Origin of the sequence: Dermacoccus sp. PE3 (assembly GCF_001021715.1) — a bacterium.
Taxonomy (GTDB): Bacteria; Actinomycetota; Actinomycetes; order Actinomycetales; family Dermatophilaceae; genus Dermacoccus; species Dermacoccus abyssi.
In genome coordinates this window covers 115,344-173,014 of sequence record NZ_LDCM01000005.1, presented here as the reverse complement: position 1 = coordinate 173,014, position 57,671 = coordinate 115,344, and the positions used below count along the sequence as shown (strand labels likewise).

The 57,671-nt window shown below is 69.2% G+C and carries 46 protein-coding genes, 1 pseudogene and 2 riboswitches (2 of these 49 cut by a window edge); of the genes and pseudogenes, 18 read left to right on the top strand and 29 right to left on the bottom strand.

From position 1 onward, the window contains the following. The 4 genes in view from rapZ to uvrA are tightly spaced (at most 17 nt apart) and all read right to left on the bottom strand, a layout consistent with a single transcriptional unit that may run on beyond the window. Positions 1-124: the 5' end (the start) of an RNase adapter RapZ gene (rapZ, locus tag AA983_RS13315; RefSeq protein ID WP_225910766.1), read on the bottom strand. It extends 749 nt beyond the left edge of the window; 124 of the gene's 873 nt are visible here — the first part of the coding sequence; it begins with the start codon at positions 122-124; the stop codon falls past the left edge of the window. A gap of 17 nt (positions 125-141) precedes the next feature. After that, positions 142-2,145 (bottom strand): excinuclease ABC subunit UvrC, encoded by a 2,004-nt coding sequence (uvrC, locus tag AA983_RS13310; RefSeq protein ID WP_047312770.1) that lies wholly within the window; start codon positions 2,143-2,145, stop codon positions 142-144. Then, positions 2,145-2,555, bottom strand: a complete 411-nt coding sequence (locus tag AA983_RS13305; protein WP_047312769.1) for a Rieske (2Fe-2S) protein — start codon at positions 2,553-2,555, stop codon at positions 2,145-2,147. The genes uvrC and AA983_RS13305 overlap by 1 nt, the downstream gene beginning before the upstream one ends. Continuing rightward, positions 2,552-5,545, bottom strand: coding sequence for an excinuclease ABC subunit UvrA (gene uvrA, locus AA983_RS13300; protein WP_369798824.1), 2,994 nt, complete (start codon positions 5,543-5,545; stop codon positions 2,552-2,554). The genes AA983_RS13305 and uvrA overlap by 4 nt, the downstream gene beginning before the upstream one ends. A gap of 134 nt (positions 5,546-5,679) precedes the next feature. Here uvrA and AA983_RS13295 point away from each other — a divergent pair, with 134 nt between their 5' ends. Beyond that, positions 5,680-7,524, top strand: a complete 1,845-nt coding sequence (locus AA983_RS13295) for a glycoside hydrolase family 15 protein (RefSeq protein ID WP_047312767.1) — start codon at positions 5,680-5,682, stop codon at positions 7,522-7,524. Further along, positions 7,521-8,192, top strand: a complete 672-nt coding sequence (locus tag AA983_RS13290) for an MBL fold metallo-hydrolase (RefSeq protein ID WP_047312766.1) — start codon at positions 7,521-7,523, stop codon at positions 8,190-8,192. Before AA983_RS13295 ends, AA983_RS13290 begins: the two co-directional genes overlap by 4 nt. Positions 8,193-8,279: 87 nt before the next feature. On the opposite strand, the gene AA983_RS13285 is transcribed toward AA983_RS13290, so the two are convergent. The 5 genes from AA983_RS13285 to AA983_RS13265 form a co-directional block, all read right to left on the bottom strand. After that, positions 8,280-8,603: a DUF3817 domain-containing protein gene (locus tag AA983_RS13285; protein WP_047312765.1), complete on the bottom strand. Its 324-nt coding sequence runs from the start codon at positions 8,601-8,603 to the stop codon at positions 8,280-8,282. Positions 8,604-8,645: 42 nt separating this feature from the next. Then, entirely contained in the window at positions 8,646-10,748 is a 2,103-nt protein-coding gene (gene uvrB / locus AA983_RS13280; RefSeq protein WP_047312764.1) for an excinuclease ABC subunit UvrB, read from the bottom strand. A 95-nt stretch (positions 10,749-10,843) separates the two neighbouring features. Then, on the bottom strand, positions 10,844-11,479 hold the full coding sequence (gene coaE, locus AA983_RS13275) for a dephospho-CoA kinase (RefSeq protein WP_047312763.1): 636 nt from the start codon (positions 11,477-11,479) through the stop codon (positions 10,844-10,846). A gap of 16 nt (positions 11,480-11,495) precedes the next feature. After that, positions 11,496-13,862 (bottom strand): dephospho-CoA kinase, encoded by a 2,367-nt coding sequence (gene coaE, locus AA983_RS13270; protein WP_047312762.1) that lies wholly within the window; start codon positions 13,860-13,862, stop codon positions 11,496-11,498. Positions 13,863-13,988: 126 nt separating this feature from the next. Beyond that, entirely contained in the window at positions 13,989-15,164 is a 1,176-nt protein-coding gene (locus AA983_RS13265) for an aminotransferase class I/II-fold pyridoxal phosphate-dependent enzyme (protein ID WP_047312761.1), read from the bottom strand. A gap of 101 nt (positions 15,165-15,265) precedes the next feature. Between AA983_RS13265 and AA983_RS13260 the strand changes: the two genes are divergently transcribed. Then, positions 15,266-16,708 carry a cobyric acid synthase gene (locus AA983_RS13260; RefSeq protein WP_047312760.1) on the top strand — a complete coding sequence of 481 codons (1,443 nt, stop codon included), beginning with the start codon at positions 15,266-15,268 and terminating at the stop codon, positions 16,706-16,708. Further along, positions 16,705-17,496, top strand: coding sequence for a precorrin-6A synthase (deacetylating) (gene cobF, locus AA983_RS13255; RefSeq protein ID WP_047312759.1), 792 nt, complete (start codon positions 16,705-16,707; stop codon positions 17,494-17,496). Before AA983_RS13260 ends, cobF begins: the two co-directional genes overlap by 4 nt. Here cobF and AA983_RS13250 read toward each other — a convergent pair. Together AA983_RS13250 and AA983_RS15855 are read right to left on the bottom strand one after the other, a co-directional pair. Continuing rightward, positions 17,451-18,281 carry a YafY family protein gene (locus AA983_RS13250; protein ID WP_231579621.1) on the bottom strand — a complete coding sequence of 277 codons (831 nt, stop codon included), beginning with the start codon at positions 18,279-18,281 and terminating at the stop codon, positions 17,451-17,453. The two genes, cobF and AA983_RS13250, sit on opposite strands and share 46 nt — an antisense overlap. A gap of 42 nt (positions 18,282-18,323) precedes the next feature. Continuing rightward, positions 18,324-18,497, bottom strand: a pseudogene (locus AA983_RS15855) (HTH domain-containing protein); the annotation flags it as partial. A gap of 93 nt (positions 18,498-18,590) precedes the next feature. On the opposite strand from AA983_RS15855, the gene AA983_RS13245 reads away from it, so the two are divergent. Continuing rightward, the gene (locus tag AA983_RS13245) at positions 18,591-19,148 is read left to right on the top strand and encodes a DUF664 domain-containing protein (protein ID WP_047312758.1); all 558 of its coding nucleotides are present in this window, start codon (positions 18,591-18,593) and stop codon (positions 19,146-19,148) included. A 6-nt stretch (positions 19,149-19,154) separates the two neighbouring features. Here AA983_RS13245 and bluB read toward each other — a convergent pair whose 3' ends face one another. Together bluB and cobN are read right to left on the bottom strand one after the other, a co-directional pair. Next, on the bottom strand, positions 19,155-20,813 hold the full coding sequence (bluB, locus tag AA983_RS13240) for a 5,6-dimethylbenzimidazole synthase (protein ID WP_047312757.1): 1,659 nt from the start codon (positions 20,811-20,813) through the stop codon (positions 19,155-19,157). 89 nt (positions 20,814-20,902) lie between these two features. Further along, entirely contained in the window at positions 20,903-24,556 is a 3,654-nt protein-coding gene (gene cobN, locus AA983_RS13235; RefSeq protein WP_047312756.1) for a cobaltochelatase subunit CobN, read from the bottom strand. A 56-nt stretch (positions 24,557-24,612) separates the two neighbouring features. Next, positions 24,613-24,731: riboswitch (cobalamin riboswitch) on the bottom strand. A gap of 17 nt (positions 24,732-24,748) precedes the next feature. On the opposite strand from cobN, the gene AA983_RS13230 reads away from it, so the two are divergent. The 3 genes from AA983_RS13230 to cobJ are packed head-to-tail and all read left to right on the top strand — an operon-like array spanning position 24,749 to position 28,046. Next, a complete protein-coding gene (locus tag AA983_RS13230; RefSeq protein WP_231579613.1) occupies positions 24,749-25,849 on the top strand; it encodes a cobalamin biosynthesis protein CobG in 1,101 nt (366 codons plus the stop codon). Next, positions 25,846-26,508 (top strand): precorrin-8X methylmutase, encoded by a 663-nt coding sequence (locus tag AA983_RS13225; RefSeq protein WP_047312754.1) that lies wholly within the window; start codon positions 25,846-25,848, stop codon positions 26,506-26,508. Before AA983_RS13230 ends, AA983_RS13225 begins: the two co-directional genes overlap by 4 nt. Next, a complete protein-coding gene (gene cobJ / locus AA983_RS13220) occupies positions 26,505-28,046 on the top strand; it encodes a precorrin-3B C(17)-methyltransferase (RefSeq protein ID WP_047312753.1) in 1,542 nt (513 codons plus the stop codon). The genes AA983_RS13225 and cobJ overlap by 4 nt, the downstream gene beginning before the upstream one ends. Before the next feature lie 27 nt (positions 28,047-28,073). Here cobJ and AA983_RS13215 read toward each other — a convergent pair whose 3' ends face one another. Both AA983_RS13215 and cbiE read right to left on the bottom strand, forming a co-directional pair. Then, positions 28,074-28,826, bottom strand: coding sequence for a cobalt-precorrin-4/precorrin-4 C(11)-methyltransferase (locus AA983_RS13215; protein WP_047312752.1), 753 nt, complete (start codon positions 28,824-28,826; stop codon positions 28,074-28,076). Further along, positions 28,823-30,052, bottom strand: coding sequence for a precorrin-6y C5,15-methyltransferase (decarboxylating) subunit CbiE (cbiE, locus tag AA983_RS13210; protein ID WP_197079022.1), 1,230 nt, complete (start codon positions 30,050-30,052; stop codon positions 28,823-28,825). The genes AA983_RS13215 and cbiE overlap by 4 nt, the downstream gene beginning before the upstream one ends. Positions 30,053-30,133: 81 nt before the next feature. After that, a riboswitch (cobalamin riboswitch) is annotated at positions 30,134-30,260 on the top strand. Positions 30,261-30,315: 55 nt separating this feature from the next. Here cbiE and AA983_RS13205 point away from each other — a divergent pair. Genes AA983_RS13205 through cbiB form a run of 7 tightly spaced genes read left to right on the top strand, consistent with a single transcriptional unit; the run spans position 30,316 to position 38,738 of the window. Then, on the top strand, positions 30,316-32,427 hold the full coding sequence (locus AA983_RS13205; RefSeq protein ID WP_047312750.1) for a VWA domain-containing protein: 2,112 nt from the start codon (positions 30,316-30,318) through the stop codon (positions 32,425-32,427). Then, positions 32,427-33,041 carry a cob(I)yrinic acid a,c-diamide adenosyltransferase gene (gene cobO / locus AA983_RS13200; RefSeq protein ID WP_047312749.1) on the top strand — a complete coding sequence of 205 codons (615 nt, stop codon included), beginning with the start codon at positions 32,427-32,429 and terminating at the stop codon, positions 33,039-33,041. The genes AA983_RS13205 and cobO overlap by 1 nt, the downstream gene beginning before the upstream one ends. Before the next feature lie 26 nt (positions 33,042-33,067). Continuing rightward, complete coding sequence (locus AA983_RS13195; protein ID WP_231579612.1) at positions 33,068-35,530, top strand: cobyrinate a,c-diamide synthase; 2,463 nt, start codon at positions 33,068-33,070, stop codon at positions 35,528-35,530. Then, entirely contained in the window at positions 35,527-36,516 is a 990-nt protein-coding gene (gene cobA, locus AA983_RS13190) for a uroporphyrinogen-III C-methyltransferase (protein WP_082128932.1), read from the top strand. Before AA983_RS13195 ends, cobA begins: the two co-directional genes overlap by 4 nt. Beyond that, complete coding sequence (locus AA983_RS13185; RefSeq protein WP_231579611.1) at positions 36,509-37,273, top strand: adenosylcobinamide-GDP ribazoletransferase; 765 nt, start codon at positions 36,509-36,511, stop codon at positions 37,271-37,273. The genes cobA and AA983_RS13185 overlap by 8 nt, the downstream gene beginning before the upstream one ends. Then, a complete protein-coding gene (locus tag AA983_RS13180) occupies positions 37,270-37,803 on the top strand; it encodes a bifunctional adenosylcobinamide kinase/adenosylcobinamide-phosphate guanylyltransferase (RefSeq protein WP_047312885.1) in 534 nt (177 codons plus the stop codon). The genes AA983_RS13185 and AA983_RS13180 overlap by 4 nt, the downstream gene beginning before the upstream one ends. Then, entirely contained in the window at positions 37,800-38,738 is a 939-nt protein-coding gene (cbiB, locus tag AA983_RS13175) for an adenosylcobinamide-phosphate synthase CbiB (protein ID WP_047312746.1), read from the top strand. Before AA983_RS13180 ends, cbiB begins: the two co-directional genes overlap by 4 nt. Positions 38,739-38,757: 19 nt before the next feature. On the opposite strand, the gene AA983_RS13170 is transcribed toward cbiB, so the two are convergent. Both AA983_RS13170 and rpsA read right to left on the bottom strand, forming a co-directional pair. Further along, entirely contained in the window at positions 38,758-39,501 is a 744-nt protein-coding gene (locus AA983_RS13170; RefSeq protein ID WP_047312745.1) for a cobalt-precorrin-6A reductase, read from the bottom strand. 110 nt (positions 39,502-39,611) lie between these two features. Next, positions 39,612-41,111: a 30S ribosomal protein S1 gene (gene rpsA, locus AA983_RS13165; protein WP_047312744.1), complete on the bottom strand. Its 1,500-nt coding sequence runs from the start codon at positions 41,109-41,111 to the stop codon at positions 39,612-39,614. A gap of 389 nt (positions 41,112-41,500) precedes the next feature. Here rpsA and AA983_RS13160 point away from each other — a divergent pair, with 389 nt between their 5' ends. After that, positions 41,501-42,337 carry a class I SAM-dependent methyltransferase gene (locus AA983_RS13160; RefSeq protein ID WP_047312743.1) on the top strand — a complete coding sequence of 279 codons (837 nt, stop codon included), beginning with the start codon at positions 41,501-41,503 and terminating at the stop codon, positions 42,335-42,337. Between the two features lie 113 nt (positions 42,338-42,450). Here AA983_RS13160 and AA983_RS13155 read toward each other — a convergent pair whose 3' ends face one another. The 5 genes from AA983_RS13155 to AA983_RS13135 all read right to left on the bottom strand — a co-directional run bounded on the left by AA983_RS13155 (position 42,451) and on the right by AA983_RS13135 (position 46,873). Continuing rightward, complete coding sequence (locus AA983_RS13155) at positions 42,451-43,437, bottom strand: UDP-glucuronic acid decarboxylase family protein (RefSeq protein ID WP_047312742.1); 987 nt, start codon at positions 43,435-43,437, stop codon at positions 42,451-42,453. Between the two features lie 2 nt (positions 43,438-43,439). Beyond that, positions 43,440-44,495, bottom strand: a complete 1,056-nt coding sequence (locus AA983_RS13150; protein ID WP_047312741.1) for a DUF3068 domain-containing protein — start codon at positions 44,493-44,495, stop codon at positions 43,440-43,442. Between the two features lie 70 nt (positions 44,496-44,565). Beyond that, a complete protein-coding gene (locus tag AA983_RS13145; protein ID WP_052947145.1) occupies positions 44,566-45,144 on the bottom strand; it encodes an HAD-IIIA family hydrolase in 579 nt (192 codons plus the stop codon). Positions 45,145-45,146: 2 nt separating this feature from the next. After that, positions 45,147-45,770 (bottom strand): SIS domain-containing protein, encoded by a 624-nt coding sequence (locus AA983_RS13140; protein WP_052947144.1) that lies wholly within the window; start codon positions 45,768-45,770, stop codon positions 45,147-45,149. Then, positions 45,770-46,873, bottom strand: a complete 1,104-nt coding sequence (locus AA983_RS13135) for a GHMP kinase (protein WP_082128929.1) — start codon at positions 46,871-46,873, stop codon at positions 45,770-45,772. Before AA983_RS13135 ends, AA983_RS13140 begins: the two co-directional genes overlap by 1 nt. Before the next feature lie 73 nt (positions 46,874-46,946). On the opposite strand from AA983_RS13135, the gene AA983_RS13130 reads away from it, so the two are divergent. Continuing rightward, positions 46,947-48,026, top strand: a complete 1,080-nt coding sequence (locus AA983_RS13130) for an acyltransferase (protein WP_047312740.1) — start codon at positions 46,947-46,949, stop codon at positions 48,024-48,026. Here AA983_RS13130 and AA983_RS13125 read toward each other — a convergent pair. The 3 genes from AA983_RS13125 to AA983_RS13115 are packed head-to-tail and all read right to left on the bottom strand — an operon-like array spanning position 47,935 to position 52,960. Continuing rightward, positions 47,935-51,489: an alpha-(1->3)-arabinofuranosyltransferase family protein gene (locus tag AA983_RS13125; protein ID WP_047312739.1), complete on the bottom strand. Its 3,555-nt coding sequence runs from the start codon at positions 51,487-51,489 to the stop codon at positions 47,935-47,937. The two genes, AA983_RS13130 and AA983_RS13125, sit on opposite strands and share 92 nt — an antisense overlap. Beyond that, a complete protein-coding gene (locus AA983_RS13120) occupies positions 51,486-52,202 on the bottom strand; it encodes a class I SAM-dependent methyltransferase (RefSeq protein WP_047312738.1) in 717 nt (238 codons plus the stop codon). Before AA983_RS13120 ends, AA983_RS13125 begins: the two co-directional genes overlap by 4 nt. After that, positions 52,199-52,960: a class I SAM-dependent methyltransferase gene (locus AA983_RS13115; protein ID WP_231579610.1), complete on the bottom strand. Its 762-nt coding sequence runs from the start codon at positions 52,958-52,960 to the stop codon at positions 52,199-52,201. Before AA983_RS13115 ends, AA983_RS13120 begins: the two co-directional genes overlap by 4 nt. 181 nt (positions 52,961-53,141) lie before the next feature. Between AA983_RS13115 and AA983_RS13110 the strand changes: the two genes are divergently transcribed. Continuing rightward, positions 53,142-54,389: a glycosyltransferase family 4 protein gene (locus AA983_RS13110; protein ID WP_047312736.1), complete on the top strand. Its 1,248-nt coding sequence runs from the start codon at positions 53,142-53,144 to the stop codon at positions 54,387-54,389. Between the two features lie 120 nt (positions 54,390-54,509). Here the strand turns inward: AA983_RS13110 and AA983_RS15550 are convergent, their stop codons facing one another. The 4 genes from AA983_RS15550 to AA983_RS13095 form a co-directional block, all read right to left on the bottom strand. Further along, complete coding sequence (locus AA983_RS15550) at positions 54,510-54,662, bottom strand: hypothetical protein (protein ID WP_156170428.1); 153 nt, start codon at positions 54,660-54,662, stop codon at positions 54,510-54,512. Positions 54,663-54,772: 110 nt separating this feature from the next. Continuing rightward, positions 54,773-56,569: a hypothetical protein gene (locus AA983_RS13105; RefSeq protein WP_156170426.1), complete on the bottom strand. Its 1,797-nt coding sequence runs from the start codon at positions 56,567-56,569 to the stop codon at positions 54,773-54,775. 7 nt (positions 56,570-56,576) lie between these two features. Continuing rightward, positions 56,577-57,668: a glycosyltransferase family 4 protein gene (locus AA983_RS13100; protein ID WP_047312735.1), complete on the bottom strand. Its 1,092-nt coding sequence runs from the start codon at positions 57,666-57,668 to the stop codon at positions 56,577-56,579. After that, on the bottom strand, positions 57,665-57,671 hold the 3' end of the coding sequence (locus AA983_RS13095; protein WP_052947142.1) for a glycosyltransferase family 2 protein. It continues 881 nt past the right edge of the window; the window shows 7 of its 888 coding nt (coding positions 882-888); the start codon falls outside the window, past its right edge — the gene reads right to left on this strand; its stop codon occupies positions 57,665-57,667. Before AA983_RS13095 ends, AA983_RS13100 begins: the two co-directional genes overlap by 4 nt.

The following is a 57,671-nucleotide window of genomic DNA, read 5'->3' as shown; positions in this document are numbered from 1 at the left end:
ACTGCGGCGGCAGGTTGTCGACGACGTACCAGCCCTGGTCCTCGAGAACGTTGGCCGCAGTGGTGCGACCCGCCCCGCTCATACCCGTGACGATCATCATCTCCGAGTGCGCAGAGTCGGTCATCGTGGCCTCTCGTTCTCTCATTCCAGTACTTCTCCGGTCATCACGTTAACCGCTGGCGATCCCTCGTTCGACGAGAGCGCCCGGACGACGGACTCGGCCAGGGCCGGGCCGACACCCTTGACCTCCTGGAGCGCTTCGGCGTCGGCCGCACGGATGGCCTTGACCGTTCCGAAGTGCTGGAGCAACGCCTTCTGCTTGGCCGGCCCGAGGCCCGCGATCCCGTCGAGGGCGGAGACCGTCATGGCTTTCGAGCGCCGTTCCCGGTGGAACGTGATGGCGAAGCGGTGGGCCTCGTCACGCACCCGCTGCAGCAGGTAGAGCGCCTCGCTCGTGCGCGGCAGGATGACGGGGAAGTCGTCGTCCGCGAGCCACACCTCCTCGAGGCGTTTGGCGAGCCCGACGACCGGGATGTCGGCGAACCCGACCTCGGCCAGAGCACGCGCCGCAGCGTCCACCTGCGGGCGTCCACCGTCGACGACGAGAAGCTGCGGACGGTAGGCGAACTTCTTGAGACGCCCGTCCTCGTCACGGAGGGAACCGGCCCTGTCGTCGGCGTCCACCTCGCCACTGACCGGGGTGGTTTCGTCGCCGTTTGCGGTCTCACGGGCCAGACGGGCGAAGCGGCGCGTGAGCACCTCGTGCATGGCGGCCACGTCGTCGTTGCGCAGGGTGCCGTCCGCATCCTCGGTGCCGGCCACGATGAAGCGGCGGTACTCGGACTTGCGCGGCAGGCCGTCCTCGAAGACGACCATCGAGCCCACGACGTTCGTGCCCTGCACGTGCGAGATGTCGAAACACTCGATGCGTAGCGGCGCCTCGGGCAGTCCGAGGTTCTCCTGCAACTCCTCGAGGGCCTGCGAGCGAGCAGTGAGATCGCCGGCCCGGCTGACCTTGTGTCGGGCGAGGGCCTGCTCGGCGTTCTTCGTCACGGTGGCGGCGAGTTTTCGCTTGTCACCACGCTGCGGGACGCGCAGGTCGACCACGCCGCCGCGACGCTGGCGCAGCCAGTCACGCACGTCGTCGGGTTCGCCCGGTAGGACGGGCACGAGCACTTCGCGGGGAACGTCGTCCTTGCCCTCGCGTTCTCCGTACACCTCGAGCAGGATCCGCTCGATGAGTTCCGGGGTTCCGACGCCCGCCTCGCTGGCCTTGTCGGTGACCCAGCCGCGCTGTCCTCGAATGCGCCCACCTCGGACGTGGAAGACCTGGACTGCGGCCTCGAGCTCGTCCTCGACGAGACCGAAGACGTCGGCGTCCGTGGCGTCGTCGAAGACGATGGCCGACTTCTGCAGCACCTTCTCGAGGGCACCGAGATCGTCACGCAAGCGCGCGGCCTGCTCGAAGTCGAGTTCGGCCGACGCCGCCTTCATGCGACGCTCGATGTCGCGCGTGAACCGCGCCGAATCCCCCGCCATGAACGCGCAGAAGTCCTCGGCGATGGCGCGGTGCTCCTCGTGCGTCACGTTGCCGACACACGGAGCACTGCACTTGTCGATGTAGCCGAGCAGGCACGGGCGTCCGGAGGCCTCGGCGCGGCGGTAGACGCCCGCGCTGCACGTGCGCATGGGAAACACGCGCATGAGCTGGTCGAGGGTGTCGCGGATGGCCCACGCGTGGGTGAACGGTCCGAAGTAGCGGGTGCCTGGCTTCTTGCGTCCGCGCATGACCTGCGCCCGCGGCACCTCGTCGGACATCGTCACCGCGAGGTACGGGTACGACTTGTCGTCGCGGTACTTCACGTTGAAGCGCGGGTCGTACTCCTTGATCCACGCGTACTCGAGCTGAAGTGCCTCGACCTCGTTGCGCACGACCGTCCACTCGACGGATGCTGCCGTGGTCACCATCGTGCGCGTCCGCGGGTGAAGCAGACGCAGGTCCTGAAAGTAGCTCGTGAGGCGCGAACGCAGGGACTTCGCCTTGCCGACGTAGATGACACGTCCGTCACGGTCGCGGAAGCGGTAGACGCCGGCGTCCGTGGGGATGTCGCCCGTCTTCGGGCGGTAGGTGCGGGGATCGGCCATCAGCCGGTGACGTGCAGCTTCGCGCCCTGCACGGCGACCTGCTTGGCGGGAAGCCCCTTCTCCGCCGGGCCGGCGGTGACGTCACCCGTCTTGGGGTCGAAACGGCTGCCGTGGCAGGTGCAGACGATGGCTTCTTCGGTGACCTGGCCGACCTGGCAACCCTGGTGGGGGCAGACCGACGAGAACGCCTTGTAGGAGCCCTTGGTCGGCTGGGTGACGACGACGCTGTTGGTGCGGTCGATGAAGCCGCCACCGACCGGAACGTTCGATGCATCAACGCTGATGTCGACCTTCTTGGCCGCCGGAGCGTCGTCACCACCGCCGCAGGCTGCGAGAAGGCCCGTGCCCACGACGGCCGTCGTGGCAGTGAGCGCGCTGCGGCGGGAGATCTCGTTGCTCAGTGACGTCATGACTTCTTCGCCTTCCCGGCGGCGGGTGCCGCCTTCTTCGCCGTCCTCTTGGTGGTGGTCTTCTTCTCCGCCGCATTCTTGGCGGCCCGCGGACCGCGCGCAATCGGCTCTACCGCCTTCTGCGGCACGATCTGCGGCGTCACGCCCGCCTTCTCGAGCACCGGCGCGAGGAAGCGACCGGTGTGGCTCTCGGCAACCTGCGCGATCTGCTCAGGAGTTCCCTCGGCAACGACCGTGCCACCGCGGAAGCCGCCCTCGGGACCCATGTCGATGACCCAGTCGGCGCACTTGATGACGTCGAGGTTGTGTTCGATGACGACGACCGTGTTGCCCTTGTCGGCCAGACCCTGGATGACGTCGAGCAGCTTACGGATGTCCTCGAAGTGCAGGCCCGTGGTCGGCTCGTCGAGCACGTAGATGGTGCGTCCGGCGGATCGCTTCTGCAACTCGCTCGCGAGCTTGACGCGCTGGGCCTCACCACCCGAGAGCGTCGGCGCGGGCTGACCGAGGCGGACGTAGCCGAGCCCCACGTCGACGAGGGTGCGCATGTGACGCGCGATGGCCGGAACCGCTTCGAAGAAGTCGGCGGCCTCCTCGATCGGCATGTCGAGGACCTCGGCGATCGTCTTGCCCTTGAAGTGCACCTCGAGCGTCTCACGGTTGTAGCGCGCACCGTGGCATACCTCGCAGGGCACGTACACGTCGGGCAGGAAGTTCATCTCGATCTTGAGCGTGCCGTCACCCGAGCAGGCCTCGCAGCGACCGCCCTTGACGTTGAAGGAGAAACGGCCCGGCTGGTAACCGCGCACCTTCGCCTCCTGCGTCTCGGCGAAGAGCTTGCGGATGTTGTCGAACACACCCGTGTACGTGGCCGGGTTGCTTCGCGGGGTACGCCCGATGGGGCTCTGATCGACGTGGACAACCTTGTCGAGTTGCTGCATGCCGGTGACGCGCTTGTGACGCCCCGCCACCTGTCGTGCGCCGTTGAGCTCGTTGGCGAGCGACGTGTAGAGGATGTCGTTGACGAGGGTCGACTTTCCGGAGCCGGAGACCCCGGTGACGACAACGAGGTTGCCCAGCGGGAAGGAAGCGTCGACGTTCTTCAGCGTGTGCTCGCGAGCCCCCTCGACGACGACCTGCCGCCCGTCCTGTCCGCGACGCGTCGGGGGAACGGGAATCGACAGGCGGCCGGAGAGGTAGCCACCCGTGATCGAGCGCTTCTCCTTGACGAGGCCCTCGACAGGTCCGGAGTAGACGACCTCACCCCCGTGCTCGCCGGCACCGGGACCGATGTCGACGATCCAGTCGGCCGTCTCGATGGTGTCCTCGTCGTGCTCGACGACGATGAGGGTGTTGCCGAGGTCGCGCAGACGGGTCAGCGTCTCGATGAGGCGGTGGTTGTCGCGCTGGTGGAGACCGATGGAGGGCTCGTCGAGCACGTAGAGGACACCCACGAGGCCGGAACCGATCTGCGTGGCCAGGCGGATGCGCTGAGCCTCGCCACCCGAGAGGGTGCCGGCCGGCCGGTCGAGCGAGAGGTAGTCGAGGCCGACGTCGAGCAGAAAGCCCAGGCGAGCGCCGATCTCCTTGATGACGCGCTCGGCGATCTGACGCTCACGCGAGTCGAAGTCGACCCCGTCGAGGAAGTACGCGGACTCCGAGATGGGCAGGGCGCAGACCTCGGCGATCGACTTGCCACCGATGGTGACGGCGAGCGACTCCGGCTTGAGTCGGGCACCCTTGCACACCGGGCACGGGACCTCACGCATGTAGCCCTCGTAGCGCTCACGACTCCACTCGGACTCCGTCTCGGAGTGGCGACGCTTGACGAACGGGATGACGCCCTCGAAGCCCGTCGAGTACGAGCGCTCACGCCCGTAGCGGTTGCGGTAGCGCACGTGAACCTTGTGGTTCTTGCCCTCGAGCAGCATGGTGCGGGCGCGGGTGGGCAGGGCACGCCAGGGTGTGTCGAGGTCGAAGCCCTGCTCGTCGCCGAGCGCCTTCATCACGCGGATGAAGTAGTCGGCCGCACCCGAGCCCTGCGCCCACGGGAGGATGGCCCCGTCTCGCAGCGTCTTGTCCTCGTCGGGCACGACGAGGTCGGGGTCGACCTGGAGTTCCGTACCGAGGCCGGTGCACTCGGGGCAGGCACCGAACGGGCTGTTGAAGGAGAACGAGCGAGGCTCGATGGCGTCCATCGACAGCGGGTGGTCGTTGGGGCACGCGAGCTTCTCCGAGTAGCGGCGCTCGAGCGGCCCCTCGACCTCCTCGCCCTCACGCACGACCTTTTCGACGACGACGAGTCCGTCGGCAAGGCCGAGAGCTGTCTCGACGGAGTCGGTGAGGCGCTGGCGTCCGCTCGTGTCGTCGGGGCCCTTCGCGACGAGGCGGTCGACCACGACGTCGATGGTGTGCTTCTTCTGCTTCTCGAGCACCGGCGGTTCGGTGAGCGACACGATCTCGCCGTCGACGCGGGCGCGCGAGAAGCCCTTCGTCTGCAGTTCGGCGAACAGGTCGACGTACTCACCCTTGCGTGCCCGGACCACGGGGGCGAGCACCTGGTAGCGGGTGCGCTCGGGCAACTCCTGGATGCTGTCGACGATCTGCTGAGGGGTCTGGCTGCCGACTGGCTCGCCACAGACGGGGCAGTGCGGACGACCGGCGCGCGCGAAGAGCAGACGGAAGTAGTCGTAGACCTCCGTGATGGTGCCCACGGTGGAGCGCGGGTTGCGGTTCGTGCTCTTCTGGTCGATCGAGACGGCCGGGCTCAGACCTTCGATGAAGTCGACGTCGGGCTTGTCCATCTGCCCGAGGAACTGACGCGCGTACGCCGACAGCGACTCGACGTAGCGACGCTGGCCCTCGGCGAAAATCGTGTCGAACGCGAGCGACGACTTGCCCGAACCGGACAGGCCCGTGAAGACGACGAGCGCGTCACGCGGGATCTCGATCGAGACGTTCTTGAGGTTGTGCTCACGTGCACCACGCACGAGCAGGTGATCGTGGCCGCGACGCGCGACGGCGGAAGCGCTCGAACGTCGCTCGGCGGCCTGGGAGTTCTGAGAATTCGGCACGGCTCCATGCTAGGTGCGACCACCGACAACCGCGGACTAGGCTGGCCCTCATGCCTGCCGACACCACCCTTTCCGAGGCAAACCACACCCCGATCGAGGACTACGCGATCATCGGCGACACCGAGACAGCGGCCCTCATCAGCCTCCGGGGCTCCGTCGACTGGTTGTGCCTCCCCCGGTTCGACTCCTCGAGTTGCTTCACCGCCCTTCTCGGTACCCCCGACCACGGCCGTTGGCTGCTGGGTCCTTCCGACGAGGCAACGACCACGCGCAGCTACCGGGGCAACAGCTTCGTCCTCGAGACCATCCACGAGACGCCGACCGGCAAGGTGCGCGTCACCGACCTCATGCCCGTGAGCGACGGCCGCGCCGACGTGCTACGCCGCGTCGAGGGTCTCGAGGGCACCGTGGCGATGGAGCAGGAGCTCATCGTCCGCTTCGGCTACGGCAAGGTGAAGCCGTGGGTCAGCCACCACCCCGGCCACAGCGAGGACGAGGAGGTGCTCGTCGCGATCGCCGGACCCGACATGCTCATCTTCCGCGGCGACCGACTGCCCGTCGGTGATGAGGGCCGTCACCGTGACCACTTCGAGGTCAAGGCCGGTGAACGCTACGACTTCAGCGTCACCTGGGTGCCCAGCTACAAGCCGATCCCCGTTCCTCTCGACACCGACCGTCGCATCGCAGCCTCCCTCGATCGCTGGGAGAACTGGATGAGCCACTGCACGTACAACGGCCCGCACGCCGAGGTCGTCAAGCGCAGCCTGCTCGTGCTCGACCTGCTCACCGACAGCCGGCGCGGCGGCATCGTCGCAGCTCCCACGACGTCGCTTCCCGAGCACATCGGCGGCGAACGGAACTGGGACTACCGCTACTGCTGGTTGCGTGACGCCTCGCTGGGCCTCGAGTCCCTGCTCCGTGCCGGCTACATCGAGGCCACGCTGAAGTGGCGTGAGTGGCTCGTGCGCGCCCTCGCCGGTGATCCCGAGGACATGCAGATCATGTACACGATCGACGGTGGGCGTGAACTCGCCGAACGCGAACTCGACCACCTGCCCGGGTACGCGAACAGCCGACCGGTCCGCGTGGGCAACGGCGCCTTCGACCAGAAGCAGACGGATGTCCTCGGCGAGGTCATGATCGCCTTCGAGTCCGCTCGCGACCTCGGCGGGCAGGAGAGCCAGCAGAGTTGGGCGATCCAGGCTGCGCTCGTCAACCGGCTCGCGGATCACTGGGACGAGCCGGACAACGGCCTGTGGGAGATCCGCGGGCCCCTGCAGCACTTCACGCACTCGCGCGTCATGGTGTGGGCGGCCTTCGACCGCGCGATCCAGGCCGTCGAGGAGCACGACCTGCCCGGTGACGTCGAGCGCTGGCGCGAGATCCGCGACCTCGTGCGTGAGGAGGTGCTGGCGAAGGGCTTCAACACGGACAAGAACACCTTCACGCAGCACTACAACACCGACGAGGTGGACGCCTCCCTGCTGCTCATCCCCCTCATCGGGTTCCTGCCCGGTGACGACCCCCGCGTCATCGGCACCGTGCGCGCCATCGAGAACGATCTCATGCGCGGCGGGTTCCTCCTGCGCTACCGCACCCAGTCCGGCGTCGACGGCCTCGCGGGCGACGAGCACCCGTTCCTCGCGTGCTCGTTCTGGCTCGTCTCGGCCTACGCGAAGATCGGCGAGCTCGACAAGGCCTGCGAGCTGTTCGACCGCCTGTGCGACCTGCCGAACGACGTGGGCCTGCTCGCCGAGGAGTACGACCCCGAGGAGATGCGCCAGGTGGGCAACTTCCCGCAGGCGTTCAGCCACCTCACGCTCATCGGTGCGGCCTACGACCTCCACGAGGCACGTATCGCGTCGAACGACTACCCCGACGAGGAGATCGCATGACCTATGTTTCGGACGTCCAGCCCGGCCAGGCGCCGTCGCGCCTCGACCTTCCCGGCCTCACGATGTGGAAGCTGTCGGTCTCGGACATGCACAACAACGTCTACCTGCTCAAGGACGCCGCCACCGGTGAGGCGTTGCTCGTGGACGCCGCCGACGACGCCGCGGCCATCCGTGAGCTGCTCGCCGAGGCGCAGGTCGAGGACGCAGCCCTCGTCGGCGTCGTGACGACCCACAAGCACTGGGACCATCACCGTGCCCTGCCGGAGATCGCGCCCCTGGCCTGCGAGGCGATGGCCGGCGAACTCGACGCGCCGGAACTGCCCGTCGAGCCGAGCCGCACGCTCGCCGACGGCGACACCGTCACGCTCGGCGAACAGACGCTCACGGCGCACCACGTGCCCGGGCACACGCCGGGCAGCGTCGTCCTCAGCTGGTCGCCCGAGGACGGTTCGACACCGCACGTCTGGACCGGGGACACCCTGTTTCCCGGCGGCGTGGGTGCCACGAACCACAGCGACGAGCAGTCCTTCGACGAACTGTTCGCCTCGGTCAGGGATCGGATCTTCGGCCGTTTCGACGACGCCGTCGTGCACCCCGGCCACGGTGACGACACGAGCCTCGCCACCGAACGTCCGCACCTCGACGAATGGCGCGAACGAGGCTGGTGAACGGACGACCGGCGAGAACGACGAAGCGCCCGGTCCGGCAGCTCAAGGCTGCCTGGACCGGGCGCTGTCTCGTCGGCGGCGGGGGCGTCAGGCCGTGACGCGCGGGCCGGCGGCCGGGGTGTCCAGTTCGCCGGCACGCTCGGCGCGCTTCTCGAACCAGATCGTCATGAACGGGATGACGGCGCTGAAGAGGGCGAGCCCGATCGTCTTGCCCGGCCAGCTCTTCTCCTGCCACAGCTTGAGCGCACACAGCACGTAGCCGATGAACATGACGCCGTGGATGGGGCCGGCGATCTGCACACCCATCTCGGTGGTCTTCAGGATCCACTTGAAAAACATGCCGATGAGCAGCAGACCCCAGGAGATGGCTTCGGCCAGCGCGAAACCCTTGAACAAACGCGTGATCGTCATGCGTTCAAGAATACCGATGCCCCCTGAGCGCAGCGTGGGCGCCTACTTCTGGCCCTCCGTCATCTGGCGCAGCTCCTTCTTGAGGTCACGCAACTCGTCGCGCAGGCGAGCTGCGAGTTCGAACTGAAGCTCCGCTGCGGCCTCGTGCATCTGTGCCGTGAGTTCCTGGATGAGCCCCGCCAGGTCGGCGCTGCTCGAGCCCTTGCGACCGCCCGTGGCGACGTCGGCGTCGGCCGTGGCGGCTCCTGTGCCACCGCGGCCCTTGCCGCGGCTCATCGAACGGCCGGAACCGAGCAGGGCGTCCGTGTCGGCGTCCTCACGCTGCAGCATGTCGGTGATGTCGGCGATCTTCTTGCGCAGCGGCTGCGGGTCGACCCCGTGCTCGGTGTTGTATGCGACCTGCTTCTCGCGACGACGCGTGGTCTCGTCGATCGCCTCCTGCATCGACGGGGTGATCTTGTCGGCGTACATGTGCACCTGACCCGAGACGTTTCGGGCGGCACGGCCGACGGTCTGGATGAGGCTTCTCGCCGAACGCAGGAAGCCCTCCTTGTCGGCGTCGAGAATCGACACGAGCGAGACCTCGGGCAGGTCGAGGCCCTCGCGGAGCAGGTTGATGCCGACGAGCACGTCGTACTCACCCATGCGCAGTTCGCGCAGGAGTTCGACGCGGCGCAGGGTGTCGACCTCGGAGTGCAGGTACCGAACTCGAACGCCCTTGTCGAGGAGATAATCGGTGAGGTCCTCGGCCATCTTCTTCGTCAGGGTGGTGACGAGGACGCGTTCGTTCTTCTCGGTACGCGTGCGGATCTCGCCGAGCAGGTCGTCGATCTGGCCCTTCGTCGGCTTGAGGACGATCTCCGGGTCGACGAGGCCGGTGGGGCGAATGACCTGCTCGACGTAACCGTCGCTCTTGGCCATCTCGTAGTCGCCCGGCGTGGCCGACAGGTAGACGGTCTGGCCGATGCGCTCGAGGAACTCCTCCCACTTGAGGGGACGGTTGTCCATCGCGCTCGGCAGGCGGAAACCGTGGTCGACGAGGGTGCGCTTGCGCGACATGTCGCCCTCGTACATCGCGCCGATCTGCGGCACCGTCTGGTGCGACTCGTCGATGACGAGCAGGAAGTCCTCGGGGAAGTAGTCGAGCAGTGTGTTCGGGGCCGAGCCCGACTCACGGCCGTCCATGTGGCGGCTGTAGTTCTCGATGCCCGCACACGAGCCGACCTGACGCATCATCTCGATGTCGTACGTCGTGCGCATCCGCAGGCGCTGCGCCTCGAGCATCTTGCCCTCGGTCTCGAACCGCTGGAGTTGGTCACCGAGTTCGACCTCGATGCCCTTGATGGCGCGTTCCATGCGCTCGGGGCCGGCCACGTAGTGCGTGGCCGGGAAAACGTACATCTCCTCCTCGTCGTTGACGATCTCGCCCGTCAACGGGTGGAGGGTGTACAGCCGGTCGATCTCGTCGCCGAAGAACTCGATGCGAATGGCCAGTTCCTCGTACACGGGGATGATCTCCACCGTGTCGCCGCGCACCCGGAACGTGCCGCGCGTGAAGGCCATGTCGTTGCGCGTGTACTGCATGGTGACGAAGCGGCGCAGCAACTCGTCACGGTTGATCTCCTGGCCGACCTTCAGCCGGGCCATTCGGTCGACGTACTCCTGCGGGGTACCGAGACCGTAGATGCACGACACCGACGCGACGACGACGACGTCACGGCGGGTGAGCAGCGAGTTCGTGGCCGAGTGACGCAGTCGCTCGACCTCCTCGTTGATCGAGGAGTCCTTCTCGATGTACGTGTCCGTCTGCGGTACGTACGCCTCTGGCTGGTAGTAGTCGTAGTAACTGACGAAGTACTCGACGGCGTTGTGCGGCAGCAGCTCGCGGAACTCGTTGGCAAGCTGCGCGGCCAGTGTCTTGTTCGGCGCGAGCACGAGGGTCGGGCGTTGCACCTGCTCGATGAGCCAGGCCGTCGTCGCGGACTTACCGGTACCGGTGGCGCCCAGGAGGACGATGTCCTTCTCCCCCGCGTTGACGCGCTGGGAGAGCTCGGCGATGGCCTTCGGCTGGTCGCCGGCGGGCTGATACTCCGACTCGACCTTGAACGGCGCAACGCGGCGCTGGATGTCAGTCACTGGACGCATGGTCAAACCCTACGTCCGGGCACCGACAACCCCGGAATCACGGGGTCCTGATGCCACTCGAGGCCACCCGCACGGCTGGGGGCGCCATCCGTGGGTCAGTGATGAACCGACGGCTCGACGTGCGTCGTCCAGACCTCCGATGCCTGCTCGCGCAGCTCCTCGGGGGTGCCCGTGTTGTCGATCCACGCGTCGGCCACGGCGCGGCGCTGCTCCGTTGTGGCCTGTGAGCGGATGCGTGAGAGCGCCGCTTCCTTCGTCATGCCCCGGTCGGCGACGAGGCGCTCGAGGCGCACCTCTTCCGGCGCATCGACGATGACGACGAGGTCGTACTTGTCCGCGTACCCCAACTCGACGAGCAACGGAATGTCGTGAACCACGACCTGCCCCGACGCGGCCTTGCCCATCTGTCGCGCCGTCTCCTGCGCGATGAGGGGGTGCGTGATGCCTTCGAGTCGCCGCCGGGCCGTCTCGTCGGCGAAGACGAGCTTCGCCATCGCAGGGCGGTTCAATTCACCGTCGGCGGTCAGCATCGCCTCCCCGAACTCCTCGACAATGGCGCGGAGGCCGTCGGAGCCGGGCGCCACGACGAGGCGCTGGATGGCGTCCGAATCGACGACGAGGGCACCGAGCTGGGCGAACGTGCGCGCCACGGTGGACTTTCCGGAGCCGATACCGCCCGTCAGTCCGACCCGCAGGCCTCGTTCGCTCGTGTGCTGCTCGGTGCCACTCATCGTCTCTCCTCGATCGTCAGCTGCCCGCGTGAGCGCTCGTCGCGTCGAGCACCGGCTGCACGTACTCGTCCCAGTGTGCGTCGACGAGCTCACGCAGTTCGTCACGTGTTCCTGCATTCTCCATGACGAAGTCCGCAGCGTCCTCGCGCTCGCTCCGCTGGGTGTCGGCGTCGATCTCCGCCCATGCTTGCTCGCGGGTGAGACCGCGCTCCTCCATGAGGCGCCCCACGCGCAGCTCGACCGGAGCCGACACGACGACGACCTGGTCGAAGTCGCGCGGCGTCGACTCGGTGAGCAGCGCGAGGTCGAGTACGAGAACGGAATCCTCGCCGACCGCCTTGGCCCGAGCGTCGGCCACCTCGCGGACGGCAGGTTCGACCACGTCGTACAGGCGCCGACGGGCGGAGTGGCTCTCCGTCGTCAGGCCGTCGAGCGTTTCCCAGTCGATCGTGCCGTCGGGGTGGACGATCTCCTCAGAGAAGACCGCGCGCAGGTCCTCGAGCGTCTCGTGGCCCGGTGTGAGCACCTCGCGCATGAGCTCGTCGAACTCGACGACCACTGCGCCACGACGCTCGAACTCGTCGGCGACGACGGACTTTCCGGAGGCCACGGCGCCCGTGAGACCGATCGACACGGCCGCGCGACTGGCCGCGAGAGCCTGCGTGTGCGACGTCGTCGGGGTGTGCGTCTCGTACTCGGGCTCGGTGCCGATCTCGAACTCGGGCAGGACGACGTACTCGTCCATGTCCTCGCTGTTCTCGGCCGCGCGGCGCTCGTACTCCTCCTGCGGGAGAACCTTCTTCCACTGTCGCGTGCGGATCGGCTTCGCCGCGCCCGCGTCCTCGCGCAGCGCCTGCAGCAGGAGGAACGCCTGGAGGATCGTCAGGATCATGACCGGGAAGCCGATGACGATGATGACCTCCTGCAGCGCGTTGAGGCCGTTGTCGCCGGCGGTGAGGATGATCGCCGCACAGACGGCTCCGACCGACAGCGACCAGAACACGCGCTGACGGCGCGTCCCCATGTCCTCGTGGCCGTTCGCCATGGCGTCGAGCACGAGGGCACCCGAGTCGATCGAGGTGACGAAGAAGACGACGATGACGATGAGTGCCAGGGTCGCCGTGACGCCGTAGAGCGGCATGTCCTTGAGGAACTGGAACAGGGCGTCCTGCACGCGGCCGTCATCGACGATCGTCTTCGTCAGCTCGCCACCGGTACCCGGCTTGTCCGCGCTCGCGCGATCGGAGGTGATGGCCGAGAAGCCGTAGATCGACATCCAGACGACGACAAACGCGGTCGGCAGGCCGAGGGACGCGGCCACGAAGGCACGGATGCTCCGGCCGCGGGAGATCTTCGCGACGAACATGCCGACGAAGGGCGCCCAGGTCACCGTCCAGGCCCAGTAGAAGACGGTCCAGTCACCCGACCACTGGCCGTGACCGAAGCTGTCGTTGAAGGTGCTGAGCACCGGCAGGGCACTGAGGTAGCGACCGGACGCCTCGATGATGCTGCGCATGAGGTCGGACGTCGACGCCGCGTTCATGAGGATGAAGAGCATGAGCGCGATCGCGAGGATGATGTTCGCGTACGACAGGCGCTTGACGCCCTTGTCCATACCCGCGAGCACGGACGTCAGCGCTGCAGCGGTGATCACCGCGAGGATCGCAGCCTGCACCATGCCGGAGATCGGCACGCCGAAGACGTACTTCATACCGGAGTTGATCTGCAGCGCACCGAGACCCGTCGACACGGCAAGACCGAAGACGGTGGCGACGATCGAGATGATGTCGATCGTGCGTCCGATCGGGCCGTGGATGCGGTCACCCAGGACCGGGTGGAACGCCGAGGAGACACGTGGCGGCAGGTTGCGCTTGTAGGTGAAGTAGCCGAACGACAGGCCGGGCACGATGAGCACGGCCCACATGTGGATGCCGAAGTGGAAGTTGGCGATGTTGATGGCCTGCCAGGCGGCGGCGTCGGTGAACGCCTTGTCGCCCATCGGCGGGTTCGCGTAGTGGTTCATCGGCTCGGCGATGCCCCAGAACATGAGGACGGCGCCGACGCCGGCGGCGAACATCATGCCGAACCACGCGAGCCCCGAGTACTCGGGTTCGGCGTCGTCCGCACCGATCTTGATGCGGCCGTAGCGGCTCATGGCGAGCCCGACGGAGAAGACGACGAGGAGCGTGGCGCCGGCCGTGTAGAACCAGCCGATGTCGTAGCGCAACCAGTGCGCGATGGAACCGAAGAACGTCTGAACCGGCCCCGGAAACAGCCCCATCCCTGCGCTGAACAGGACGATGAGGAAGGCCGAGCCGAAAAAGATGATGGGCGACGTACGCAGACCGAGGCGGTCGTGGGCACGTGTGAAGATCGAGTTCACGAGAGTCTCAGAGGGGTTGGTCGAAATTCGCCGAACTGCCAACGACCCCGGAGCCTCGGCGAACCTGTGCCCGGACGGCACGATCCGCCATGGTAGTCAATCCCCCGTCTCAGCGCTGGCGGTACGTCACTCTCCGGCAGCGGAATCGGTGAATATGCTCATCCGGGCGAGCCGGTCGAAGGCCTCGTCGATGCGCTGCTCCCCAACCGTCACAGCGAGCCGTAGGAAGCCCTCACCGGACTCACCGAAGGCCGTTCCCGGAATGGTGAGGATGTGCGCCTCCTCGACGATGCGCGCGGCGCACTCGACGGACGTGAGGCCCGTCGCGCGGATGTCCGCCCACAGGTAGATCGCCCCCTGCGGCGCGAGGGCATCCATGTTCGCAAGGGCCCGGACGCGCTCGTACGCCCGCTCGAGACGGCGGCGGTAGAGCTCCTTGACCGGGGGCTGCAACTCGTGACGGCGCTCCAGGGCGTGCAGAGCCGCACGCTGGCTCACCGACGGCGCGGTGAAGACGTTGTTCTCGTTGACGTCGCGCGCGGTGGAGACGAACTCGGCCGGGGCCATGATCCAGCCGACGCGCCACCCCGTCATCATGAAGTCCTTGCTGAAGGAGCCGACGGTGATGGTGCGCTCCCCCATGCCCGGCAGCGAGGCGAAGGGCACGAACGGCTCGGTGTACGTGAACGACGTGTAGATGTCGTCCGCGATGACGACGAGGTCGTGTTCCTTCGCCACCTCGGCCACGGTCTCGAGCGCGGCGCGCGACCACGAGACGCCCGTCGGGTTGCAGGGCGTGTTGACGATGAGGGCCCGCGTGCGCGGCGTGACGGCGGCCTCGAGATCCTCACGGGTGACCTGGAAGCCGTTCTCCTTGCGCGTGGGCACGAAGACGGGCACGCCGCGGGCGAGACGGACCTGGCGCGGGTACGGCGTGAAGTACGGCTCGATGACGAGCACCTCGTCGCCGTCGTCGAGCAGCGTCTCCATGACGAGCCACATCGCGTGGCAGCCCGACGTCGTCACCATGACGTCGTCGACGGGGCGCTCGAGGGCGTGATCGGTGCGGTACATCTCGACGATCGCCTCACGCAGTTCGGGGTCGCCGAGGCTGGAGGTGTAGTGCGTGTGCCCGGCCTTCGCGTCGGCTGCGGCAGCGTCGATGACGCCCTCATCGGTGGTGAGGTCGGGGTCACCGAGGCTGAAGTTGATGACGTCGTCGAACTCGCGGGCGCGGTCGGCGATGACCGACATCTGCGTCGACGAATCGCCCTGGTATCGGGAGGAAATGAAACGTGCCATCGTTCGAGAGCCCCATATCGCGCAACGAGCCGCACCGATCAGGCGCGGGCGGCACCATCATGCCCCCGAAGACGCCGTCGTGACCGTTAGGGTGGACGCTCGTGAGTGGCCTTCTCGTGACCGGTACGTCCTCGGACGCAGGCAAGTCGCTCGTCGTCACGGGCCTGTGCCGTGCGTGGGCACGCCAGGGGGTCCGCGTCGCGCCGTTCAAGGCGCAGAACATGTCGAACAACTCGATGGTGTGCGCCGACGGCGCGGAGATCGGGCGCGCTCAGTATCTGCAGTGCGAGGCGGCCGGTGTCGAGGCGAGCGGGGTGCACAACCCTGTGCTCCTCAAGCCGGGCAGCGACCGGCAGGCGTTCGTCGTTGTGCGCGGCAAGCCCGCCGGGCGGCTCGAGGCCGGTGAGTACGCGACGGGCCGCACCCACCTGGCCGAAGCAGCCTTCGCCGCGTACGAGGAACTCCGGGCGAGCGTCGACCTCGTCGTCACCGAGGGTGCAGGCTCCCCGGCGGAGATCAATCTTCGGGCGGGTGACTACGTCAACATGGGTCTGGCCAGGCGCTTCGGCCTACCTGTGGCCCTTGTGGGCGACATCGACCGGGGCGGCGTGCTCGCAGCGCTTTACGGCACCTGGGCGTTGCTCGACGACGAGGACCGTGCGCTCCTTCGCACGTTCGTCATCAACAAGTTCCGCGGTGACGCGTCAGTGCTCACGCCTGGCCTCGACGAGATCCGTCGACGAACCGGCCTCTCGTGCGCGGGGGTGCTCCCCTGGCTCACGGACGTCTGGCTCGACTCGGAGGACGCCCTGTCGATCGGCCGCTGGCGACCCGACGACGACGCGATGTCCGAGCGCTTTTCGGTTGCTGTCGTGCGGTTTCCGCGCACGTCGAACGCGACGGACGTCGACGCGCTGGCCGCCGAACCGGGCATCGACGTCCACATCACGACCGACCTCGATCGCTGCCGAGAAGCCGACCTCCTTGTCCTGCCCGGCAGCCGTGCCACCGTCGACGACCTGGCATGGCTGCGTCGCCAGGGCCTCGACGCCGTCGTCTCCGAGCGTGCAGCAGCGGGTCGGCCGGTGCTCGGCATCTGCGGTGGGTACGAAATGCTCGTCGAGACGATCGAGGACGCCGTCGAATCGTCCGCAGGCATCGTCACGGGGTTGAGCGTGCTCGCCGGCCGCGTGACGTTCCACGACGAGAAGGTGCTCGCCCGCCCGAATGAACGGTGGAAGGGCCACGACGTCGACGGGTACGAGATCCATCACGGCGTCGTCGACGCGGAACCGACGTTCCCCGGCGGCTCGGCCTCGGGCTCGGTGTGGGGCACGATCTGGCACGGCACCTTCGAGAACGACGGCTTCCGACGCGCCTGGCTCGCCGAGGTCGCAGCGGCGGTCGGCTCCGCGTGGACGCCCGACCTCACGGCGCCAGGCTTCCGCGCGCGACGCAGCGCGATGATCGACGCCCTCGCTGACGCGTGTGAGGCGTCGCTCGACCTCGATCACCTTCTCGAAGTCGCCCAGGAGGCACCGTGACCGGCAGAAGGGTCAACGTCATCGGCATCGGTGCCGGCTCGCCCGTTCACCTCACGCTCGGCGCGATCGCCGCGATGCGCGAGGTCGACGTCTTCCTCGTCGCCGGCAAGGGCGAGGACACGGCCCAACTCGTGGCCGTCCGTGAAGAGCTGTGTCGGCGCCACTTGGAGCCGGGCAGCTACCGCTTCGTCACGCTGTCCGACCCCGAGCGCGGGCCGGACGCGCAGCGCGATGGCGGCCAGTACCGCCGAGGCGTCGACGACTGGCACGAGGCGCGCGCGCAGCTGTGGGGTGAAACGATCGACGCCCTCGATCCCGAGGTGAGCGTTGGCTTCCTCGTCTGGGGTGACCCGGCGTTCTACGACTCGACGATCCGCGTCGTCGAGCGGATGCGCGCTACCCGCAACTTCGACGTCCACGTCGTACCCGGCATATCGGCGTTCCAGGCCCTCGCGGCCGAGCACGGCATCGTCCTGCACGAGATCGGCAAGCCGATCCACATCACGACCGGACGTCGACTCGAAGCCGCCTGGAGCCCGGACGCTGCGTTCGTCGTCATGCTCGACGGCTCGCTTCACTGTACGGCGCTGCGGGAGCGGGCACCCGACCTCGTCCTCCACTGGGGTGCCTACCTAGGGCTGCCTCAACAAGAGTTGCGCTCCGGGCCGCTCGACGAGGTCATCGACGACATCGTCGACCTGCGCGCGCGGCTGCGCGCCGAGCACGGTTGGATCATGGACGTCTACGCCCTCGGTGCCGTGTCGTCGGCCTCGGCTGCCGAAGCCTGACGCCTCACGTCCACGGCAACCGGCGGCGCCGACGAATCCCCCGCCACCACCAGCGTCTGCATCTGGTGGGTGATGCGGTCAAAGGCCGAGCGGAATGCCTCGGCGTGTGGTTGGGCGGGAACCCGAACCGGACTCTCGAGATCCCGGGCGACGCCCAGCATCTCCCACGCGAGAACACCCCAACTGAGCGCGCCTACCCGAAAGCGGCAGCCTGTGGCCGTGGCCTCGAGTCCTTCGCGGAACGCGGCGGGGATCCTGCGAGCCACCCGCGAAACCTCGACGTCCATCTCGAAGCGCAGGACGCACTCGAATCTCTCCTCCAGATCACGGTGATGATCATGAGGCGGCACCTTCCTCGGCTCGAACGACCAGGACGTCACGCGAAGCTCGTCCATCCGATCGAGTCGGAACACGCGCCAATCCTGACGCCCTCGGTCATACGCCTGGAGATACCAGCGCTCTCCCTGGGTGATGAGTCGCCCAGGTTCCACTTCACGCGAGGACGTCTCGCCGTCGGCCTTGCGGTAGCTGAACCGCACCAGCGTCCGGTCGCGCTGTGCCGTGGCCAACTGTTGCAGCACGCGCAGATCGACCGCGGGCCGCGTTCGTGGCAGTGCGCGCGTGGCATCGTCCAGAGCCGAGGCGACAGCGCGCAGCCTCGGAGGGAGGACTTGATCCAGTTTCGTCAGCGCGCGAAGGGCCGCCTCACCGATCTCATCGGTGCCCGAAAGCGCTGCCATTCGTAGACACGCGACCATCGCCACGGCCTCGTCGTCGTCGAGCACGAGCGGCGGTAAACCGCGACCAGCCCCGAGGCGGTATCCGCCCTCAAGTCCACGTTCGCCCTCGACCGGGTACCCGAGCTCACGAAGACGCACCACATCGCGTCGTACCGTGCGCTCGGTCACCCCGAGGCGTTCCGCGAGTTCCGGACCCTGCCAGGACGTGCGCGATTCCAGGAGGCCGAGCAGGCGCAGGACGCGGTGTGTCGTTTCCGCCATGTGCTCATCCTGCCCGACACAGCGGACCGAACCTGTCCGGAAGGTGCGCTCTGATGGGTGTACGGCACGAGCCAATGACGAAAGGGACCCGCCATGTACCTACCCCAGATCGACGACGAACGCACCACGTTGTGCAACTACCTCGACGTCCAACTCGACGCGATCCGCGCGAGCGCGTACGGCCTCGACGACGAGCAGGCCCGCCGGACGCCGCTGCGCAGTGCGCTCAGCATCAGCGGCATCGTCAAGCACATCGTCTACTGCATGAAGCAGTCCTTGTCCGGCGCCGGACACCACGAACACGACCAGCCGTTCGAGGCGTTCGCCGCGAGCTTCACGCCCACCCCGGAGGAGACGCTCGACGTGCTTCTCGGGGTCTTCGACGACGTGCGTGCCCAGTACACACAGATGTGTCGAGAGGGCGACGTCGAAACAGAACTGCCCGTGGGGCCCATGCCGTGGTTCGGGATGGACGAGGCGCGCCCGGCGAAGCTGCGCTACCTCTACGTCCACCACGTCGAGGAGTTCGCTCGGCACGCAGGCCACGCGGACATCATCCGTGAGGAGCTGGACGGCGCGACGGCCGGTGAGCTGCTGGCAGCTGTGGAGGGCTGGCCGGCGAACGACTACATCACGCCCTGGCGGTCGTGACACGCCTCAGTCGGTCGTCCTGATGCTCGTGCGGCGCGCTTCGAGCCCGCGCAGGAGCATCCCGGCGGCGAGCACTCCGCCGACACCTTCACCGGCACGCAGACGCAGATCGAGCAAGGGCTCAAGTCCGAGTTCCGTGAGGACGAGTGCGTGCCCCTTCTCCCTGCTGCGCTGGCCAGCGACCAGGTAACCCTGCACCGCCGGCTCGAGTCGGCACGCGACGAGCGCGGCCACGGAGGTCGCGAGTCCGTCGAGCACGATCGTCGTCCCGGCGTCCGCCGCTGCGAGGCAGACTCCCGTGAGAACGGCGATCTCGGGTCCTCCGAGACAACGCAGGGCTCGCCGGGCGGCGTCGGCGTCCGAGCCGAAGGTTCCCGAACGCTCCAAGGCGGCGCTGACGACCTCGAGCTTGCGCTTCGACATCGCTGCATCGGCTCCCGAACCGAGCCCGACGACGTCGTCGGCGTCGACGCCGAGCAGCGCGCACGTCAGTGCGGCCGCCACGGTCGTGTTGCCGACACCCACCTCGCCGAGGACGACCAGTCCGTCGGCGGCGGCCCGCCGCCCGACGTTCTCACCGACTGTGACGCAGCGCTCCAGATCGTCGTCGGTGAGGGCGTCGGCGTCCCGAAGGTTGCCTCGCTTTCCACCGGGTCGGGCATCGATCGCCCCGGTGACGAGCTCACTCACGCCGGCGTCCACGACGTCCACCGCGAGACCTGCGGCTCGGGCGTGGGCCGCTCCGAGCGAGCTCGGGTCGGCCAGGGCATGGCCGAGAACGTCGGCCGTCACGTGCGGCTCGTAGGCGCTGACGCCGAGCTCGACGACGGGGTGGTCGGCACCCGCCAGAATCAGGCGCCCTCCGGAGGTCTGCGGACCGGACGTCGCCACGACACGGTTGAGGGCCCGGTCGAGGATGCCCAGTGACTCCGGCGGTGCGAGGAGCGTGTCCGCACCGTCCCCTGCCTCGACGAGTGCGTCGCCGTCGGGCGCGCGCAGGTGCGACAGCGGTTGCGCCGGTGCCCCGTCGCCCTCGGGCCACCGCTCCTCGAGCACGACGTCCTCGAGCGGCAGCTTCGTCGACCAGGACGCGCGCTGCAGGCCGGGCCCCGGCGGGCGCTCGTCCGGCCAGCCCAGGCACATCCACCCCAGCGTCTCGACTCCCTCGGGTGCCCCGATGAGGCCGGCCAGGTCGGACGGCTCGAAGAGCGTCACCCACCCCATCCCCAGACCGAGCGAGCGCGCCGTGAGCCACATGTTCTGAATGGCGCACGCGCACGACCAGACGTCGGTCTCGGTGAACGTGGCCCGACCGAGAACTCCGTTCGCCGGCGTCCGCCGATCGCAGGCCACGACGATGCCGATGGGCGCTTCGCGCAGGCCCTCGAGCTTGAGGTCGAGGAGGCGCGCCGCGCGCTCCGGCAGCAGGTCGCGTGCCTGACGCAGCCGCGCCGTGTCCGCGAGGTGCGCCGCGCGCTCGCGCGTCTCGGGTGAACGAACGACGACGAACCGCCACGGCTGGCTGTGGCCAACCGACGGCGCGCTGTGACCCGCCTTGAGCACCCGCTCGAGCAACTCGGGCTCGATCGCATCCGGCCGGTACCGCCGGATGTCACGTCGCCCGGCGATGACCCGCCCGAGCGCCTCGGTGACCTGCTCACCCATGGCCCAGCCGCGCGGATCCTCCCGGCGTTCCCGCGCGGAGGAGGCGTCACCGACGGTCGGTCGCGGTCGTCGGGGCGCGCCCGACGAGGTCACTGCTCCAGCTCCCCTTCGACGTCGAGGTAGACCTGCTGCATCGCGGCCATCGTCTCCGGGTTCGGGTTCTCCCACAGCCCACGGTCGGCGGCCTCGCCGAGCTTCTCGACGATGCCGTGCAGCGCCCACGGGTTCGCGTGGCGCATGAACTCCTGCGTCTGCTCGTCGAGCACGTACGACTGGGCGATCTGCTCGTACATCCAGTCGGGCACGACGTGGCTCGTCGCGTCGAAGCCGAAGAGGTAGTCGACGGTGGCGGCCAGTTCGAAGGCGCCCTTGTAACCGTGGCGTCGCATCGCGGCGATCCAGCGCGGGTTGACGACGCGAGCACGGAAGATGCGCGAGGTCTCCTCCGTGAGCGTGCGGGTCCTGATCGCGTCGGGCGTCGTCGAGTCGCCGACGTACGCCTCCGGCTCCTCGCCCGTGAGTGCCTTGACCGTGGCCACCATGCCGCCGTGGTACTGGAAGTAGTCGTCCGAATCGAGGATGTCCGACTCGCGGTTGTCGACGTTCTTCGCGGCCACCTTGATGCGGCCGTAGTTGCGTTCCATGTCGTCGCGGGCCGGAGCGCCGTCGAGGTCGCGGCCGTACGCGTAGCCGCCCCAGGTCGTGTACACCTCGGCGAGGTCGGCGTCGCTGCGCCAGTTGCCCGAGTCCATGACCTGCAGCAGACCGGCACCGTAGGAGCCCGGTTTCGAACCGAAAACGCGCGTGCGGGCCCGGCGCTCGTCGCCGTGGGCCTCGACGTCGGCGCGGGCGTGGGCGCGCACGAAGTTCATGTCGTCGGGTTCGTCGAGGTCGACGACGAGGCGGACGGCGTCGTCCAGCATCGCGATGACGTGCGGGAACGCGTCACGGAAGAAGCCCGAGATGCGCACCGTGACGTCGATGCGGGGCCGGTTGAGGTCGTCGAGCGGGATCGGCTCGAGGCCGACGACGCGGCGGGACTGCTCGTCCCAGCTCGGCGTGACGCCCAGCAGGGCGAGGATCTCGCCGATGTCGTCGCCGCTCGTCCGCATCGCCGAGGTGCCCCACGCGGACAAGCCCACGGACTCGGGCCACTCCCCGTGCTCGTCGCGGTACTTCGCGAGCAGCGAGTCGGCCATGGCCGTGCCCGTCTCGTACGCGAGACGGCTCGGAATGGCCTTGGGGTCGACCGAGTAGAAGTTGCGGCCCGTCGGCAGCACGTTGACGAGGCCGCGCAGCGGCGAGCCGCTCGGCCCGGCGGGCGTGTACCCACCGTCGAGGGCATGGAGGACGGCCGTCAGCTCGTCAGGCGTCTGGGCGAGGCGGGGTACGACCTGGGTTGCGGCGAACGTCAGCGACGCTTCGGCACCCCCTCGGTCGACGTCGGCGAGGCCCTCAAGCTGCTCCGCGACGATGGAGCACACCGCGTCGGCGGACCACCCCGCCTGCGCCAAGGCACTGACGAGAGCGTGTGCGCGCTCCTGCGCGGCGTCCGTCGCGGTGCGATCGGTGCTCGTCACCTCGAGGCCGAGGGACGTGCGGAGGCCGGGAACACCTTCACCACCGCCGCCGAACAGCTGGCGGGACTGGAGCATGGCCACGACGAGGTTGACGAGTTCGTCACCCTCCGGCGCGCGCCCGAGAACGTGCAGACCGTCGCGGATCTGGACGTCCTTGATCTCGCACAGCCACCCGTCGACGTGCATGACGAACGCGTCGAAGTCGTCCTCGTCCGGCTGCTCGTCGAGACCGAGGTCGTGGTGTAGTTCTGCCGCTCGGATGAGGGTCCAGATCTCGCCGCGCAGCGCTGGCGCCTTCGCCGGGTCCATGACCGAGACGTTGCCGTACTCGTCGAGCAGCTGCTCGAGGCGCGCGATGTCGCCGTACCCCTCGGCGCGGGCCATCGGCGGCACGAGGTGATCGACGATCGTCGCGTGCGCTCGGCGCTTGGCCTCGGTGCCCTCACCCGGATCGTTGACGAGGAACGGGTAGATGAGCGGCAGGCTGCCGAGGGCCGCGTCCGTGCCGCAGGAGGCCGACATGCCCAGGCTCTTGCCCGGCATCCATTCGAGGTTGCCGTGCTTGCCCATGTGGACGACGGCGTGCGCGCCGAACTCCTCCTCGAGCCACCGGTACGTGGCGAGGTAGTGGTGCGTGGGCGGAAGGTCGGGGTCGTGGTAGATGGCGATCGGGTTCTCGCCGAACCCGCGCGGCGGCTGGACGAGGATGACGAGGTTGCCGCTGCGCATGGCCGCCGCGACGATGTCACCGTCGGGGTTCTCCTGGCGGTCGACGAAGAGTTCACCGGGCGCTTCACCCCAGTGCTTGCGCATCGCGTCGGTGAGGTCGCTCGGTAGCGCGTCGAACCAACGGCGGTAGGTCGCGGCAGGGATACGGACGTGGGCGTCGCCGAGCTGAGCATCCGTCAGCCAGTCCGGATCCTGCCCGCCAGCGGCGATGAGGGCGTGGATGAGCGCGTTGCCTGCTGTGGTGTCCGGGTGCTCGTCGTCGACGGGTGCGACGCCGTGTTCCCCGCCGACACCGTCGAGCCCGGGAATGGCACCGGGCTCGCCGAGGTCGTAGCCCGCGTCACGCATGGCGCGCAGCAACCGAATGGTCGAGACGGGCGTGTCGAGGCCCACGGCGTTACCGATGCGGGAGTGCTTCGTCGGGTACGCCGACAGCACGAGGGCGATGCGGCGCTCGGACGGCGCGAGCCGACGCAGGCGGGCGTGGCCGAGCACGATGCCGGCGACACGTGCACAACGTTCGGGGTCGGCCACGTAGGTGGCGAGACCGTCCTCGTCGAACTCCTTGAAGGAGAACGGCACCGAGATGATGCGCCCGTCGAACTCGGGCACGGCGACCTGGGTCGCCACGTCGAGCGGCGTCATGCCGTCGTCGGAGTCGAGCCAGTCCTCACGCCCCCAGGTGAGGCACAGCCCCTGGACGATCGGCACGTCGAGCGCGGCCAACGCCTGAACGTCCCAACTCTCGTCGTCCTCACCGGCGCCGGCACTTGCCGGACGCGTGCCGCCCGCGGCGAGCACCGTGGTGACGAGGGCGTCGTAGCGACGCAGGTGCTCGAGCAACTCGGCTTCGGGGTCGCGCAGCGACGACACGAAAACCGGTTCGCCGACACCACCCGCGGCATCGAGAGCGTCGGCCAGGGCGTGGACGTAGGCGACGTTGTCCGCGACGTACTGGGCTCGGTAGAAGAGCACTCCGACCCGGGGCCCCTCAGGCGTGGGAGCTTCCGGGCGCTCGAGGACACCCCACGACGGGGTCGTGACCGGCGGGTCGAAGCCCTCACCGGTGAGCAGAAGGGTGTCGCTGAGGAAGGCGTGCAGTGACGCGAGGTTCGTCGCGCCACCCTGAGCGAGGTAGTCGTGGGCTTGGCGGGCGACGCCGGGCGGGGTGGTCGAGCACTCGATGAGCGCCGCATTCGGCTCCTGCTCGCCGCCGAGGACGACGACCGGGACACCTGACGCAGCGAGGGCGTCGAAGCCGTCGAAGAGGTCCTGTGGCCCGCCGAGAAGGCGCACGACGACGATGTCAGCTCCGTCGGTGACCTCTCCGATCGGGCGCGGCCGGGCCGGGTTGGCGATGGCGTAGTCCGCACCGCTGGAGCGCGCGCTGCGCAGGTCCGTGTCGGAGGTTGAGATCAGGGCAATACGAGCCATCAGGCGCTCCTTCGTGAGTGTCCGCGCTCACGTCGACGTCGTGGACTCTCCCGGGTTCCCGGCGAGCCGGTCGCGGCGGCGTTCCTGACTTGCACGAGGGCTCACAGTGGCGGGACCGTCCCGGATTCACACCGGGTTCCGCAGCTCACGACCAGCCCCGACCCTACCTGGCTTACCCCTATGCTGGGCGCCGTGCCGTCCCGCCAGATTCACGATCGCTGCCCCGGAGTGCTGCGACCGTTCGCAGCCGACGACGGCGCCATCGTCCGGCTGCGACTTCCTGGGGGACGCACCGACACAACGGAATTGGTCGACATCTCCGCTCTCGCCGAGGAGTTCGGGGCACCCTTCGTCCAGCTGACGTCACGCGGCAACCTTCAACTCCGCGGCTTGCCCGAGCCGCTGCCGGAGCCCTTCGTCCGGACGGTGGAGCGACTGGGGTTGCTCCCCTCGGCCACCCACGAGCGCGTTCGCAACATTGTTGCCGACCCGTCACCCGAACTAGACTGGCTGGTCAGCGAACTCGATGACCGACTGCAGCGGGACGACGCCCTCGCCACGCTTCCGGGACGGTGGCTCTTCGCACTCTCCGACGAGACGGGCCCTTCGCTGGACGCGCCGTACGACGTGGCGTTCCAACAGTTCTCGCCCACATCCGGTCGCCTCCTCGCCGGGCGACAGTCGCGCCCCTGCTCCCCCGCCGAGGCCGTGAGCGCTCTGCTCGGCGTGGCGAACCGCTTCCTCACCCTCCGTGACTCGGACGCCGTGTGGAACGTGCGTGACCTGCCTTCCGACTCACCGTTGTTCGTCGGCTTCGAGACCTTCGACAGTGCCCCGACCGTGTCTCGGCGCGCTGCCGGATCGGGGCCGATCGGCGCGAACGTCGTGGAGCTGACGGAACTCGGCGTACCGCTGGGCTTCCTCACGCCCACCCTCGTCGCAGCACTGGTCGCGACCCTCGGCTCGTCGGCACGGATCGTCGTGACGCCGCACCGGAGCCTCGTCCTACCCGCCGACACATCGCCCGAGGCGATCGACGAACTGATCGGGGCCGGATTCCACTGCGCGACGGATCCGCGACGCCGCGTGACGGCCTGCATCGGCGCGCCCTTCTGCCGCCGCACCGACTCCCCCACCGTCGAAATCGCCCGCACAACCCCCGCCCCCGAGGCCGACGGACGCCTTCACATCGTGGGCTGCGAACGAGCCTGCGGCCGACCGACTTCCACCCACACCCTCGTCGTGGCGCCGCGCAACGCCGACGACGTGGCCGACGCACGAGGTGACCGATGACGAGGCTCCCCACCCGCCGCTACCCTTACGAACGGGACGGGCAGGCGATCTACCGAGAGTCGTTCGCGACCATCCGACGAGAAGCCGACCTGTCAACGCTGCCCGAGTCACTGCACACGGCGGCTGTACGCATCATCCACGCGGCAGGCGACGTCGACATCGCCAGGGAGATCGAGGGAAGCCCCGACGTAGCCGACGCCGTCCATGACGCCCTCAGCGCAGGCGCGAGCATTCTCACCGACTCGTTCATGCTCGCGAACGGCGTGACGCGCCGACGCCTTCCGGCCGACAACGAGGTGCGCTGCACCTTGCGTGACCCGGCGGTGCCCGACCTCGCGCGCCAGTGGCGTACGACGCGCTCCGCGGCGGCTGTCTCGCTCTGGGAGCCATGGCTCGACGGCGCAGTGGTCGCGATCGGCAATGCTCCGACGGCGCTGTTCCACCTCCTCGAGGTCATCGCCGACGGCGGCCCGCGCCCCGCGGCGATCATCGGCATGCCGGTCGGTTTCGTCGGGTCAGCCGAATCCAAGATCGCGTTGAGCACCTTCGCCCCCGAGGGCGGGCCGGTGCCGTGGCTCACGGTGCACGGACGTCGGGGCGGCTCGGCCATGGCTGCTGCCACGATCAACGCTCTCGCGACGCGGGACGAACTGGCATGAGCGCACCGGCACCAGCAGCTCTGCACGTCGTGGGGCTCGGGCCGGGTGATCCCGACCTCCTCACCCTCAAAGCGGCCCGCCTCGTGGAGTCGGCGGATGTCGTCGCCTACCACCGGGGCCCGGAGCGATCGAGCATCGCGCGTTCCATCGTGGCCGAACTCCTCGCCGAGCGTGCGGTGCCCGCCGTCGAGGAGGAACTCGTCTACCCCGTGACGACCGGGGAGGCTGCCCATCCGCGCGGATATCACGGCGCTCTGGCGGACTTCTACCTGGACTGCGCCGCCCGGCTTGGTGCGCACCTGCGCGCGGGACGCACCGTCGTCCTCCTCGCGGAGGGTGACCCCTTCTTCTACGGCTCGTCGATGTACGTCCACGACCTGCTCGCCGGGGAGTTCGAGACGCATCGGGTTCCCGGCGTCACGTCCGTCTCCGGCGCGACGGCGGCCATCGGTTCAGGGTTGTGCCGTCACGAGGACGTGCTCACGGTTCTGCCGGGCACCTTGCCCGTGCCGGAACTCGCGCGTCGCCTCGCCGACACCGACGCCGCCGTCATCATGAAGCTCGGGCGCACGTTCGCCAATGTGCGTGAGGCACTGCGTCAGGCGAACCTGCTCGAGCGTGCCGTGTACGTCGAGCGGGCCAGCCGCGACGGCGAACGGGTGCTGCCGGTCGCCGACGTCGATCCCGAGACCGTGCCGTACATGGCGCTCGTCGTGGTTCCCGGCCTCGACAGGCGGGCTGACGCTGCCGGCCGCGCGGAGGGATCCGCACCGACTCCGTCAACCAGCCCGTCGGGCGCGGTAGGGACGGTTCACGTCGTCGGCCTCGGGCCCGGTCCCGACCGCTGGCTGAGCCCCGAAGCGACCGAGGTCCTGGGTCGAGTCGCCCACGTCATCGGGTACGCGCCGTACGTCGAGCGCGTGCCGCAGCGCCCCGGGCTGACGCGTCACGCGAGCGGCAACACCGTCGAAGTCGACCGAGGGGCCCTCGCGCTGCGCCTTGCCGCCGACGGCGAGGACGTCGCAGTGGTCTCGGGTGGCGACGCGGGCGTGTTCGGCATGGCGTCAGCGGTGTTCGAGGCGCGCGAGAACGCCGACGCCGGTCTGCGCCACGTCACCGTGCACGTCGTTCCTGGCATCACGGCAGCTCATGCCGCGTCGGCCCTCGCGGGCGCGGCCCTCGGTGCCGATCACGCGCTCATCTCGCTGTCGGACCGCCTCAAGCCGTGGGATGTCATCGACGCGCGACTGCGAGCCTGCGCCCAAGCCGATCTGGCCATGGCCTTCTACAACCCCCGATCGGCGAGCCGGCCGCACCAGTTCGGCGACGCGCTCACCGTCCTGCGCGAGGAGCTGCCCCACGACCGGGTGGTGGCCGTGGCTCGCCACGTCGGTCGCGACGCCGAGGAACTGCGCACGACGACGCTCGGCGAGTTGGATCCGGAGACGATCGACATGGGGTGCCTCGTCATCGTCGGCGCGAGTTCGACGCGGATGACCGAGGACGGCCGCGTCTGGACGCCGCGCTTCGTCAGCTGAGGTACCGCACCTCACGGACGTTCAGCGTCAGTTGCCCGTCGGACGCTCGCGACACGCGCTGTAGAGGTGCGACTCGACGAAGTCGTCGCTCGCGAGCGCGGGGCCGACGAGGATGACAGCGGCCTGACGCAGCCCGGCTTCCGCCACCAGCGCAGGCACTGAGGTCAGCGTTCCGCGCAGGACGAGCTGCTCGGGCGTACTCACGCGGTACCCGACAACGACCGGGCATTCCGGGCCGTAGTGCTCCGCGAGTTCGGCGCACAACCGGTCGGTGTGACGAATCGCGAGGTGCAGCGCGAGGGTCGCACCCGTGCGGGCGAAGTTCGCAAGCTCCTCCCCCGGCGGCATCTTCGTCGAGTCGCGCTGGGCGCGGGTGAGCACGAGCGACTGCGTCACCTCAGGGGCCGTGAGCTCTCGTCCGATGACGGCGGCTGTGGCCGCGTAGGCGGGCACGCCCGGGCAGACCTCCCACGGCACTCCGAGAGCGTCGAGTCGTCGGGTCTGTTCGGCGAGAGCCGAGTAGATCGACGGGTCGCCCGAGCACAGCCGCGCGACGTCCGCTCCGCGGGCGTGAGCCTCGGCCATGACGCGCGTGATGTCGTCGAGGTCGAGACGTTGCGTGTCGATACGTTCGGCGTCGGCGGGCAGGTGAGCGAGCACGGCCGCGTCGAGGTAGGTGCCGGCGAACAGGCACACCGACGAGCGCTCGAGCAGGTTCACGGCGCGCAGCGTGAGGAGATCGGCCGCTCCCGGACCGGCACCGATGAAGTGGACGGTCATGCGGGCTCCTTGAACCGGGTGGGCCGCGTGAGGCACCACTGAACGACGCTGCGGGCAGGCTTCCAGCCGTGGAAGCGCCCGAGAGGCTCGAGATGTTCGACGGCAAGGCGGGTGAGTTCGCCGCCGTGTGTGCGGTGTGCCTCGTGAAGCAGCGCTTCGCTCTCGGTCGTCACGGCGTGGGCGACGAGCCGGCCACCCGGCCGCAGTGCGGCGACCGCGGTGTCCACGACGTCACGTTCCAGTCCCCCGCCGAGGAAAACGGCATCCGGCCGGGGCAGGGTGTCGTCGCGCACGGCGGCGCCCGTGCTGGTGACGTGGACGTCCACGCGCGAGGAGACGCCGAAGCGGGCGGCGTTCTGCGTCACCCGAGCGGCACGGTCCGGATCGCGCTCGATGGCGACCGTGCGGGCCCGCGGGGCAGCGAGGCACCACTCGATCCCCACGGCCCCCGAGCCGGCTCCGAGGTCCCACAGGACCTGACCGGGCAAAGGGCGCAGCCGGGCGAGGGCGGTGGCACGCACGTCTCGCTTCGTGATGAGTCCGTCGTGCTCGAACGCGTCGTCGGCACGACCGGGGGCTGGCCCGAGGGCTTGTGGCTCGGCGTTGAGAACACCGACCTCGAGGCACACGACGACGAGGTCAGGGGTGCGTTCGTCACCCCACGCAGCGCAGGTGGTGCTGTTCGTGCCCTCGTTCTGGCCACCGAGGTGCCACCACGCGGTGAGCTGTGCGGTTCCGGCGCCTGCCTCCACGGCGAGGCGTGCAACCTCCGCGGGGCCGTCGCCGTCCGAACAGAGCAGGACGAGACGGGAGCCCGGGGTGACGAACGGAAGGAAGCGGTCCGTGGATCGGCCGACGAGGCTGACGACGTCGACGGACTCCGCCGACCACCCCATCCGAGCGCGGGCCAGCGCCTCCGACGAGAGCGCCGGGTGGACACGCACCGCCTCCCGACCAACTGCCTTGATCAGCGTCGTTCCGATGCCCGACAACAACGGGTCTCCGGACGCGAGAACGACTGTGTTCCTGCTTGATTCGCCGACAAGCGACTGCAGGTTGTCGCGCAGCGGAGACGGCAGGGGTCGCCGTTCCTGCTGTCCCATCGACGGCAGCAGGTCGAGCTGACGTGGGCTTCCGATGACGGTGTCGGCCCGTCCCACGAGGTTCCGTGTGGCTTCAGAGAGACCACTCCACCCGTCGTCCCCGATGCCCACGACCTCGATCATGGCCGACACCCTACGACAAGGCTGGGCACCGACGGCGGCCCTGAGGGACGCGAAACCTCGGATCGGCCCGGACACCACCACGGCGCGCGCGTCTGCCATGATGTCTCCCGGTTGCATGACGAGGAATACCGGTGAGAATCCGGAGCGGTCCCGCCACTGTGAGCTTCCCTTCGAAGCGAGCCAGGACGTCGTCATCACCTGCCACGTGCACGAGCCGTGGCATCTCGTACGGCAAGCGTGGTCACTTGCCAGGAGGATTCGTGATGTCCCGTTATCCCTTCACGGCCGTCGTCGGCGCAGACGACCTCGAACTGGCTCTCGTGCTGACGACGATCTCACCGGCCATCGGTGGTGTGCTCGTTCGCGGCGAGAAGGGCACGGCCAAGTCGACCATCGTGCGCGGGCTCGTCGACGTGCTCCCCCGGATCGACGTCGTCGCCGGATGCCGCTACAGCTGCGACCCGCGGACCCCGGAGCCGAACTGCCCCGACGGCCCTCACGACGCCGACGGTGACGCCACGAGTCGCCCGGTCCGCCTTGTCGAACTTCCCGTCGGCGCCGGCGACGACCGAGTCAGTGGCTCGCTCGATCTGGCCCGGGCCTTGGGCGCCGGCAGCGCCGAGTTCCGTCCCGGTCTGCTCGCCGAGGCCAACCGGGGGTTGCTCTACGTCGACGAGGTCAACCTCCTGCACGACCACCTCGTCGATCTCCTTCTCGACGCATCGGCGATGGGTAGCAATACTGTCGAGCGTGACGGCATGTCGGTGACGCACGCAGCCCGTTTCGTTCTCGTCGGCACGATGAACCCCGAGGAGGGCGAACTACGCCCCCAGCTGCTCGACCGTTTCGGTCTCTCCGTCGACGTCGCTGCCTCGCGTGACCCCGAGGTCCGCGCCGAAGTCGTCACGCGTCGACTCGCCTTCGACGCGAACCCCGATGCGTTCCTCGAACGATTCGCGGGCCATCAGGCTCGCCTGCGAGAGCGCATCGCCGCGGCCCAGGAGCGTGTCGGAGGGGTTGTCCTTTCCCCGTGGGCGCTGCGCACCATCGCCCGCGTGTGTGCCGGCTTCGACGTCGACGGGATGCGTGCCGACATCGTCATCGCGCGAACGGCCAGTGCGCACGCCGCGTGGCGTGGCGCCGACGCCGTCGAGCGTGAGGACATCCGCGCAGCGGCCGTCCTTGCGCTCGCACACCGCCGACGCCGCGGCCCCTTCGACCCGCCCGGCCTGGACGAAGACCTTCTCGATCGGCTGCTCGACGAGGAACCGCCCCCGCCGCCCGAGGGTGGCGACGATCCCGACGACGAGCCGCAGGGGCCCGACGACGAGGAGCCGTCCGACTCCGAGGCCACCGACGAAAGCGAAGCCACTGACGGGCCAAGCGCCGATTCTCCTCAACCGCCGCCTGCCCAGGACGACAGCCCGCGTGACGAGCAGTCACCCACGTCCTCGCACGACACGCACGCCGAGACAGAGGCGGAACAGAGCCCTGCCGATACACAGGACGAACCGCAGAACGCGGCCGCACCCGTCGCGACGGCATCGGTCGGCGCCCCCTACCGCCCACAGCGCTTCGAACTGTCGAGCATCGGTCGAGGTGAGGCCGGACGACGCAGCCGCGCCGAAACGACGACGGGCCGCGTCGTCGGTGTACGCCCCGATCGTGAGGGCAAGGTCCACCTCCTCGCGACGGTCCGCGAAGCGGCCGTGCGGCAAGTAGCACGGAAGGCCGAGCCCGGCTCGGGGCTCCTCGTCGAACCGGCGGACCTGCGCCATGCGCGGATCATGGGCCGTGAATCCAACCTCGTCCTCTTCTGCGTGGATGCCTCGGGCTCGATGGCCGCACGCAAGCGGATGAGCGAGGTCAAGACCGCCGTGCTCTCGCTCTTGCTCGACGCCTACGAGCGTCGCGACAAGGTTGGCCTCGTGACGTTCGCCGGCGACGGTGCCCGCCTCGCCCTGCCGCCGACCTCCTCCGTCGACCGAGCCGCGACCCTGCTCGCCGACGTTCCGCACGGCGGGCGCACCCCTGTCGAGGAGGGCCTGCTCGAAGCGGCGGACGTGCTGCGCATCGAGCGGCTGCGCGACCCGAACCGACGTCCCCTGCTCGTGCTCGTCACCGACGGCCGCGCGACGAGCGGCGAGCGCGCCCTCGAGCGAGCCTTCGACGTGGCCGATAGGTGGCACTCCCTCGACGTCGAGACGATCGTCGTCGACTGCGAATCGGGACGCTTCCGACTCGGCCTCGCGGGGCAGCTCGCCCAGCGGATGCTCGCCCGTCACGTGCCGCTGGAACAGGTTTCGGCCACCGGCCTCATCGACGCCATCGCTCCCGCGGCGACGCCGCGCACCTCGAACGGGAAGGCAGCCTGATGCCCCAGGGACAGACCCCCAGCACTCCGGACGACGGCCTCACGACCCGTCAGCGCCGCAACCGCCCCCTCGTCGTCGTCCACCACGGCTCGGGCAAGGGCAAGTCGACGGCCGCCTTCGGGCTCGCGCTGCGCGCCTGGAACCAGGGCTGGTCGATCGGCGTCTTCCAGTTCGTGAAGTCCGCCAAGTGGCGCATCGGTGAGCAGGCCGCGCTCGAAGCGCTCGGTGAAGTCCACACGAGCACGGGCCAGGGTGGCCCGGTCGAGTGGCACAAGATGGGCTCCGGCTGGTCGTGGTCGCGCCGCGCCGGCTGCGAGGAGGACCACGCTGCCGATGCGCTCGAGGGGTGGCGCGAGATCCAGCGACGACTGGCCGCCGAGACACACGGCTTCTACGTCCTCGACGAATTCACCTACCCCATCAAGTGGGGTTGGATCGACCCGCACGAGGTGGCCGAGACCCTGTCCTCGCGCCCCGGCCACCAGCACGTCGTCATCACCGGACGTGACCCACACCCCACGCTCATCGAGGTCGCCGATCTCGTGACGGAGATGACGAAGGTGAAGCACCCGTTCGATTCCGGCCAGAAGGGCCAGCGGGGCATCGAATGGTGAGTGGATCAGGGGCGCGCGACTCACACGTGCTCCCTCGCGTCGTCCTCGCTGCGCCCTCGTCGGGGCAGGGCAAGACGACGGTCAGCGTCGGTGTCATGGCCGCGCTGGCCGCGCGCGGGTTGAATGTGGCGCCGGCCAAGGTCGGCCCGGACTTCATCGACCCCGGCTACCACGCGCTCGCCACGGGGCGCGTCGGGCGCAACCTCGATCCGTGGATGCAGGGTGAGGAACGCATCGCGCCGCTTCTGCTCGCCGGGGCCCACCAGCCGGACCCTGCAGACGTTGCCGTCATCGAAGGTGTCATGGGCCTTTTCGACGGTCGACTCGGCACGGACGGTTTCGCCTCGACGGCTCACGTCGTTCGGCTCACACAGTCGCCTGTCGTCCTCGTCGTCGACATCTCCTCGGCGAGCCGGAGCGTTGCGGCTGTCGTTCACGGGCTGCGCTCGTTCGACCCGCGCCTCGACGTCGCGGGCGTCATCCTCAACAAGGCCGGGTCGCCGCGGCACGCCGACGAAGTGCGCCGGGCCTGCGCCGAGGCCGACATCCGTGTGCTCGGTTCCATGCCACGCGACGCAGGCGTCAGCGTTCCGTCCCGCCATCTCGGACTCGTGCCCGCCGCGGAGAGCGCGGGCGCCCGCGCCACGCTCGACCACCTCGCGCGTGCCACCGCAGAGCACATTGACCTCGATGCGCTGCTCGAGGTGGCCCGCGCCGCGGCACCGCTCGAGGCGATACCGTGGACGCCACCCGCGCGTCAGCTCACGCCCGGTGACGAACGGCCCAGGGTGGCCGTCGCCGGCGGCCGCGCCTTCACATTCCGCTACGCCGAGACCGACGAGCTGCTGCGCGCCCAGGGCCTCGAACCCGTCGTCTTCGATCCCGTGACGGACGAGGCCCTCCCCGAGGGCACGCGTGGCCTCTACCTCGGCGGCGGCTTCCCGGAAGTACACGCTGCGGCGCTCGCGAAGAACCGATCGCTGCTCAATCACGTTGCCGCGGCTGTCCGCGCGGGGGTACCGACCGTCGCTGAGTGCGCGGGCATGCTCTACCTCCTCGCCGAGGTCGACGGACACCGCTTCGCCGACGTCATCGAGGCGCGCGCGACGATGAGCCCGCGCCTCACCCTCGGCTACCGCGAGGCGATCGACCCAGCCTTCCCGGACAACCCGCCCGTGCGCGGCCACGAGTTCCACCGCACCGTCACCGAGCCCCGTACGGGCGGGCAGCCCGCCTGGGAGTTCGACGGTGCTGCCGAGGGATTCGCGCTCGACCCCGCGGGCGCCGGGCACCCCACCGTTCACGCGTCCTACCTCCACACGCACTGGGCCGGAGCGCCGGAGCGGGCCGTCACGTTCGCGGACGCCGTTCACGCCGGCCCGCAGGCTCCGTCTGCGCCCGGCGCCCACGGACGAAGCTTCTTCTCCGGGGAAACGCCGGTCGGCAACCCCACGCTCTTCCACGGCGACGACGAGCTGGACGAGGCACTGATCGACTTCGCCGTCAACGTCCGCGCCGCGCAGCCACCCGCCGACCTCACGCGGCACCTCGCCTCCAATCTCTCCGGCCTCGCGGCGTACCCCCGTGCCGACGCCGCCCGGGACGCCGTCGCAGCGCGTCACGGGGTCGCGCCGCATCAGGTGCTGCTGACGAACGGTGCGGCGGAGGCCTTCACCCTCATCGCGCGCGGTCTCGAGTTCGACACGCCCCTCGTGGTTCACCCCCAGTTCAGCGAGCCCGACGCCGCCCTGAAGCGCGCAGGCCATCGGCCGAGACCTCACATCGTGCGAACGTGGCTCGGCGAGAGCCTCGACAGCGTTCCGGATGACGCCGACCTCGTCGTCGTCGGGAACCCGACGAACCCCACGGGTGCGCTTCACTCCCGGGCCGAGCTTCTCGCCCTGCGCCGACCGGGCCGGATCCTCGTCGTCGACGAGGCGTTCATGGATCTCGTGCCCGGCGAGCACGCCTCGCTCCTCAACGGACCCGTCGACGACGTCGAGGGCCTGCTTGTCGTCCGCTCGCTGACGAAGACCTGGTCGATCGCCGGCCTGCGCGCGGGCTACCTCGTCGGCGACACCGAGCTGGTCGCCCTGTGCTCTCACGCCCAACCGCACTGGTCGGTCAACACGCTCGCGGCCGAGGCCGCGATCTTCACGACGTCACCAAGCGCCCTGCGCCAGGTGGCTGAGTGGGCTGTCGAGACCGAGCAGTGGCGCGAACACCTCGTCGACGGACTACGCGCGCTCGGTCTGGACCCCTTGCCGTCCCGCGCACCGTTCGTCACGGTCGAGGTGGGAACGGGCGTCCACGCACGACTGCGAGAGGAGGGCTTCGCCACACGGCGTTGCGAGACCTTCCCCGGCCTCGGGCCCGAATGGATCCGACTCGCCGTCCGTGACCCGCTGACGACGGACGCCCTCCTCGCCGCCCTCGGGCGAGTCCTCCAGCGAACCGGCGAGGCGGACCCGAGGGAGCCCAGGTCATGAAGCAAGCTCTTGTCCATCGCACCGACGAGCGCGTCGGGGTTGTCGTCGCCGACCTCGCAGAACGGGGCTTTCGGGTCGACGTTCCCGCGCAGGAACAGTCCGCCGTCACGGAGGATCTGGCTGCGCGGGGCCAGCTCACCCATGTCGAGGAGCCGGACCCCTTCGCGTATGCCCTGGTCGTCGACGCGTCCGCGCACCTGAAGGGTGTTGCGCCCGACGCCCGAAGTTCGGGCAGTTCCGCGCGGAAGGCAACGGGGGCGGTGGTCCTCGTCGGGGGCGGGCCAGGCGACCCCGGGCTGCTCACCGTGGCTGGGCTCGAGGCCGTCAAGCAGGCCGACGTCGTCGTCTACGACCGGCTCGCGCCCTTGGCCTCACTCGCGCAAGCGCGGCCGGACGCCGAACTCGTCAACGTCGGCAAGATCCCGCGCGGGGAATTCACGCCGCAGGAGACGATCAACGCCCTCCTCGTCGAGCGCGCCCGCGAAGGCAAGCACGTCGTCCGCCTCAAGGGCGGCGACAACTTCGTCTTCGGCCGCGGCGGCGAGGAGTGGCTCGCCTGCGCCGACGCCGGCGTCCCGGTGACGCTCGTCCCCGGCGTGACCTCCGCGGTCGCGGTTCCGGCGCTCGCAGGCATCCCGCTCACCCATCGCAGCCTCACGCAGGGCTTCAGCGTCGTCAGCGGCCACGTGCCGCCCGGCGACCCGCGCTGCACCGTCGACTGGCGCTCACTCGCCACCGGCGGGCTGACGATCGTCGTGCTCATGGGCGTGGCCAACCTGCGAGCGATCGCCGGCGAGCTCCAACGCCACGGCCTGGCACCAACCACGCCGGCGGCCTGCATCGCCGACGGTGCGACACCGACGCAACGACACGTCGTCACACCGCTCGCCGACCTTGCCGACGCCGTGGCGCGAGGCGGGCTCGAGCCGCCGGCCATCACGGTGATCGGCGATGTCGTCACGGCTTTGGGAGGCGCTGATGGCTAGCCTCCTCGCGGGTTTGCGACTGGCCATGGGCACCCTGAGCGTCGTTCCGGTCGGGGAGGTCGACACCTCCCGTTCCACAGCACGCGTCGCCATGACGCTCGCACCGGTGGCGGCTCTCCCGGTGGCGGTGGGCGTCGGCCTCACGGTGTGGGCCGCCGATCTCGCGCAACTCAGTCCGCTCGTCGTCGGGTTCCTCGCCGTGGCTGTCTCGGCTTTACTCACCCGCTGCATGCACCTCGACGGACTCGCCGACACTGCCGACGGTCTCGGCGCCGGATGGGATCGCGAGCGGGCGCTCGCCGTCATGAAGCGAGGTGACGTGGGCCCCATGGGCGCGGTCGCCCTCGTCGTGGTGCTGGGTCTGGAGGCCGCCAGCGTGGCGGCGCTCGTTGATCATCCCGTTGTCATCGGCGCCGCGTGGTGCGCCGGCCGGGCCGCCTGTACGGCCCTGGCAGCCGGCCCATCCCCCGCGACAACCGGAGGAATGGGCGCCCTCATGACGCGCACCGTCTCCCCCGCCGTCGCTGCCCTCGCCGTCGCGCTCGTCGCTCTCGCGCTGGCCGGGGTCGCGGCTCTCTCCGGCCTGCAGCCGATCGGAGCGTGCGTCGCAGCCGCCGTTGCCGTCGTCGTGGTGAGCGCTCTGGTCCTCGTGTGCCGTCGCAGCTTCGGTGGTCTCACCGGCGACGTGTTCGGCGCCGCCGTCGAACTCGCCACCGCGGCCCTCCTCGTCGTGCTCGCTTCCGGAGCGTGGCGATGAAGACGCTCATCACGGGAGGCGTTCGCTCGGGCAAGTCGACCTACGCCGAGGGCCTCCTCGCCGACGCAACGTACCTGGCCACCGGCGCACCCCGCGACGACGCCGACTGGCAGGAGCGGGTACGGCTCCACCAGGAACGACGACCGGCTTCGTGGCGGACGCTCGAAACCCTCGACGTTGCGGCAGCCCTCACCGCGACAACCGGCCCGATCTTGCTCGATGACGTCGGCAACTGGCTCTCGCGCACCCTCGACGCCCTCGACGCCTGGAACGACGAGACACCGCGGCGCGGATGGCAGACGGCGTACCGCGACGCGAGTGAGTCTCTCGTCGACGCCATCGCGAACTACGAGGACGACCTCGTCATCGTGACGAACGAAGTCGGCTTCGGCCTCGTCTCTCCGTACGCCTCCGGCCGACTGTTCACCGACGAACTCGGCCGGCTCAGCCAACGCATCGCCGCGGTCTGCGACCAGCTCGTCCTCGTGGTCGCAGGTTGCCCCCTCGTCATCAAGGACGAACACCGTTGAACGAACGCGCGCTCGGACTTCTCCTCGGTTACGGTGCCGATCGACTGCTCGGCGACCCCCGGCGTGCCCATCCGGTGGCGGCCTTCGGCACGTGGGCCATGGCCTGCGAGCGGCGGCTCTACGCACCGACCCGAGCACGCGGCACCTGCTTCCTCGTCGTGACGACGGCACCGTGGGTGGGGGTTGCCCTGCTCGCGTCGCACGGCCCCAATTCGCGCCCGCTCGTCACCGCCGCGGTCACATGGGCCGCCCTCGGAGGCCGCAGTCTCGAGCGCGAGGCACTCGCGGTGCACGAGTTGCTCTTCGAGGGCGACCTCGAGGGGGCCCGCCGGCGGATCCGGTCACTCGTGGGCCGAGACACCAGCGCGCTGGAGGCTGACGCTCTCGCCCGAGCCGTCGTCGAATCGCTCGCCGAGAACCAGTCGGACGCCGTGGCAGCCACGCTCGTCTGGGGTGCTCTCGCGGGCGCTCCTGGGATCGTGCTCCACCGCTGCGTCAACACACTCGACGCGATGGTCGGACACCGGTCCGAGCGCTACGCGGACTTCGGCTGGGCCGCCGCCCGCCTCGACGACGTCCTCAACTGGCTGCCGGCGCGGGTCAGCTTGCTCGCAACGGCTGCCGTCGCAGGTGCGACCGACGGCACGAGTGCGGCGCGGCGCGTGCTCACCGGCGCCTCCCGCGACGGCGCACGGCACCCGAGCCCCAACGCCGGTCCTGTGGAAGCGGCTGCGGCGTACGCCCTCGGTGTGCAGCTCGGGGGGCTCACCACCTATGGCGGCCGGGTGGAAGACCGCGGTCAGCTGGGCGACGGTCGTCCCGTGTCCGTCCGTGACATCCGGCGCGCGGCAACGCTGACGCGACAGGTCGGCCTCGTCGTCCTCGGGGCCGCAGTGACCGCGACCGCCATGGGTGGACGGCTTCAATGCCGGTAGAACCTCGGGCACGAGCAAGCTAGCCCTGGTCGTTCACCCACCGCACGACCGCTGCTGCGTCGTCGAGTTCGCGCATCCCGGCCGGTGATGCGGGTCGCCTGACGACGACGACCCGAACGCCCAGCTCCCGCGCGGCCGTGAGCTTGGCCTCGGTGTACCGGCCGCCCGAATCCTTCGTCAGCAGGACGTCGATGCCGTGCTCGCGCATGAGCACGCGTTCCCCCTCGACGTCGTACGGACCACGGTCGAGCACGACCGTCCACCGACTCGGGGGCGCCTCGAGCGGTTCGACAACCCGCACGAGGACGTCGCGATCCGCCCATGGCGCGAAGTGAGTGAGCGTCTGACGCCCCGTTGTAAGGAACGGGCGTTCGCCCAGGCCTTCTGCTGCGGTGCGGGCGGCGTCGTAGCCGTCCGCCCACGTCCACGTTCCGGCATCAGGGTGCCCCTCCCACCCCGGTCGGGCGAGCCTGACAACGGGCACCGCGACCGAAGCGGCAGCCTCGCGAGCGTTCTCCGCCATCCGTGTTGCGAACGGATGTGTGGCCACGACCAGGTGGGTGAAACCGCCGTCATGCAGGTACGCCGCCAACCCGTCAGCTCCGCCGAAACCGCCGATCCGCACCGGGCCCACGGGCAACCGTGGCCGTGACACGCGGCCAGCCAGCGAGGAGAGCACGCCCACACCAGCCTCGGTGAGCGAGGAAGCCAGGTCGCGCGCTTCGGCCGTGCCCCCGAGCACGAGCACCTTCGGTTCGTTCACCCCGCAACCCTACGACCCCGCGGGCATGCGGAAGGCCCCGCCCGACCGTGAGGTCGAACGGGGCCTTCTCGGATGATCCGTGGTGACGCGACTGCGCGTCACCGGTGGGATCAGTTGCCCGTGAGCTTCTCGCGCAGAGCGGCGAGAGCCTCGTCGGAAGCCAGTGTGCCCTCGGCCGGCGTCGAGCTCGAGGACGAGCTGGACGAGGAGGACGACGAAGACGTCGAGGACGAGGAGGAAGCGCTCGAGCTGTAGGACGTCGGGGCCGTCTCGCCGGAGGCAGCAGCCTCGGCGTCGTCCTTGCGCGCCTGCTCGATCTGAGCCTGGTGAGCCTCCCAGCGAGCGTGGGCGTCCGCGTACTGCTTCTCCCACTTCTCGCGCTGAGCCTCGTAGCCCTCGAGCCACTCGTTGGTCTCCGGGTCGAAGCCCTCGGGGTACTTGTAGTTACCCTGCTCGTCGTACTCGGCAGCCATGCCGTACAGCGTCGGGTCGAACTCGGCAGCCGCCGCGCCGTCCTCGTTGGCCTGCTTGAGGGACAGCGAGATGCGACGACGCTCGAGGTCGATGTCGATCACCTTGACGAAGATGTCGGAACCGACCGTGACGACCTGCTCCGGCAGCTCCACGTGACGCTCAGCGAGCTCGGAGATGTGGACGAGGCCCTCGATGCCGTCCTCGACGCGAACGAACGCACCGAACGGAACGAGCTTCGTGACCTTGCCCGGCACGACCTGGCCGATGGCATGCGTGCGAGCGAAGTGCTGCCACGGGTCTTCCTGCGTCGCCTTGAGCGAGAGGGAGACGCGCTCGCGGTCCATGTCGACGTCGAGAACCTCGACGGTGACTTCCTGACCGACCTCGACGACCTCGGACGGGTGGTCGATGTGCTTCCAGGACAGCTCGGAGACGTGGACGAGACCGTCGACGCCACCGAGGTCGACGAACGCACCGAAGTTGACGATGGACGAGACGACGCCGGAGCGCACCTGGCCCTTTTGCAGCTCCTTGAGGAACGTGGTGCGGACCTCGGACTGGGTCTGCTCGAGCCACGCGCGACGCGACAGCACGACGTTGTTGCGGTTCTTGTCGAGCTCGATGATCTTGGCCTCGATCTCCTTGCCGACGTACGGCTGGAGGTCGCGGACGCGACGCATCTCCACGAGCGAAGCCGGGAGGAAGCCGCGCAGGCCGATGTCGAGGATGAGACCACCCTTGACGACCTCGATGACCGTACCGGTGACGACGCCGTCGTCTTCCTTGATCTTCTCGATCGTGCCCCAGGCGCGCTCGTACTGCGCACGCTTCTTGGACAGGATGAGGCGGCCTTCCTTGTCCTCCTTCTGGAGAACGAGGGCTTCGACCTCGTCACCGACGTTGACGACCTCACCGGGGTCGACGTCGTGCTTGATCGAGAGCTCGCGCGAGGGGATGACGCCCTCGGTCTTGTAACCGATGTCGAGGAGAACCTCGTCGCGGTCAACCTTGACGATGACACCTTCGACGATGTCACCGTCGTTGAAGTGCTTGATCGTCGCGTCGATGGCGGCGAGCAGCTCTTCCTCCGAACCGATGTCGTTGACAGCGATCTGGGAGGTCGTAGTGGAAGTCATGTGTAAGAAGTAACTTTCGGTGGGCAATTCGGGAGGACGCACAGCCGGGAGGCGCACGCCCTGAGCGGACAGGACAAGCTAGGTATCGCACTCGAATTCACGGTGCACGGCTGCAGAATGCACCCGCGCGTTGTGATTCTCGAGCGTCTCGCCTTCGGTCACTTGGTCGTTCCAACTGCGTGCCCCCTCGGCCTGTGACAGCCTTGTGAGCGCAGTTCGGGTCGGATCCGGAGTGACCGGGCACGAAACCACAGCGATACGCGCCTTTACCCTATCGAACGGCGCACCGTCACCCAAACCGGGCCTGGGAACGCGCTGGACGCTCGTCGCCGCGTCATTCCGCGGGGCCGCGACGACGGACGACCTCCCCCTCCCGTAGCGTCGGGGCCATGAACGAGACGCCCGACCGCGCCGGTCGCTTCACCGTATCGGGGCAAGAGAGCACCCGGGCCAATCGCGCCTGGTGGGACGGCGAGGCCGACGAGTACCTGGCCGAGCACGGCGCTTTCCTCGGTGACGCCGAACTCGTCTGGGGTCCGGAGGGATGGACCGAGGCGGAATTGCGCATTCTGGGCCCGGAGGGCTGCCTTGCCGGGCGTGACGTGCTCGAGTTCGGCTCGGGAGCAGCACAGGCCGGACGCTGGTGCGCCGGCCAGGGAGCGCGGGTCGTCGCCACCGACCTGTCCCTGGGCATGCTGCGCCAGGGCGCACACATCGATGACACCCGGCGAGCGGCGTCCGTGCCGAACCACACCGGGCCGGCTCTCGCGCAGTGTGACGCGTCGTGCCTGCCCTTCGCCGACGACGCGTTCGACGTCGTGTTCTCCGCCTTCGGCGCCGTCCCGTTCATTGCCGACACGGCTGCCCTCATGCGCGAACTCGCCCGCGTGACGAAGCCCGGAGCCCTCGTCGCCTTCTCCACGACGCACCCTCTTCGCTGGACGCTTCCCGACGTGCCCGACGAGAGCGGCCTTCTCGTCACGTATTCCTACTTCGACACGACGCCCTACGCCGAGGCCCGCGGCGAGCGAGTGCTGTACGCCGAGCACCACCGCACCCTCGAAGCCCGCGTGGCGGAGCTGCTCGGCGCCGGGCTCGTCCTCGAACAGCTGCGCGAGTTGCCGTGGAAGGAGTCGAACAACCAGACGTGGGGCGGCTGGAGTCCCCTTCGAGGAAATCTCGTGCCGGGCACGCTCGTCCTCACCGGGCGAAAGCCCCGCACCTGAAGATGCTCGCCCCGAACAACGGCGACCACAGGCCCCTGGAGACGTCCGCAAGGCCGACGGATAACGAGAGGGCCGACCACGTCGTCACGTGATCGGCCCTCTCGTTCGTGTTCTCAGCGGTTGAGGATGTGCTCGGTCTCCCCCGCCGTGAGGACGTGCCCCTCGTCGGCCTCGGGGTGCTCGCGGAACCAGGCGATGGTGCGCTCCAGCCCCGTCTCGACGCTCACCTTCGGCGACCAGCCGAGAAGCGCCTGCGCCTTCGTCGTGTCCGGACGGCGCACGGTCGGGTCGTCCGTCGGGCGCGCGATGTACTGAATCTCGGACGAGGTACCCGTGAGGTCGATGATCCACTGCGCGAGGTCACGCATCGAGATCTCGTGCGGGTTGCCGATGTTGACCGGGCCCGGGTCGTGCGTCTCGAGCAGCATCGCGAGGATGCCGTCGACGAGGTCGTCGACGTAGCAGATCGAGCGGGTCTGGCTACCGTCGCCACTCACCGTCACCGGTTCACCGGCCAGCGCCTGACGCACGAAGTTCGGGATGGCTCGACCGTCGTTGGGGCGCATGCGCGGACCGAACGTGTTGAAGATGCGAACGATCGACGCATCGACCCCACGGTTGTCGCGATAAGCGAGAACGAGAGCCTCGGCGTAGCGCTTTGCCTCGTCGTAGACGCCGCGCGGACCCACCGGGTTGACGTGCCCCCAGTACGTCTCGGGCTGCGGGTGAACCTGCGGGTCACCGTAGACCTCGGACGTCGATGCGAGAACGAGCCTCGCGCCTTTGCGCTGAGCCAGCTCGAGCGCGTTCTGCGTACCCATCGACCCGACGCGCAGCGTCTCGATCGGCATCTTGAGATAGTCCACCGGAGAGGCGGGCGAGGCGAAGTGCAGGACGCCGTCGACGTCGCCGTCGATGTCGAACGGTTCCGTCACGTCGTGCTCGACGAGAGTGAAGCGATCACCCACGAGGTGGGCGACGTTGGTGGCGCGGCCGGTGACGAAGTTGTCGACGGCCACCACTGAATGACCCCGGCGGAGCAGGGTCTCGCCCAGGTGTGAGCCGAGAAACCCCGCCCCGCCGGTGATGACGACGCGCATGGTCAGTACTGAACCCCGTCGTCGCGGCGGTCACCGAACACCATGTTGGCGTTGTCGTTCCCGTTGCCGTCACGGTAGTCATCGCGGTAGTCGTCGCGACGCTCCTCGGCGTGGGCACCGACCGAGCCGCGCGCACGCATCGACACGATGAGACCCAGGACCAGCGCGAGCAGACCCAGCAGGCCGAGCACGAGCGGCGCCCAGTTACGCAGAATGTTGAGCTGGCTGCCCTTCGACTTGTACTCGTCGACGTTCTTGGCCACCGTCTCCGGCGTCATCGTGGAGGTCGTGTCCATCGCGTTGACGGGCTCCTGGCCCTCCAGCTCAAGCGTCTGCTTCTGCTTCTCCTGAAGCTTCATCATGACGCCGGTCACCGGGTCGACCCAGAGGGTGCGCTCGTTGGCGTACGTGCGGTCGGCCGTCTGCTTGCCCTTTTCGAGACCGAAGATCTCGCCGGGGACGTCCATCTTGGTGAACGTCGTCTTCGGGACCGACTGCGTGAACTTGTACGTCTTCATGCCGTTGATCTTGTCCTCGCCCGCGAACTTCACGGGGATGGCCTTGGCAAGCGTCGTGTCCCAGTACTCGTACTTGGCGTCCTTGTTGACCTGGAAGGGGAACTTGATCGTCTGGCCCTTGATGTCGACCGGCTTGCCGTTGAGCTCGTTACCGTCCCACTTGACGGCTTCGCCCGTGGAGCGGTCGATGGCGACCCGCTGCGTCGTGGCACTCATCGGCGGGGCCTTCACCTGGCCCTTGTCGTCGAAGTTGTCGGTGGACTGCCACTGGTCGATGACGACGACGTCGCGACCGAGCTCCTCCGAGACCTTCTCGCTCGCGGCCTTGTCGGCCACGACGGTTGCCTTGGTGAGGATCTTGCCGCTGCCGGCCTTCACCTTGTCGGCGTCGAAGTACTTCGCGTTGTCGTCAGCCACGGTCTGCTGCGTGTTCTGGTTGAGCGGAACGACCGCGAGTTTGGGGTAGGCGTAGAACCGCATGAGGAGCGCCATCGTGAGGAAGAACGCCCCGAATCCGATCATCACAGCAGCCTTGCGCACTGGATCCTCCTAGGGGAACGAGAAAACTTACGCGACGGTAACACCTTCGGAGCCCCTCGTGTGACCCGATTCACGAAGTAGATGACCTCGGACGTTCCCACAGCGTCAGAACAGAGTCCACCACGTCGATGAGACCCACGTCACTCGCCACGCCGAGAAAGTGGACACCGGCGGCTTTCGCAGCCTCTTCGTCGGACTCCGCATCGCCGACGAAGAGGGTTCGCTTCCGCCCGATCCAGCCGTTCTCGGCCACCACGGCGTCGATGAGGCCGGGTGACGGCTTACGGCAGGTGCACTCCCCTGAGGCATGCGGGCACAGGCGGATGTCGTCGAGGTGAGCGCCCTCGGCTGCCAACTGCTCGACGAGGTGCGCGTGGACGGTTGCCAGGGCGTCCCAGGTGAGCGCGCCTGTCGATATCCCGCGCTGATTCGTCACGAGGACCACCGGCACCCCGAGGGCGTTGAGCCGTGCCACGGACTCGGCAGCGCCGGGGAGCAACTCGAAGTCGCCGAGTGTGCGATAGCCGGGCCCCAGAACGTTGAGCGTGCCGTCACGGTCGAGCAGCACGGCGTCGAGACCCCCGGTGACGGGTGGTCGAGGCAACGGCTCGTGGGCGAGGCCGCAGAGCCACTCCCGCGTCGGCGTCACGGTCAGGAGCGCTGGCTGAGGACGTCAACGGCCTCGCACCAGGCGTGGGCCCACAGCATGTGGACCTCCTGGATGCGGGGCGTCTCCACGCTCGGCACGACGAGGAGGTGGTCGACGGCGTCCCGCAGGTGCTCACCGCCGAGCCCGGTCATCGCGATCGTCGTCACGCCCATCTCCCGCGCCGTCGCGACGGACTGCACGATGTTGGCGCTGCGACCGCTCGTCGACATCGCGAGGTAGACGTCACCGGGGCGCGCGAGCGCGCGAACACCGCGGTCGAAGACGTGCTCGTAGCCGTAGTCGTTGCCGATGGCAGTGATCGACGACAGGCTTTCGGCCAGGTTGACCGCAGGAAGCGGTGCCCGGTCGTGGATGCACTTGCCGATGAACTCGGCCGCGACGTGGGACGCGATCGCTGCAGACCCTCCGTTGCCGGCGACGAGCACCTTGCCGCCTGCGGCGAGCGAACTGACGAGGGCCTCGCCGGCGGCGCGAACTTGGGCCGAGAGTTCGGGCTCCCGCAGCGCCTCGGCGAGGTGCAGCCAGGCGTCGATGCCTGCATCGAGCTGTGCGGTCGTCGCGGCGCCAATGGCGTCGGGCGCGACGTCCTCGATCGGGTGAGCCATCAGTTCTGTCCTCTCCAGGTCGTAACGCCGTCGCGGCTGAAGATCGGCTCGGAGACGGTGAGGCCGAGGTCGATGAGTTCCTGCGCCACCAGGTGGCGACGCTCGAACTCGCAAACGAAGACCATGTGGCCGCCTCCCCCGGCGCCGGTGACCTTGCCTCCGAGGGCACCGCTCGCGAGGGCACGCTTCATCGCCTCGTCGATGAGGGGCGTCGTGATGCGCTCCGACATCTTCTGCTTCTCACGCCACGCTTCGCCGAGGAGGTGGCCGATCGTGTCGACCTCACCGCGCACGAGCGCGATCTTCATCTGCGCCGCGAGTTCCTTCTGAGCCCGCAGGCCTTCGAGCGCGGTCGCGTTGCCCGTCTCGTACCGGCTGCGCTGGTCCTCGATGATGTGGTCGCTCACGCGCGTCTGACCTGTGAAGGCGAGCAGCATGTTGTGCTCGAGCTCGTGCACCGTCGATTCGCGCACGCGCAACGGATTGACGACGACCTGGTCGCCGGCGAACTCGATGAAGTTGAAGCCGCCGAACGCTGCGGCGTACTGGTCCTGCGAACCACCGGGGATGCCGAGGTCCTCACGCTCGAGGCGGTAGGCGAGTTCGGCGATCTCGTACTCGGTGAGATCGAGGCCGCAGTGCTGCGCGACGAGACCGATGACGGAGACCATGACGGCGCTCGAGCTGCCGAGACCCGACCCGGGCGGCGCTGCGGTGTGGAGGAACAGGTCGAAGCCCGTGACGGCGTGTGCGCCCGGAATCGTCCGGATGCGCGCGATGGCGGCCTTGGGAAGGTCGAGCTGACCGTTGTACTCCACGGGGTCGTCGACCCCGAACCCGATCGAGTACCCGAAGTCCAGGGACTGAACAGTGATCCGGCCGTCGGTGCGTGGACGCAGCGTCGAATAGGCGAACTGGCTGATGGTGCCCGACAGGACGCAGCCGCCCTCACGCTCGGGGAACGGCGCGACGTCCGTGCCGCCGCCGGCGAAACTCACCCGCAGCGGAGCACGCGCCCGCAGAACGGGTTTGCGGTAATCGAGATAGTCACGACCGGCCGGTGCGGCGTCGCCTGTGGGGGTTGCCCCCTCATGAGCCTTCATCTGCGGCTAGCCTCCATTCGACCGATGCGTGCGCGCCGCACGTTACCCGATGGTAAGTGCGAGGGGGATCGACATGCGCCGCATTCCCGCCATCGGCCCACTGCGGGCCGTCGCGGCGCTGCTCGTCCTGCTCTCCCACGTCGCCTTCTGGACCGGCGCGGCGAACGTGGACGGTGCTGGGCGCCTGCTGGCGCGAGGCGACAGCGGTGTCGCCGTGTTCTTCGCGATCTCCGCCTTCCTGCTCACCCGCGGTTACTGCGCCGGACGTGCGACTCCCCCGGACTACGCCCGGCATCGCTTCGCGCGCATCATGCCCGCGTACTGGCTCGCCCTAGCGGCCGTTCTCGGCGCTGCCGTCATGATCGACGGCACCGTCGGCTCGCTTCGTCAGGTGCTCACGCACGTGTTCCTGCTGCAGGGTTTCACCCACGAAAGCTACCGCGCGTTCACCCAGACGTGGAGCCTGACGACCGAGGTGACCTTCTACGTCCTCGTTCCGGTGATCGGCGCGTGGCTCCTGCGTCGTCGCGCTGCAGGGCACACCGTCCCGGTCGTGTTGGTGCTCGTGGCGACGTTTGGGATTCTCGTCCAGGCGTTCGCCAGTTCGCAGGGCTCGCCGACGTGGGGGTGGCTCGGCACGAGCGCCCTCGGCCACGCTGCGTGGTTCTGCGTCGGCATCGGGTGGGCTTGGATGCTCGAACAGCGACCAGGGATTGCGTCGCGCCTCACCGCAGGCCACGCGCTGCTCGTCGCCGTGCTGGCCTACTTGTTGGCCGCCACCCCGCTCGGTGGGCCGATCGGGCTGGAGACACCGACGGTTCTCGCGGCGGCGGCCAAGGAGATTCTGTACGGGATTGTCGCCGGCGCCTTGCTCGTGGCGGCCACGAACGCGCCTCGCGAGGTGCAGCGCCGCTCGTCAACCGGCCTCGCACTCGCGTCCGGCGAGACGAGCTACGGCGTCTTCCTCTGGCACCTCGTCGTGCTCCAGGTGCTCTTCGCCTCGCTGGGCCTGCGGATCTTCCACGCCCCGTTCGTCCTCATCCTCACGGTGACGCTCGTCGTCACGTGGTTCCTTGCTGACGCGAGTCGCCGCTTCGTCGAACGGCCCGCCATCCGCTGGGGGCACCGAGGAGCTCCGCGGCGAACACGCTGAGCGCTGTCACACCGAGCACCTGACCGACGAGCGCTCCGGACGACGCGCGGTCGACGACGCCGAGGGTCGCCATGACCGGCCCCGTCAACGCGAGTGCAACGACGACGGCCGTCGGCCGCCACTTGCTGGGCAGACCGAAGGCCAGAAGGAGAGCGGGCACGGCCCACCAACCCGCGAGGGCCACGGCGAGCGCTCCGACGACGAGACAACCGGCCACAACGCCGAGGCGAGTACGGCCTCCCGCCGCGGTGGTCATCGCAGCCGCGTCCGGTTGGGTGTTCTCAGGAGCGGGACGGGTGCGGCGCGGCCAGCCGGCGAGCACGGCCGCAATCAGGACACCCAAACCCCCGACGAGGAGGGCGCCCCGGTGCCACATCTGAGGGGCGAACGCGAGCTCGGGCGCCTGCGCAGCGGACGGCGTCGACGACACCGCACACCCCTGACGCCAGCCGTCGAGGGTCACGGGGCTCGTCCCCTCGCCCACGCAGCTCCATCCCGCGTTCGCGCCCTGGGTCGAGGCGAGAGTCACCACGGAGGACTCGTGCGTCGTCGCGGGCGGAGTCGTGCGGCTGCCGCCGGTGTCCCTCAGCCCGAGCGCCGCGCGCGCGTCGCCGCCGGTGGGCGTCAGGCGCAGACTCTCGACGTCAGGTGAAAGCTTGAGGTCGACCTTCCCCTTCGGCAGGGCTAATGAGCCCGACGAACCGTTGAGCGAGGCGGCCTTCCAACTGCCGTCGCGCTGACGCACGGAGAGGACATTCCCGGCGTCGCGATGGCCGCCATCACGCAAGGTCAGGTTGACCCCCATGGTTCCAGCATGTGCCACGGTGAGCCGACGGGTCCACTGGCCGTCATCTTCGGAGCGCAGAGCTCTGCCTTCGGTGAAGGGCTGGGTACGTGTGAGAAGGACGCCGTTGCGCTCCGTGTCGACCTGCCCCGGCAGAGCCTGGACGGCCCGCCACCCTGCTCCTCCGGAATCGATCGAACTGATGCCGACGGCCGATGACTCGTCGCGCGCCGACGCCTTCGGGCGCAGTTCGAGTTGTGTCGTGCCGCGCGGCACGGTGACGTTCCAGGCCCGTTCGCCCGCCGCCCGGGCTTCGACGGCGCGGCCGTTCGCAACGACCTCGAAGCCGCGCAGTGTGGCCTTGCCGGTACTCGTGCCGTGCACGATGACGGTGCCATCGGAGGTGCCGCGCGCCCACCGCAGAACGAGCGGTGTCGCCTCGTGGGCGGGCGTGAGCCATGCCGTGGCGTCCGAGGCATCGAGTGCTGATGCGGGCCCTGTGCCCGGGCCGAGGTACACGTCGCCGAACGGGTCGGAGGCGTCACCTTCGGACGCGACCGCGGTGACGCCGTCGAGAGCCAACGTCGTGAGGGAAGCCGTTCGCCCCTCGAAGTCGAGGTCTCTGCTGCCGGGACGCGCGTCTCTCGTCGAGCCGGCCGTCAACGTCGGCCCGAAGGCGAGCGCCGGCGGGCGACCGTTGTTGTAAACGCGCTTGCGGACGTCGTCGGTGATCCACCCACCCCCGCGTCCCGTCACGAGCGGCGACGAGGGCAGGACACCCGCGGCGGCCAACGAGAGAGTCGACTCGGGGCCACCGAGGACGGAGATGGCCTTTGTGCCCCGCTCGCTCGAGGTTGACGCGTCGATGTCGAACACATCGAAGCGAGTTTCCCCCGATCCGTGAACCCGGTGGCCGGTGAAGTCCGGCGATCCCTGCAGGGCCGTGACGTATCGGGCCGCCGAGGTTGTTTGCTGCGCCGGCGTGACGCCGTGGCGCACGACGATCCGCGCAACGCCAGCACGCCGCAGGGCCTTCGCGACGCCGGCCGTGTCGCCCGACGCCACACGAGCATCGACGGCGTCCATGAGCCGTTGGGCACCGGGGTGAACGAGCGGTGCGGAGGCACGCACAGCCACCGGGCTCTGAGCGAATGCGACGAGCGGTTCGTCGGAACTCGTGCCCCACGCGTAGGTCGCGGCGCGCGCGCTCGGCAGGACGAGCGTCGACCCGCCGTCGCGCGCGGCCGCGGCGTCGATGTCCTTCGCCGCGGCGCGCAGCGAGGCCGGCCATGCCGTGACGCCGCGTTCGTGCCCGAGACGTCCCTGCCAGAACGGTGCCATCGAGGCGAGCACGGCCACCGCGAGGGCTGTGGCACCCCAACGAACCGCGGGCGCCGGCAGCGCGGCTCCCCCGACACCGTCGGTGGTGGAGGCCCCCCGGTCCCGCAGGCGCGCGAGCAGCCGCTCGGCCACGACGGCGATGCCCATGACGAGCGGCAGTCGCACGAGAGGGTCGAGCTTGTGCACGTTGCGTGCAGCGGCGAGTGGACCGTCGAGGAGGTCGCGCGCCGTGGACGCGAACGGGCCGTGCACGGCGCCGACGTAGGCAACCCCCATGCCGACGACACCGACGAGCACCATGGCACCGAGACCTCGGGGCACGACCGGTCGGTGAGTACCCGCTCCGGTGCGTGCCGTGAGCAACCCTGCAAGGCCGACCCCGGCGAGCAGGCAGCCCGCGACGATCGACGCGGTGCCCTGCGCCACGACCCAGCCGCTCTGCCAGACCGGGTGGCCTTCGGCGTCGATGATGTAGGCCACCCAGTCCGAAGCGCCGCGCAGGATGCCCGGCACGGACGTCACGGCCGTCGTGATGCGAGAGGTCTCGATGTAATCGAGGAACGGGTAGGCGTAGCGGCCGAGCACGACGAGCGGGCCGAGCCACCAGGCGCAGCCGAGAAAGGCGCCCAGGGCGAGTCCGCCGACGAGATCGCGACGACCGACGCTCCGATCCTCACGCAACCGCTCCCCACCGACGACCAGGGCGAACACGAACGCACCGAGCACGGCGACGAGCGACGCCGTCGCGTTGACCCCGCCGAGGGCGGCGGACAGCATGCCGACGACACCGACGTAGAGGCGCCACGAGAGTCCGCCCGGACGACGGCGGGCGTGAACGGCAAGCAGCAGCCAAGGCATCACCATCCCGGGCCACGTCTCGACGGACAGTTGAGCGAGCAGACTGAGTACCCGCGGACTCAGCGCGTACAGCACTCCCGCGAGCGCCGCAGCCGCCGTCCCGACACCCAGCACGCGACGCGCGAAGAGAGCGGCCCCGGAGGCACCGACGATGAGCATGAGCGTCCACCAGGCTCGTTGCGCAGCCCACCCGGGCAGGCTCACCGCGTCCGCGAGGGCGAAGAACGCCCCCATGGGAAACAGGTAGCCGTACGCCTGGTTCTGGAGTTCGCCGAACCCCGAATGCCCGGACCAGGCGTCGAGCGAGCGGGCGAGGTAGCGGGCCGGTGCGGCAACGAGGTCGATCTTCGTGTCCGGTTGGATGACGCCGGGCTGCACCAACCACGGCAACACTCCGAGTGCCGCGATGACGCTCGTCAGCGGGTCGAGGAAACGGCGCAGGCGTCCTCCCCGGGCGGGCGTGACGGCGGAGTCGCTCACCGCTTGCGCACGAGGACGAGCAGGTTCCACGTCACGATCTCCCGAAGGCCCGGCACCCGCAGGATCGGGCGGGCCCAATCGGGCCAGTAGCGCGGACGCAGGGCGAGAACATCGGCCCGGCGGGATTCACGGGCGGCCTCGGCCCAGTCGAGTCCCTGCCGGACGCTCACCCGGAACAGGCTGTCGTCGATGAGGTTCTTCGGCCGGTGTCCGTGCTTGCGCTCGTACCGCCGAGCGGCACGTTCTCCGCCGAGCCAGTGCCAGGGCGACGTCTCGTGGCCTCCCCACGGGCTGAGCCAGTTCGTGTATGCGATGTAGAGCAAACCGCCGGGTGCGACGACGCGCAGCATCTCGTCGGCGACGGCCTCCGGTGTGCGCACGTGTTCCCACAGGTTCGAGCTGAAGACGACGTCGAACGAGCCGTCCGCGAACGGCAGGTGCCCCGCGTCCCCGACGACGCCACCGTGGCGAACCGAGTCGACGTCGGGGTCGGCGTCGAGGGGAACGTAAGTGGCACCGGACTCGCGGAAGGCCTCGGCGAACTCCGCCGGTCCGGCGCCGACGTCGAGGACGTGAGCCCCGTCCAGGTCGAGGTGCTCGGCGATGCCTGCGACGGAGTCTCGAGCCAGCTCACCGTAGAAGTGCGCCGGGTCGCTCTGTTCCACGAGGAAGGCGCGGAACAGGTGAACGCTGCGGCGAAGGTCGCGGCTCATGAGGCAACCCTGGCGACGAGGTGGAGCGTGGGACGCAGGCGCGGCACAGCGGCGCGCGCTGCAAGTGTCCCGGGCAGACCGAGTGCGGCCAGCGCCATCGTCGAGCGTTGCGCGAGCACGCCACGCGGGCGATCGGCCCGGCGCACCACGCGAACCGTGCTCGCGGCGCCGTGGACGAGCGAGTCGAGGACGGGGCGGCGGATCTCCACCGAGTCGAAGCCGGCGTCCCGCGCCATCGTGCTCAGAGACTTCGCCGTGAAGAAGCGGATGTGTGTCGGATCCTCGAGCATCCACCAGCCGTCCTTGACGAGGCCGAGACCCGCCCAGTCACCGGCCGGCGTGAGGAAGTGCGCGCTGCCGCCGGGGCGCAACAGGTCGCGGGTGCGCTGCAACGTCAGGGCTGGATCGACGACGTGCTCGAGCACGTGGATGCCGTAGGCCATGTCGACGGCGCCGGCGGGCAGGGCGTCGGGCGTGACGTCCTCGATGCCGCAGGCGTGCAGCGATCCCTCGCGGGCCACACGGTCATCGACGGCGAGTTCGAGCTGGTCGGGATCGGCTCCCGCGACACTGGCTCCGCCGTCGAGGAAGCGACGCAGCAGAGCACCGGTGCCGAAGCCGATCTCGAACACCGACTCGGGTACGCCGTCCGCGACGAGCGTGCGGTAGGTCAGGGCGAGACGCGCCGAGTCGAGCGTCGGGTCACCGCCGTAAGCGTGCTCACGGTGACGCGCGGGCGCGTCGTGGAGGGAGCGCACGAGGTGCCCGCAGTGAGTGCACCGCCCGAGCACGGATGAGCCGAGCGTCCAAGGCTGCACGGCATGGCCGCACGCCTCGCATCGAGACCTGGGAATCGGGACACCTCCTGTTCGGCTCCCGGTTACTCTAACGGGCGACCCGAAACGGTCGCGGACGAATGGCACGAGGAGACGAACAGGGATGAACGGCGAGCACGCAGGTGCCCCGATGCGGGTGCTGTACCTGTCGTGGCGCGACCGCGAGAACCCCGAAGCCGGCGGCTCCGAGGTGTTCGTCGAGCGCACGAGCGAGGTGATGAGCGCTCTCGGGGACGAGGTGACGATCCACACCGCCCGCTTCCCGGGCGCAGCCCGACGCACGATGCACGGTGACGTCCGCGTCCTGCGCGCCGGCAACCGCTTCACCTGCTACGCGGCGGGGCTGTGGCACCTGCTGCGCCACTCCCGCGATTACGACGTCGTCATCGACGTGCAGAACGGTGTGCCGTTCTGGTCACCCATCGTCTCCCGCGTCCCCGTCGTCGCCGTCGTCCACCACGTGCACCGCGACCAGTGGTCGAGCATCTTCGGTGAGCGCCTCGCGAGGTTCGGCTGGTTCCTCGAGTCGAAGGCCGCGCCGTTCGTCTACCGCAAGAGCCGCTACGTCACCGTCTCGAAGGCAACGCGGGCCGAACTCGTGGAACTCGGCGTCGACGCCGAACGCATCGACCTCGTCTACAGCGGCAACGACCACCCGCGCGATCTCGACTCCTACGCGGACGTGCCTCGCACGTCCGAACCGTCCATCACCGTGCTGGGCCGCCTCGTGCCGCACAAACAGGTGGAGATCGCTGTGGACACCGTGGCACGACTGCGCCCCCAGTTCCCCGGGCTCGTGCTCAACGTCGTCGGTTCCGGGTACTGGCAGGAGAACATCGCCCAGCACGCCCGCGATCTCGGAGTAGAGGACGCCGTCCGTTTCCACGGATTCGTCGACGAGGAGACCAAGCACACGCTGCTCGCCTCGTCGTGGCTCGTCATGATGCCCTCGTACAAGGAGGGCTGGGGCTTGACGATCGTGGAGGCCGGGCTGCACGGCACCCCCTCGCTGGCGTTCATCCAGGCCGGTGGCCCCAGTGAGTCCATCCAGCACGCGAGCACCGGCGCTCTGGCCTCGACGACCGACGAACTCATCGACGACGTGCGCGTCCTCCTCGAACGAGCGGATGTCCGGGAGGAACTCGGACGCAATGCGCGCCGCTACGCCCGCTCGTTCAGCTGGAACAGCGCCGGCCGGAACTTGCACCACACGCTCGAGAACGTCCTGGGGCGCGCGACGCGTGCGCCCCAGCCGCCGGACACTCCCCTGCACGTCGAGCGCCTGCGTGCCCTCGTCGAGCGCGACGCGTTCGCTTTGGACGAGCGGCCGCACGTCGTCAGCGTCTCCTGATCTCAGGCACACGGTGCCCCGGTCGTCGACGGCAGCCAGTGCGGGCCACACACAACAGCGCGAGGGCGAGGCATTTCGATGCCTCGCCCTCGCGCATGTTCGGCCGTGCGGCCGAACGGATCAGCCGTCGTAGCTGATCTTGGACTGGTACTTCTGCGACTGCTCCTGGTTGCCCTGGGTCTGGATGAGACCGAAGATCGCCAGAAGGGCGAGAAGGATGCCGACGATGGCACCGCCGACGTTGTACGCCGCCTTGCTCGTGGACGCGCTCATGGTGAACCGCCTTTCGCTGTGTCCAGCTCTCACTTCGCGGGTGAGACGCGTCGCCCGTACGACGCATTTTCATCGAGTGTAGCCCGAATGTGACGTTCTGCGCAGGCGAACTACTGACTCGTACCCGAAGCGTGTCCTTCCGCGCCGCGTTCGAACTGCCTGCGCCGCACGAGCCACGCCGTACCCGCAGCCAGGGTGACCCCCGCGAGAGCCAGGCCCGTCGCGCCCCACCAGGGCGCGTTCCCCAGGCTCTGCGGGCCGTCGTGGCCGCTGGGACGGCCGATGTCGTAGAGCGTCAGGTCTCGCCCCGAGTGCACGACGGAGCCGATCGGGGTGAGCGTCCGAATGTCGTCGTCGACCCCGGGTTGGGACTTCTCGACGACGACGTAGCGCACGCCGGCCCTGCTCAGCGCAGCCTTGACCTGCGCCGCGTCCCCGCTCGCGAGGGCCCTCGACACCCGGTCGGCAGCCGCACTCTCACCCCGTACCGTGCTGTCACGCAGTGGCAGGTCGTCGTTGACGAGCACCGGAGAGGACGACAGGCGCCGCCACGGGTCGAGCACGGTGATGTCGCCGTTCCAGCCGTACTGCCGGTACAGGCGCCACGGCAGGACGGCGGCCGCGTCCGACGACGCCGACAACCGCTGCGCGACAGCTCCGTACTCGTTCGGATAGCTCGACGAGATCCATTGGCCACCGCGGGCGAACGCAAGCCCCGGCAGAAGAACGACCGGCAGCACGGCGGCCGTGACGAGCGCGACCGGGGCGAGCGCGGTTCCTCGAGCGCGTGACACGACACGTGCCGCGAGCACGCCCCACCCGAGCGCTGCGGGCACGACGAGCAACGCGACGAACTTCTGTCCGTCGCGCAGCAGCCCGCCGCCGGGAACGGTCTCGACGAACCACACAAGCAGTGGCGCCGTGACGGCGAAGCTTCCGAGGCTCGAAAGGACGAGCGCGAGGATTCCGAGCGCCCCGATCCCCCAGTGCAGCGTCGGCAGGTGCCTCAGGAGCGTCACGAAGCCGACGACGACGAGCGCAGCGGCGAGAACAGCGAAGACCACGGTGTGGCGCTCGGGGAACCACGACGGCTCGTGCCAGATTCCGCCGCCCCCGAGGAGTGACCCGAGAACGCCCAGCGGCGTGTCGGCTCCGGCGGCAAAGGCCCGAACGCCGGTGGCGTCGGCCGCGGACGATGACGAGCTCGTGAGGAAGGGGAACCACCACGCGGCGTTGAGCAGGAGCCACGCGGCTGCTCCGACGGCGATGCTTCCCGCGCGGGGCCGACCCGCGCCGGGCGCAAGGAGGAGGACGACCAACGCGATGGCGACGAGCACGGCACCCGTCGAGCCCGACAGGGCGCTCATGCCCAGGCCCACCGCGATGCTCGTCACGGCCCGGTGATGGCACGTGCCGTCGCCGTCGCTCCGCGCTGCGCGGACTTCGAGTGCACCGACGACGGCCCACACGAGCGCTGCGTACCCCCAGAGGTAGCCCCAGTGACCGATGGCGAGACGCTCGGCCACCCACGGGCTCCACGTCGCGGCGACCGTTGCGACGACAGTGGTGACGAGCCCCCGCCGCCAGCGATCGACGCCCGCACCGACGGCGAGGAACGCTCCGACGAGGATGAGCCGGTGGGTGATCCAGCCGGGCAGCACGAGGTCGAGCAGCGCGACGACGGTGTCATTCGGAACCGCGCGGGGAACCCCGCCGTCCATCCCGAGCGTGCCCGCCGACAGCGGCAGGTCGGGCACGAACACCATGTCGTAGTGGAGAAGGAAGCCGGGCCGCCACAGCGCCGGCGACAGCACGAGGAGGGCCACCACACTCGCCGTCAGCAGACCGGCGTGGCGTGCGACCCATGAGACTGCGCTCGACCGCTCCCCCTCGCCCCTGACGCTCACTCGGGCCTCACTCGAACTCGGCGAACGCCTCGCCGAGGCGACGGGTCTGCGTGACGATGTCGTGCTCCGCGACCATCCGCTCGCGGTTGGCTCGGCCCGTCTCGCGGGCTGCCGCGTCGTTCTCGAGAAAGTGCAGGAGCCCGTCAGCCAGTGCTGCGGCGTCGTCCTCGACGACGAGGTTCGGTGGGCGCACGGCCTCGTCGTTCGTCCCGCAGGCGGTCGTGACGACGGGAAGGCCGCACGCCTGCGCCTCGAGGTAGGCAAGACCGAGTTGCTCGGTCCACTTCCACGTCGGGCGGGGTGCCGTCGTGAACACCCGAGCCGAGCGCAGGAGGTCGGCCACCCCCGACGCATCGAGCGAGCCCGCGAGGACGACCGAATCCGGCATGCGACGGGCGGCTTCCTCGACGAGCGGAAGCCACGGGCCGCGTCCGGCCACGACGAGCTGCGCCTCCGGCAGGTGTCGGCGCACGTGAGCCATCGCGTCGAGCACGGTGTCAATGCCCTTGTTCGGTGCCAGCGGCGAAGTGAAGACAACGCGCGGGCGGTCGGTGAGTTCGGCTGCCGGGGAGAACAGTTCCGTGTCGACACCGGGCTTGACGACGCGCGCCCGCTCGAGGTCGAAGCCGTTGAGGTCGAGGTGATCGAGGGCGGCGTCGACCATGCAGAGCACGAGGTCGGCGCTGCGTGCGGATTCGACGGCCTGGCGGTACGGCGGCAGGGCGTACAGGGGCTGACGCGGCATGTTCTCCCACGTCACGACGGCCTGCTTGAAGCCTCCGGATCGGCGGCGCCGGGAAAGTTGCCCGGTGACGAGCGAACACAGCTCGAGGCTGACCGCCCAGTCGGGGCGAACGCGCGCGAGTTCGTCGTCGAGGTTCTCGGCCCAAGCGAAAGCGCCGGCCTCGATGAAGCGCTTCACCGGGCGGCGGTAGGTCGTCGGGACCCAGCTCATCTCCCCCACCGGCTCGTCGGCGGCCAGCGCTGTGACGTGGGTGTCGGGCATGCGCGACATCCAGTAGAGCTCACGGCGGGGACGCTGATCGGGCAGCGAGAGCCACAGGAGCTCACGCCGGCGCGACGCGTCACCGTGGGTCACGGC

Excerpts from the sequence above, each read along its gene's own strand:
- AA983_RS13265 (WP_047312761.1), bottom strand. The coding sequence starts at position 15,164 with ATGGCACGTTTCATTTCCTCCCGATACCAGGGCGATTCGTCGACGCAG.
- AA983_RS13110 (WP_047312736.1), top strand. The coding sequence starts at position 53,142 with ATGAACGGCGAGCACGCAGGTGCCCCGATGCGGGTGCTGTACCTGTCG.
- AA983_RS13225 (WP_047312754.1), top strand. The coding sequence starts at position 25,846 with ATGACGAGGCTCCCCACCCGCCGCTACCCTTACGAACGGGACGGGCAG.
- AA983_RS13285 (WP_047312765.1), bottom strand. The coding sequence starts at position 8,603 with ATGACGATCACGCGTTTGTTCAAGGGTTTCGCGCTGGCCGAAGCCATC.
- cobJ (WP_047312753.1), top strand. The coding sequence starts at position 26,505 with ATGAGCGCACCGGCACCAGCAGCTCTGCACGTCGTGGGGCTCGGGCCG.
- AA983_RS13160 (WP_047312743.1), top strand. The coding sequence starts at position 41,501 with ATGAACGAGACGCCCGACCGCGCCGGTCGCTTCACCGTATCGGGGCAA.
- coaE (WP_047312763.1), bottom strand. The coding sequence starts at position 11,479 with ATGAGTGGCACCGAGCAGCACACGAGCGAACGAGGCCTGCGGGTCGGA.
- cobN (WP_047312756.1), bottom strand. The coding sequence starts at position 24,556 with ATGGCTCGTATTGCCCTGATCTCAACCTCCGACACGGACCTGCGCAGC.
- AA983_RS13205 (WP_047312750.1), top strand. The coding sequence starts at position 30,316 with ATGTCCCGTTATCCCTTCACGGCCGTCGTCGGCGCAGACGACCTCGAA.
- AA983_RS13290 (WP_047312766.1), top strand. The coding sequence starts at position 7,521 with ATGACCTATGTTTCGGACGTCCAGCCCGGCCAGGCGCCGTCGCGCCTC.
- AA983_RS13295 (WP_047312767.1), top strand. The coding sequence starts at position 5,680 with ATGCCTGCCGACACCACCCTTTCCGAGGCAAACCACACCCCGATCGAG.
- AA983_RS13140 (WP_052947144.1), bottom strand. The coding sequence starts at position 45,770 with ATGGCTCACCCGATCGAGGACGTCGCGCCCGACGCCATTGGCGCCGCG.
- cobO (WP_047312749.1), top strand. The coding sequence starts at position 32,427 with ATGCCCCAGGGACAGACCCCCAGCACTCCGGACGACGGCCTCACGACC.
- AA983_RS13180 (WP_047312885.1), top strand. The coding sequence starts at position 37,270 with ATGAAGACGCTCATCACGGGAGGCGTTCGCTCGGGCAAGTCGACCTAC.
- AA983_RS13155 (WP_047312742.1), bottom strand. The coding sequence starts at position 43,437 with ATGCGCGTCGTCATCACCGGCGGGGCGGGGTTTCTCGGCTCACACCTG.
- AA983_RS13185 (WP_231579611.1), top strand. The coding sequence starts at position 36,509 with ATGGCTAGCCTCCTCGCGGGTTTGCGACTGGCCATGGGCACCCTGAGC.
- AA983_RS13120 (WP_047312738.1), bottom strand. The coding sequence starts at position 52,202 with ATGAGCCGCGACCTTCGCCGCAGCGTTCACCTGTTCCGCGCCTTCCTC.
- AA983_RS13245 (WP_047312758.1), top strand. The coding sequence starts at position 18,591 with ATGTACCTACCCCAGATCGACGACGAACGCACCACGTTGTGCAACTAC.
- uvrC (WP_047312770.1), bottom strand. The coding sequence starts at position 2,145 with ATGGCCGATCCCCGCACCTACCGCCCGAAGACGGGCGACATCCCCACG.
- AA983_RS13215 (WP_047312752.1), bottom strand. The coding sequence starts at position 28,826 with ATGACCGTCCACTTCATCGGTGCCGGTCCGGGAGCGGCCGATCTCCTC.
- uvrB (WP_047312764.1), bottom strand. The coding sequence starts at position 10,748 with ATGCGTCCAGTGACTGACATCCAGCGCCGCGTTGCGCCGTTCAAGGTC.
- bluB (WP_047312757.1), bottom strand. The coding sequence starts at position 20,813 with ATGGGTGAGCAGGTCACCGAGGCGCTCGGGCGGGTCATCGCCGGGCGA.
- AA983_RS13130 (WP_047312740.1), top strand. The coding sequence starts at position 46,947 with ATGCGCCGCATTCCCGCCATCGGCCCACTGCGGGCCGTCGCGGCGCTG.
- AA983_RS13305 (WP_047312769.1), bottom strand. The coding sequence starts at position 2,555 with ATGACGTCACTGAGCAACGAGATCTCCCGCCGCAGCGCGCTCACTGCC.
- AA983_RS15550 (WP_156170428.1), bottom strand. The coding sequence starts at position 54,662 with ATGAGCGCGTCCACGAGCAAGGCGGCGTACAACGTCGGCGGTGCCATC.
- cobA (WP_082128932.1), top strand. The coding sequence starts at position 35,527 with ATGAAGCAAGCTCTTGTCCATCGCACCGACGAGCGCGTCGGGGTTGTC.
- AA983_RS13135 (WP_082128929.1), bottom strand. The coding sequence starts at position 46,873 with ATGAAGGCTCATGAGGGGGCAACCCCCACAGGCGACGCCGCACCGGCC.
- rpsA (WP_047312744.1), bottom strand. The coding sequence starts at position 41,111 with ATGACTTCCACTACGACCTCCCAGATCGCTGTCAACGACATCGGTTCG.
- cbiE (WP_197079022.1), bottom strand. The coding sequence starts at position 30,052 with ATGATCGAGGTCGTGGGCATCGGGGACGACGGGTGGAGTGGTCTCTCT.